Annotated in this window: 38 protein-coding genes (1 of these 38 running past the window's edge); 18 read left to right on the top strand and 20 right to left on the bottom strand. The window is 63.9% G+C overall.

From position 1 onward, the window contains the following. Together pta and ACF8R3_RS07405 are read right to left on the bottom strand one after the other, a co-directional pair. Window positions 1–1,797, bottom strand: partial view of a phosphate acetyltransferase gene (pta, locus tag ACF8R3_RS07410; protein ID WP_392515367.1) — the 5' portion only. Its footprint begins 291 nt before the window's first position; only the first 1,797 of its 2,088 coding nucleotides appear in the window; it begins with the start codon at window positions 1,795–1,797; its stop codon lies beyond the left edge, outside the window. 31 nt (window positions 1,798–1,828) lie between these two features. Further along, window positions 1,829–2,131 carry a DUF3565 domain-containing protein gene (locus ACF8R3_RS07405; RefSeq protein WP_058639476.1) on the bottom strand — a complete coding sequence of 101 codons (303 nt, stop codon included), beginning with the start codon at window positions 2,129–2,131 and terminating at the stop codon, window positions 1,829–1,831. On the opposite strand from ACF8R3_RS07405, the gene ACF8R3_RS07400 reads away from it, so the two are divergent. Beyond that, complete coding sequence (locus ACF8R3_RS07400) at window positions 2,130–2,615, top strand: peptidylprolyl isomerase (protein WP_058605858.1); 486 nt, start codon at window positions 2,130–2,132, stop codon at window positions 2,613–2,615. The genes ACF8R3_RS07405 and ACF8R3_RS07400 overlap by 2 nt on opposite strands. Window positions 2,616–2,760: 145 nt before the next feature. Then, window positions 2,761–3,243 (top strand): glutathione peroxidase, encoded by a 483-nt coding sequence (locus tag ACF8R3_RS07395; protein ID WP_058605857.1) that lies wholly within the window; start codon window positions 2,761–2,763, stop codon window positions 3,241–3,243. 38 nt (window positions 3,244–3,281) lie between these two features. Here ACF8R3_RS07395 and ACF8R3_RS07390 read toward each other — a convergent pair whose 3' ends face one another. Next, window positions 3,282–4,472: a glycosyltransferase family 4 protein gene (locus tag ACF8R3_RS07390; protein WP_392515365.1), complete on the bottom strand. Its 1,191-nt coding sequence runs from the start codon at window positions 4,470–4,472 to the stop codon at window positions 3,282–3,284. A gap of 174 nt (window positions 4,473–4,646) precedes the next feature. Between ACF8R3_RS07390 and ACF8R3_RS07385 the strand changes: the two genes are divergently transcribed. After that, a complete protein-coding gene (locus ACF8R3_RS07385) occupies window positions 4,647–5,963 on the top strand; it encodes a PAS domain-containing methyl-accepting chemotaxis protein (RefSeq protein WP_058605856.1) in 1,317 nt (438 codons plus the stop codon). 110 nt (window positions 5,964–6,073) lie between these two features. Here ACF8R3_RS07385 and ACF8R3_RS07380 read toward each other — a convergent pair whose 3' ends face one another. Then, a complete protein-coding gene (locus tag ACF8R3_RS07380) occupies window positions 6,074–6,289 on the bottom strand; it encodes a TIGR02450 family Trp-rich protein (protein ID WP_023534670.1) in 216 nt (71 codons plus the stop codon). A gap of 43 nt (window positions 6,290–6,332) precedes the next feature. After that, window positions 6,333–7,097, bottom strand: coding sequence for a sulfate transporter CysZ (gene cysZ / locus ACF8R3_RS07375; RefSeq protein WP_058605855.1), 765 nt, complete (start codon window positions 7,095–7,097; stop codon window positions 6,333–6,335). Window positions 7,098–7,386: 289 nt separating this feature from the next. Here cysZ and trxB point away from each other — a divergent pair, with 289 nt between their 5' ends. Beyond that, on the top strand, window positions 7,387–8,349 hold the full coding sequence (trxB, locus tag ACF8R3_RS07370) for a thioredoxin-disulfide reductase (protein ID WP_058639474.1): 963 nt from the start codon (window positions 7,387–7,389) through the stop codon (window positions 8,347–8,349). A gap of 32 nt (window positions 8,350–8,381) precedes the next feature. Here the strand turns inward: trxB and nadC are convergent, their stop codons facing one another. Continuing rightward, window positions 8,382–9,230 carry a carboxylating nicotinate-nucleotide diphosphorylase gene (nadC, locus tag ACF8R3_RS07365; RefSeq protein WP_392515363.1) on the bottom strand — a complete coding sequence of 283 codons (849 nt, stop codon included), beginning with the start codon at window positions 9,228–9,230 and terminating at the stop codon, window positions 8,382–8,384. A gap of 242 nt (window positions 9,231–9,472) precedes the next feature. Between nadC and ACF8R3_RS07360 the strand changes: the two genes are divergently transcribed. The 3 genes from ACF8R3_RS07360 to ampE all read left to right on the top strand — a co-directional run bounded on the left by ACF8R3_RS07360 (window position 9,473) and on the right by ampE (window position 13,116). Next, on the top strand, window positions 9,473–11,632 hold the full coding sequence (locus ACF8R3_RS07360) for a DUF1631 domain-containing protein (protein ID WP_392515361.1): 2,160 nt from the start codon (window positions 9,473–9,475) through the stop codon (window positions 11,630–11,632). A 74-nt stretch (window positions 11,633–11,706) separates the two neighbouring features. Continuing rightward, on the top strand, window positions 11,707–12,273 hold the full coding sequence (gene ampD / locus ACF8R3_RS07355) for a 1,6-anhydro-N-acetylmuramyl-L-alanine amidase AmpD (RefSeq protein ID WP_196186333.1): 567 nt from the start codon (window positions 11,707–11,709) through the stop codon (window positions 12,271–12,273). Between the two features lie 3 nt (window positions 12,274–12,276). After that, window positions 12,277–13,116 (top strand): regulatory signaling modulator protein AmpE, encoded by an 840-nt coding sequence (ampE, locus tag ACF8R3_RS07350; RefSeq protein WP_196121971.1) that lies wholly within the window; start codon window positions 12,277–12,279, stop codon window positions 13,114–13,116. A gap of 24 nt (window positions 13,117–13,140) precedes the next feature. On the opposite strand, the gene ACF8R3_RS07345 is transcribed toward ampE, so the two are convergent. Next, on the bottom strand, window positions 13,141–13,929 hold the full coding sequence (locus ACF8R3_RS07345) for a TatD family hydrolase (RefSeq protein ID WP_058639473.1): 789 nt from the start codon (window positions 13,927–13,929) through the stop codon (window positions 13,141–13,143). Between the two features lie 2 nt (window positions 13,930–13,931). Then, window positions 13,932–14,927 (bottom strand): catabolite repressor/activator, encoded by a 996-nt coding sequence (cra, locus tag ACF8R3_RS07340; RefSeq protein WP_058605850.1) that lies wholly within the window; start codon window positions 14,925–14,927, stop codon window positions 13,932–13,934. 284 nt (window positions 14,928–15,211) lie between these two features. Here cra and ptsP point away from each other — a divergent pair, with 284 nt between their 5' ends. The 3 genes from ptsP to ACF8R3_RS07325 are packed head-to-tail and all read left to right on the top strand — an operon-like array spanning window position 15,212 to window position 20,742. Next, the gene (gene ptsP, locus ACF8R3_RS07335; protein ID WP_392515359.1) at window positions 15,212–18,064 is read left to right on the top strand and encodes a phosphoenolpyruvate--protein phosphotransferase; all 2,853 of its coding nucleotides are present in this window, start codon (window positions 15,212–15,214) and stop codon (window positions 18,062–18,064) included. Beyond that, the gene (gene pfkB / locus ACF8R3_RS07330) at window positions 18,065–19,012 is read left to right on the top strand and encodes a 1-phosphofructokinase (protein ID WP_392515357.1); all 948 of its coding nucleotides are present in this window, start codon (window positions 18,065–18,067) and stop codon (window positions 19,010–19,012) included. It begins immediately after the preceding gene. After that, window positions 19,009–20,742 carry a PTS fructose-like transporter subunit IIB gene (locus ACF8R3_RS07325; RefSeq protein WP_078479091.1) on the top strand — a complete coding sequence of 578 codons (1,734 nt, stop codon included), beginning with the start codon at window positions 19,009–19,011 and terminating at the stop codon, window positions 20,740–20,742. The genes pfkB and ACF8R3_RS07325 overlap by 4 nt, the downstream gene beginning before the upstream one ends. A 99-nt stretch (window positions 20,743–20,841) precedes the next feature. Here ACF8R3_RS07325 and ACF8R3_RS07320 read toward each other — a convergent pair whose 3' ends face one another. Next, complete coding sequence (locus tag ACF8R3_RS07320) at window positions 20,842–21,066, bottom strand: DUF3820 family protein (protein WP_058639436.1); 225 nt, start codon at window positions 21,064–21,066, stop codon at window positions 20,842–20,844. A 197-nt stretch (window positions 21,067–21,263) separates the two neighbouring features. On the opposite strand from ACF8R3_RS07320, the gene ACF8R3_RS07315 reads away from it, so the two are divergent. Then, window positions 21,264–21,740 (top strand): PA2169 family four-helix-bundle protein, encoded by a 477-nt coding sequence (locus ACF8R3_RS07315; RefSeq protein ID WP_058639435.1) that lies wholly within the window; start codon window positions 21,264–21,266, stop codon window positions 21,738–21,740. Here the strand turns inward: ACF8R3_RS07315 and ACF8R3_RS07310 are convergent. The 11 genes from ACF8R3_RS07310 to norR all read right to left on the bottom strand — a co-directional run bounded on the left by ACF8R3_RS07310 (window position 21,737) and on the right by norR (window position 50,041). After that, complete coding sequence (locus ACF8R3_RS07310) at window positions 21,737–23,233, bottom strand: diguanylate cyclase domain-containing protein (RefSeq protein ID WP_196127446.1); 1,497 nt, start codon at window positions 23,231–23,233, stop codon at window positions 21,737–21,739. The two genes, ACF8R3_RS07315 and ACF8R3_RS07310, sit on opposite strands and share 4 nt — an antisense overlap. A gap of 137 nt (window positions 23,234–23,370) precedes the next feature. Continuing rightward, window positions 23,371–24,705, bottom strand: coding sequence for an OprD family porin (locus ACF8R3_RS07305; RefSeq protein WP_196127447.1), 1,335 nt, complete (start codon window positions 24,703–24,705; stop codon window positions 23,371–23,373). A 195-nt stretch (window positions 24,706–24,900) separates the two neighbouring features. Next, window positions 24,901–25,125 carry a hypothetical protein gene (locus ACF8R3_RS07300; protein WP_078479089.1) on the bottom strand — a complete coding sequence of 75 codons (225 nt, stop codon included), beginning with the start codon at window positions 25,123–25,125 and terminating at the stop codon, window positions 24,901–24,903. A 341-nt stretch (window positions 25,126–25,466) separates the two neighbouring features. After that, window positions 25,467–26,201 (bottom strand): YkgJ family cysteine cluster protein, encoded by a 735-nt coding sequence (locus ACF8R3_RS07295; RefSeq protein ID WP_392515355.1) that lies wholly within the window; start codon window positions 26,199–26,201, stop codon window positions 25,467–25,469. After that, window positions 26,198–26,509, bottom strand: a complete 312-nt coding sequence (locus ACF8R3_RS07290) for a hypothetical protein (protein ID WP_392515354.1) — start codon at window positions 26,507–26,509, stop codon at window positions 26,198–26,200. The genes ACF8R3_RS07295 and ACF8R3_RS07290 overlap by 4 nt, the downstream gene beginning before the upstream one ends. Before the next feature lie 83 nt (window positions 26,510–26,592). Then, entirely contained in the window at window positions 26,593–27,492 is a 900-nt protein-coding gene (locus ACF8R3_RS07285) for a chemotaxis protein (protein WP_058639429.1), read from the bottom strand. Between the two features lie 72 nt (window positions 27,493–27,564). After that, on the bottom strand, window positions 27,565–28,749 hold the full coding sequence (locus ACF8R3_RS07280) for an HlyD family type I secretion periplasmic adaptor subunit (RefSeq protein WP_196186692.1): 1,185 nt from the start codon (window positions 28,747–28,749) through the stop codon (window positions 27,565–27,567). Then, complete coding sequence (locus tag ACF8R3_RS07275; protein ID WP_392515352.1) at window positions 28,746–30,914, bottom strand: type I secretion system permease/ATPase; 2,169 nt, start codon at window positions 30,912–30,914, stop codon at window positions 28,746–28,748. Before ACF8R3_RS07275 ends, ACF8R3_RS07280 begins: the two co-directional genes overlap by 4 nt. After that, window positions 30,911–32,347, bottom strand: coding sequence for a TolC family outer membrane protein (locus ACF8R3_RS07270; protein WP_058639427.1), 1,437 nt, complete (start codon window positions 32,345–32,347; stop codon window positions 30,911–30,913). The genes ACF8R3_RS07275 and ACF8R3_RS07270 overlap by 4 nt, the downstream gene beginning before the upstream one ends. Window positions 32,348–32,413: 66 nt before the next feature. Beyond that, window positions 32,414–48,301, bottom strand: coding sequence for a BapA/Bap/LapF family large adhesin (locus ACF8R3_RS07265; protein WP_392515350.1), 15,888 nt, complete (start codon window positions 48,299–48,301; stop codon window positions 32,414–32,416). A gap of 186 nt (window positions 48,302–48,487) precedes the next feature. Next, window positions 48,488–50,041 carry a nitric oxide reductase transcriptional regulator NorR gene (gene norR / locus ACF8R3_RS07260; RefSeq protein WP_058606010.1) on the bottom strand — a complete coding sequence of 518 codons (1,554 nt, stop codon included), beginning with the start codon at window positions 50,039–50,041 and terminating at the stop codon, window positions 48,488–48,490. A 154-nt stretch (window positions 50,042–50,195) separates the two neighbouring features. Here norR and hmpA point away from each other — a divergent pair, with 154 nt between their 5' ends. The 7 genes from hmpA to cyoE all read left to right on the top strand — a co-directional run bounded on the left by hmpA (window position 50,196) and on the right by cyoE (window position 57,639). Beyond that, the gene (hmpA, locus tag ACF8R3_RS07255) at window positions 50,196–51,374 is read left to right on the top strand and encodes an NO-inducible flavohemoprotein (protein ID WP_392515379.1); all 1,179 of its coding nucleotides are present in this window, start codon (window positions 50,196–50,198) and stop codon (window positions 51,372–51,374) included. A gap of 381 nt (window positions 51,375–51,755) precedes the next feature. Beyond that, window positions 51,756–52,262, top strand: coding sequence for a disulfide bond formation protein B (locus ACF8R3_RS07250; protein WP_023533466.1), 507 nt, complete (start codon window positions 51,756–51,758; stop codon window positions 52,260–52,262). Between the two features lie 555 nt (window positions 52,263–52,817). Continuing rightward, window positions 52,818–53,762 (top strand): ubiquinol oxidase subunit II, encoded by a 945-nt coding sequence (gene cyoA / locus ACF8R3_RS07245; protein ID WP_058606012.1) that lies wholly within the window; start codon window positions 52,818–52,820, stop codon window positions 53,760–53,762. A 3-nt stretch (window positions 53,763–53,765) separates the two neighbouring features. Beyond that, entirely contained in the window at window positions 53,766–55,784 is a 2,019-nt protein-coding gene (gene cyoB / locus ACF8R3_RS07240; protein ID WP_058639706.1) for a cytochrome o ubiquinol oxidase subunit I, read from the top strand. 3 nt (window positions 55,785–55,787) lie between these two features. Continuing rightward, window positions 55,788–56,408, top strand: coding sequence for a cytochrome o ubiquinol oxidase subunit III (cyoC, locus tag ACF8R3_RS07235; protein ID WP_058606014.1), 621 nt, complete (start codon window positions 55,788–55,790; stop codon window positions 56,406–56,408). After that, on the top strand, window positions 56,408–56,740 hold the full coding sequence (gene cyoD / locus ACF8R3_RS07230) for a cytochrome o ubiquinol oxidase subunit IV (protein ID WP_058606015.1): 333 nt from the start codon (window positions 56,408–56,410) through the stop codon (window positions 56,738–56,740). Before cyoC ends, cyoD begins: the two co-directional genes overlap by 1 nt. 11 nt (window positions 56,741–56,751) lie before the next feature. Then, window positions 56,752–57,639: a heme o synthase gene (cyoE, locus tag ACF8R3_RS07225; RefSeq protein WP_058606016.1), complete on the top strand. Its 888-nt coding sequence runs from the start codon at window positions 56,752–56,754 to the stop codon at window positions 57,637–57,639. Window positions 57,640–57,671: the final 32 nt, after the last annotated feature.

Raw genomic sequence — 57,671 nt, 5'->3', positions numbered from 1 at the left:
CTGTTCGGCGCCTTCCCTGGCCATGCGTGTGGCCTCTCGCACTTTTTCCACCTCCTCGTCGCTTGCCGAATCGCTTGAATAACTGATCATCGCGACCCGTGGCGTGATGCCGAAGGTATGCGCCGATGCAGCACTCTGGCGCGCGATCTCGGCGAGTTCGGCGACATTGGGGTGAGGGTTCATCACGCAGTCGCCGTAGACCAGCACCTGGTCCGGAAACAGCATGAAGAAGACCGAAGAGACCAGGCTGGCGCCCGGTGCGGTCTTGATCAGCTGCAATGCAGGACGGATGGTATTGGCCGTCGAATGCACCAGACCCGAGACCAGGCCATCGACTTCGTCCAGGGCCAGCATCATGGTGCCGATGACCACCGGGTCTTCAAGCTGTTGTTCGGCCATCGGTGCGTTGAGGTTCTTGCTCTTGCGCAGCGCCACCATGGGCTCGACATAGCGCTCGCGGATCAGGTCCGGGTCCAACACCTCCAGCCCTTCGGGCAGGGTGATGCCCTGGGCCCGGGCCACGGCATCGACCGCTTCAGGCTTTGCGAGCAGCACGCAGCGGGCAATGCCGCGTGCCTGGCAGATGGCCGCCGCCTGCACCAGCAGCGGCTCGGCCCCTTCGGGCAGGACGATACGTTTGTTGGCCTGCTGCGCGCGCTGGATCAGTTGATAGCGAAATACCGCAGGTGACAGGCGCATCTCGCGCGGAGCGCCGCAGCGCTGGCTCAACCAGGCGCCGTCGAGGTGGCTGGCCACGAAGTCGGTGATGAACTCGGCGCGCTCCCGGTCATCGACCGGGATTTCCCTGTTCAGGGCATTGAGCTGGTTGGCGGTGTCATATGACCCTGTGCTGACCGACAGGATCGGCAACCCTGCCTGCAGCGCTCCGCGGCATAGCCCCAAGATGCGCGCATCGGGCTTGCTGTCGCTGGTCAGCAGCAGGCCTGCCAACGGCACGCCGTTGATCGCTGCCAGGCTCACGGCGAGGATGATGTCGTCGCGATCGCCGGGCGTCACCACCAACGTTCCAGATGTCAGCAGTGGCACGGTATTGGCCACCGTGCGGGCGCAGATGATGATCTTGGTCATGCGGCGCTGCTCAAAGTCACCGGCATTGAGGACCTGGGCCCCGAGCAGCTCTGCCACATCCCGCGTGCGCGGGGCATTGAGCTCCGGCTGATAGGGAATGCAGCCGATCAGGCGGAAATCATTGCCGCGCAGAAGCGGCGAGTGCTCACGCAGACGCGTTGAGAATTGCTCCATGCTCTGGTCGGTGCGCACCTTGTTCAGGATCACACCCAGCACCTTGGGGTCGCGCGGGCCTCCGAACAGCTGGGCCTGCAGCTCGACCCTGCCGGACAGTTCACTGAGCACTTCCTGTTCGGCGGCCGATACCAGGATCACTTCGGCATCCAGGCTCTTGGCAAGGTGCAGGTTCACGCGGGCTGCGTAGCTGGCGTGACGGGTAGGGACCATGCCCTCGACCACTACCACGTCGTTGCCGACACAAGCCTGCTGGTACAGGCGAACGATCGACTCGAGCAGCTCGTCCAGCTGACCATCGCCCAGCATCCGTTCGACCTGGGCCAGGCTCAGCGGCGTCGGCGGCATGATGCCGTGGGTACGAGCGATCAGCTCGGTAGAGCGCTCCGGGCCGGTGTCGCCCGGGTGGGGCTGGGCAACAGGCTTGAAGAAGCCCACTTTCAGGCCGGCGCGCTCCAGCGTGCGCACAAGGCCCAGGCTGATGGACGTAAGGCCGACGCCAAAGTCGGTTGGTGCGATGAAAAAAGTCTGCATGCGTGCTTCTCGAAATAAGCGGTGCAAGGGATCAGCGATCAAGGGTAGCGCTATCGGCACCCTGTGCGCACCAACCGCACGGGAACGCCTGGCCAATGCGCTGCGCTCGCTGTTCGGGGTCGAGCACCCATGGGCGCAGCTGCCAGGGCGGCACGTGGCGCAGGTGCTGGGTGTGGCCACAGCTCAACTGGGCGACCCAGTGGCCTTCGGCATCCTGGGAAAAAGCGATGATCCGACTGATGGGCATGGGCGGATCCAGGCGAGGTTCGCAATCGGGCGATGGCTTGGTTACACTTGTGCGTTCTACATTCTTTTGCAAAAGGTCTTGCCCCATGCTGATCGCCGCCAACAAGGCTGTCTCCATCGACTATACCCTGACTAACGACGCCGGGGAGACCATCGACAGCTCCGCCGGTGGCGCGCCGCTGGTTTACCTGCAAGGTGCCGGCAACATCATCCCAGGCCTGGAAAAAGCCCTGGAAGGCAAACAGGCCGGCGACGAGCTGACCGTTTCCATCGAGCCTGAAGAGGCCTACGGCGAATACCTGGCCGAGCTGGTCAGTACCCTGAACCGCAGCCTGTTCGAAGGCGTCGACGAGCTGGAAGTGGGCATGCAGTTCCACGCCTCGGCCCCCGATGGCCAGATGCAGATCGTCACCATCCGTGACGTGGACGGCGACGACGTGACCGTCGATGGCAACCACCCACTGGCCGGCCAGCGCCTGAACTTCCAGGTCAAGGTCGTTGACGTACGTGACGCCAGCGAAGAAGAAATCGCTCACCGTCACATCCACGGTGAAGGTGGCCATCACCACTGATCTTTCTGCGCTAAGCTCAGAAAGTCGCCAGGCGTTCGGGCAAGCCGCCCTGCCTTCCCCAGGAAGGCGACGGCTTGAACGAACGCCTTTTTAGTGGGCGCAATTTGCCCAGGTGCCGTCGGCGGCCTGAAAAGGGGATTACAGCATGAGTGCATTTCACGACCTGAAGTTGAACGCGCTTGACGGTGGCGATCTGTCCTTGAAACCGTACAAGGGGCAGGTAGTGCTGGTGGTCAACGTGGCCTCCAAGTGCGGCCTGACACCTCAGTACGCGGCGCTTGAGCAGCTCTACCAGACGTACAAGGACAAAGGCTTCACGGTCCTTGGCCTGCCCTGCAATCAGTTCGCAGGGCAGGAGCCGGGGAGCGAAGCGCAGATCCAGGAATTCTGCAGCATGAACTACGGCGTGAGCTTTCCGCTCGGCGCCAAGCTCGATGTGAACGGGCCCCAGCGCCATTCGATGTATCGTCTTCTGGCGGGCGAGGGCGCGGAGTTTCCAGGGGACATTACCTGGAATTTCGAGAAATTCCTGGTGGGCAAGGACGGGCGGGTATTGGCGCGCTTCTCCCCGCGCACGGCGCCGGATGACCCTGGGGTGGTCCAGGCCATCGAAAAGGCCCTGGGCTGATCATGCACCGGGTGCTCACCTCGGTCGCTGCAGTGGCTTCACAGCGGCGGCATAGGCTGCATCGAGGTCGCTTGGCGCGCATGAACGCTCTGTGAAGCGCTGAGCAGGTGCGCTTCGAACTGGTCGACGATTTTCGACCACCCCTGGTGGCTGGCATGCTGTCGAGCGTTGAGCCTCACCCGCCGCAGGGTCTCGCTGTCTTGCAACAGCCAGCAAGCGGCATCGATGAAGGCTGCCGCATCCCTTGGCATGGCCAGCGCCCCATTGTGGCCATGGCCGATGTGCTGCGCAGCCGTTGCCTGGTCATAAGCGACCACCGCCAACCCTGACGCCATGGCTTCGAGCACCACACGGCCAAACGTCTCGATCAGGCTGGGGAACAGAAACAGGTCACTGCTGGCATAGTGCTCGGCCAGTTGTTCGCCTCGCTGGACGCCGCATAGCACAGCCCCATGAACCTGCTGCTGTAGCTTCCCCCGCAGTGGCCCGTCCCCCACCAGAATCAGGCGTACCCTTCGCTGTGGCAAAGCCCGTTGCAAAGCCTCGAAACAGCTTTGCAAAAGCCCCAGGTTTTTCTCCGGTGCCAACCGTCCCACATGCAGGACGGCGATATCATCGTGGCCCAGACCCCAGTGTTCGCGCAGCGCCTGGCTGCGACGGGCCGGGTTGAACAGCTCCGCGTCCACACCGTGCGGCATGTGCACCAGCCGCTCGAAGCCGCGGCGCTCCAGCCAACGCCGTTGGCTCAAGCTGGGCACGAGCGTCAAGACGGCCCGGCGATGAAACCAGCGCAGGTAAAGGCTTAGCAGGCGTCCCACTACGCCCATGCCGTGTTGCCCTGAAAGATGCGCAACGTGGGTATGCAATCCGCTAACAACGGCGATTCCTAATCGCCGAGCAGTGCGTAATGCGCTCAGCCCCAGGGGGCCTTCAGTGGCGATGTAAATGACGTCAGGCCGTTGCCGGCGCCAGTGCCTTGCCAGCGTGCGCAGGGAGACCTTGTCCCGTTGCAAACCCAGATAGCCGGGCAGTGGCCAGTCGCGCCACAGGCGCACGCCAGGGTTGTGCCCCGAAGCCTGCTCCCCTGGCTGTCGGGGGCGCACGATCCTGACGTGATGGCCACGCTGGCGCAGCCCTTCGCTCAGGTTCAACAGTGTGCAAGCCACGCCGTTGACGTGCGGGGCGAAGGTATCGCTGACGAGGCAGATGTGCAGAGCAGGTGTATTCATGAACTGACTATCCACCTGCTGCATTGCCGGGGCATGACGGCGAAGTGACGTCGGCATGATGCAGAGGGGGCATGACGCCTGTAACGCGCACGAATATTCATCACGGCTGCACTCAAGAGGCGCAGTTGCCCGCCGATGCAGTTGCATTCGCCCCCACGCTCCAGGAGAGCGGTGATGTTCAACAACAAGCTCAAGCAAGAAATCCGGCAGTTGCGTGAAGAACTGATGATCATCGACCAGATCAAGAGCAGCCTGGACAGCGAGATGCTGGTGCTGCAACTCGACCCTGCCGGTCGGATCGAACTGGTCAATGGCAATTTCGAAACCGAGATGCTGTATCGGGCTGACCAATTGCTTGGGCGCAACATCGACGACATCGTGCCTGCCCACGTCAAGTCACTGGATTTTCACCAGCGCATGAAAAATGCCATCAGCCGGGGCGAGCATTTCAATGGCGCGTTTCGCCTGCTGCGCGGGGACGGCCAGGAAGCTTGGCTACGTTCGATCCTGCAACCTGTGAAGGGTAGCGACGGGCGCATCAAGTATTTCACCCTGCATTCGAGCGACCTGACCCGTACCATCGTCACCTCCCGCGAGCACGAGAGCCTGATCAAGGCGCTGATGCGCTCGACGGCGGTTATCGAGTTCGATCTCGATGGCATGATCCTGACCGCCAACGAACGCTTCTTGTCGGCAGTGGGGTACCGGCTGGATCAGATCCGTGGCAAGCACCACCGCATGTTCTGCGAACCGGCCGAGGTCAATTCACCCGGCTACCAAGCGTTCTGGGACAAGCTTCGCCGCGGTGAGTACATTGCCGAACGCTTCCGTCGGATCGATGCCCATGGCCGGGTGATCTGGCTGGAAGCTTCCTACAACCCGATCTTCAACGCCCACGATGAGCTGTACAAAGTGGTCAAGTTCGCCACGGTCATCACCGATCAGGTGAACCAGGAGCAAGCGGTGGCCCAGGCGGCGGACGTCGCCTACAACACCTCCCGGGAAACGGACACCAGCGCCCGTCGGGCCACAGAGGTGGTCGGGCAGAGCGTCAGCGTCATGCGTGGGCTCGAAGCCTCGATGCTTCAGGCTGCCGAAGGCATCCAGGCGCTGGACACCCAGTCGCGGGTCATCGGTTCGATCATCAAGACCATCAGCGATATCGCCGGGCAGACCAACTTGCTGGCGCTCAACGCCGCCATCGAAGCCGCCCGTGCTGGCGAGCAGGGGCGGGGCTTTGCGGTGGTGGCCGATGAGGTGCGTCAGCTGGCCTCGCGCACCAGCACGGCTACCGAGGAAATAGCCCGTGTGGTACAGCAAAACGAGCAGTTGGCCCAGGCTGCAGTGTCGATCATCGACACCAGCAAGCGCCAGGCCGAAGAAGGCCGCGCGCTGGCGGACCAGACCGGAAACGTGATCGAGGAAATCCAGGAAGGGGCCAGGCGGGTGGTGGATGTGGTGGGGCAGTTCTCCAGCCGCCTGGGGCAGTGATGCTGGGCAGTTGTGTTCCATGGTGAGGCGACGCGGCGGCGCTCCCGTTGGACGCGCCTAAGATCGGCCGCTGCCTGACGGGCACGCGGCCGGTTCGGTCAGTCACTCGCTCATCGCCAGCCCATCGCCCATACCTGGGCGTCGCGCAGCACCCGCCAATCCAGCCACTCGCTGCGCCCGCTGTGCACCGCCTGCAGTTCCACGCGCAGCAACACGCCCGCTTCGTCGTGCTCCAGGTCGGTGACCAGGAAGTGCTTTTCACGGTTCACCGGCTGCGTCGCGGTCCATTTCGACAGCTTGAGTTTGGCGGGACTGAAGCGGTTCATGGTCTGCTCCTGTAGATGAGGTAGGGTAACGCCTGGGACAGGCTCAGGCTCGATGCGCAGGTGTGTTCACGGCCCGTGCATTGCCATTCTCGCGCACCCAGAACAAGGTAGCCCCAGCCACCGCCGCCGGCATCATCACCACGTTCACCCCCGGGATCAGCAACGCCAGGTAGGTCACCCCGCCAAAGCCCAGGGACTGCCAGCGTTTTTCCCGCAGCCAGGCGAGCATGTCCTGCCAGCTCATCTTGTTGTTGTCGGCCGGGTAGTCGATGTATTGGATGGCCATCATCCACACGCCGAAAATCAGCCAAAGCGGCGCGGCGACCACGTTGACCACCGGGATCAACGACAGGATGAACAAGCCGGTGGCGCGCGGCAGGAAGTAGCCGAGCTTGCGCATTTCGCGGCCCAGTGTGCGGGGGATCATCGCCAGCAGCTCGGCCCAGCTGAAGGCCGGGAAGTGATCGTCGCCGCGCACCACCACTTCCACCTTTTCAGCCAGAAAGCCATTGAACGGCGCGGCGATGATGTTGGCCACCAGGGTAAAGGTGAAGAACACCATCAGCACCAGCAACACCACGAACAGGGGCCAGAGGATATAGGTCAGAAAGCTGAGCCAGCTTGGCAGGGTGGGCACCAGCGCGTCCAGCCACTGGCTGAACTGGTGGCCGGCAAAATAGATGAGGCCACCGAACAGCAGCAGGTTGATGGTCAGCGGCAGCAGCACGAACAAGCGCAGGCCAGGGCTCAGGATCAGCTTCAGGCCTTCGCGCAGGTACTGCGGCCCGGAAAGAACGGGGGCTTGCATGTATCACTCCGCAGAAAAGGTGGTTGGCAGACATTACCGAGTTTCAGGGGGATGCGGAAGCTGCACCATCTGGGTGAAACCGGTGGTAACAAAAGCCAATGATCGGACCCTGCCAACGCAACGACGCGCATAGACGATGGCTATGAGGTGGATTGTCTAAGGATATTTCCTTACTCTTTGCCACCTCGCTACAGTGCGCTCATATTTCAGCGTCACCGGCCTGCCCGTGGTGCAGGCCCTACTTCATTTGCACAGCTGGCCTTTTCAGCCCGCTCGACAGGAGTTCGACATGTCCGAAGCACGTCATTCGCGCGTCATCATTCTGGGCTCCGGCCCTGCCGGTTACAGCGCAGCGGTCTATGCGGCCCGTGCCAACCTCAAGCCGCTGCTGATCACTGGCATGCAGGCCGGTGGCCAATTGACCACCACCACCGAAGTCGACAACTGGCCAGGCGACCCGCACGGCCTGACCGGCCCGGCACTGATGCAACGCATGCAAGAGCACGCCGAGCGTTTCGAGACTGAAATCGTCTTCGATCACATCAATGCCGTGGACCTGGCCAACAAGCCGTTCACCCTGACCGGCGACAGCGGCACCTACACCTGCGACGCCCTGATCGTGGCCACTGGCGCCAGTGCTCGCTACCTGGGCCTGCCGTCGGAAGAAGCGTTCATGGGCAAGGGCGTATCGGCCTGCGCCACCTGCGATGGTTTCTTCTACCGCAACAAGCCGGTCGCAGTGGTTGGCGGCGGCAACACGGCCGTTGAAGAGGCGCTGTACCTGGCGAACATTGCCAGCAAGGTAACCCTGGTGCACCGCCGCGATACGTTCCGCGCCGAGAAGATCCTGGTCGACAAGCTGCATGCCCGCGTCGCCGAAGGCAAGATCGAACTCAAGCTCAACGCTACCCTGGATGAAGTCCTGGGCGACAACATGGGTGTGACCGGCGCGCGCTTGAAGAACAACGATGGCAGCACTGACGAGATCAAGGTAGATGGCGTGTTCATCGCCATCGGCCACACCCCGAACACCTCGCTGTTCGAAGGCCAGCTGACCCTCAAGGACGGCTACCTGGTGGTCAGCGGCGGCCGTGAAGGCAACGCCACCGCCACCAACGTCGCGGGTGTGTTCGCCGCAGGTGATGTGGCTGACCATGTCTACCGTCAGGCCATCACCTCGGCCGGTGCTGGTTGCATGGCCGCCCTGGACGTCGAGCGCTACCTGGACGGCCTGGCCAACGCCTCGTTCTGATCCCTCGACCGGGGCCGCCTGGCGGCCCCGTGTTACAGGCTCAGGCGCATCGACAGGTCGACCGCTCGCACATCCTTGGTCATCGAACCTATCGAGATGTAATCCACACCGGTTTCGGCGATGGCCCGCAGGGTCGTTTCGCTGACGCCGCCACTGGCCTCCAGCTTGGCCTTGCCAGCGGTGATCCTGACGGCTTCTTTCATCTCGTCGAGCGTCAGCTCATCGAGCATGATGATGTCGGCACCCGCGCTTAGCGCCTGATGCAATTCCTCCAGGCTTTCCACCTCGATTTCCACCGGCTTGCCGGGGGCGATGCGGTGTGCGGCTTGTACCGCCTCGGCGACGCCACCACAGGCGGCGATATGGTTTTCCTTGATCAGGAAAGCGTCATACAAGCCTATGCGGTGGTTGTAGCAGCCGCCACAGGTCACTGCGTACTTTTGCGCCAGGCGCAGGCCCGGCAAGGTCTTGCGGGTGTCCAGCAACTGTACGTGGGTGCCTTCGACCAGATCCGCCAACGTGCGCGCGCGCGTGGCGACCCCGGACAGCATCTGCAGGAAGTTGAGTGCACTGCGCTCGCCGCTGAGCAGCGCGCGCGCAGGGCCTTCCAGGTGGAACAGCGGTTGGTTGGGCTGGGCGCGATCGCCGTCGACCACCTGCCAGTGCACGGCTACGCGTGGATCGAGTTGACGAAACACCGCATCGACCCAGGCCGTACCGGCCACCACACACGCTTCGCGGGTAATGATCGTTGCCTTGGCCAGCCGCTCGGCCGGGATGAGCTGGGCGGTGATGTCGCCGCTGCCGATGTCCTCCAGCAACGCACGGCGCACGTTGGCTTCGATTTCGGCGGTGAGGTCGGCAAGGCGTAGGTTAGGCATGATTGGCTCCACAAGCGAGATGCCCGCGATTATAGGGCAGGGCGCAGGCCTGTACAGCCGGTGCTCGGCTGCCATGACGCAACGGGTTGAGCAATCACTGCCTGTACAGGGTCAAGACATTTAGCAAGGAAACGCGTCTGGCAGTAAAAGGAATAATTCCTGATAATGCTGTCTGATATTTGGCGTCATGCTATTGGCGAAACTGGCCGCGTCTAGGCCCGACACCCTGCAAGGAGTACAGGATGCACAAAGAGGGCAAGGTAGTGCCCTTGGCGGCGGCTGAACATGGACGGCGCACGCCCCCCACGAGTCTGCCCATCGCGTTGCTGCAGGTGCGCGATCAGGCCGCCCTGCAACTGCGCCAGGGTTTGCAGGCGCTGTTCGACAATGCTGACGATACCCTGTTCGAAATGGCCGACAAGGCAGCGGACCGGTTCGCTCAGCACCTGTATTTCGAAGCCATGCGCGACTTGCGACTCAAGCGCAAGAGCATCGAGCGGCTGTTTCTCGATACCGTCCATGAAGCCTTCGCGCGCTTGGCCCAGCCTGAGCCTGAGCATACCCCGGCAACCGTCGCTCCCGTATTGTCGTTCACCCCCGGTCAGTCCGAGCGTGCAGCAGCGGTGGAGGCGATGGTGACCAGGGTAAAGGCCCGTGATGGCGTCGCGCTACAGCAGCTGGGCCTGCGCTTGCAGACGCTGCTCGAACGTCATGTGCCTGAGCAGTGCAACCCCCTGAACCCGATTGCCTTGTGTCGCTGCTTTCTCGAGGCCGGGCAAAGCCTGGGTGTAGGGCCGCGCGTCAAGTTGGTGCTGCTCAAGCTGTTCGAGCGGTATGTATTGTGCGACGCGCAAGTCATCTACGGCGAAGCCAACAGGCTGCTGATTGCGGCAGGCGTGCTGGGTCAGCTGCCACCGACGCCTTGCCGACGAGCCGGGGACAGTTACTTGCTGGCGGAGCCGGACGAGCGCTCCTACCATGAGCCTGAAGCGAGCGAAGATACCGCAGGCGATGCGTTGTTCGCCTCCCTGCAACCGCTTCTGCGATCCGCACGTGGTTTGTTCGCGCCTCGCCTGGAGGCACCGGCCGGCGCCCAGCCGGTCAGCAGAGCCGATCTGCTGCGGTTACTCTCACATCTGCAGCACTATGTGCCAGAGCCCGATGCGGCTGACGATTTCGCCCTTGGCCAGCAAGTGGAGCAATTGCTGCTGACCATCAGCGTGCGTAGCGGTACCCGCCGCTTTATTGGCGGGGACGACGAAGACATGATCAACCTGATCGATCACGTGTTCAGGTTTATTGCTCGCGACGACAATCTACCCCCCTGCCTGCGAGCCGTGCTGGCGCGCCTGCAGATCCCGCTGCTCAAGGTGGCGCTGCTGGACAGGGGGCTGCTCAGCCGCGCCAGTCATCCCGCCCGGCGGCTGCTCAACGAAATGGCGGCGGCGGGGCTCGGCTGCGACCCGCGCGAGCAAGAGCAGGGTGATGCGTTGCAACTGCGCGCTGAACGTGTGGTTCAGCGCCTGCTCATCGACTTTGCCGAAGACACGAGTCTGTTCGGTGAGCTACTTGAGGACTTGCTCGGGCAGACCCAGCATGAACGGCGGCGTACCGAGTTGTTCGAGCAGCGCACCCGGGACGCCGAAGAGGGGCGGGCCAATGCATCGCTTGCCAGGCGACAGGTGCAACACGTGCTCAGCCAGCGCCTGCGGGGACGGGTCTGGCCCCAGGCAGTGGTACGGATGCTGATCAACAACTGGAGCCAGGTGATGATGCTGGCTTGGCTCAGACACGGCGAAGCGTCTCTGGGCTGGCGCAGTGCGCTGCAGACCCTCGATACCTTGCTGGCCAGTGTGACGCCATCGCTTCAGCCGCAGGCCCTGGTGCATCAGGTACCACCGTTGCTCAAGTCGTTGCGCGATGGGCTGGCCAGTGTCGGAACCGACTCGCTGGTGACCCGTGAATTTTTCCGCAAACTCGAACAACTGCACATACGTGCTTATGCAGGTGGCGCTGAGGCCGACGAGGACGACATCCTGGTCACCCAGGACATCCTGTTGGCGTTGGCCGAAGAGGCAGACGGACCTGGGCAGCAACCGGCCGGTGACAAGGGCAAGGTCAAGGTCTCGCAGAAGGTGCAACGCTTGCGCATGGGTACCTGGATTGAAGTGTCCGATGACAGTGGCATTCAGCGCTGCAAGTTGGTGGCACGCCTGGACAGTTGCGACAAGCTCGTCTTTGCAAATCGCAGCGGCATGAAAGTGCGGGAGTGGAGTGGCGCAGGCCTTACCCAGGCCCTGGAAGCCGGCACCGTTCGCGTATTGGATGACGGTCCTTTGTTCGAGCGCGCCCTGGAAGCGGTCATAGAGGATTTGCACAGGAGCGGGCTGGCTGCTTTGTGATGATTACCGTGTCAACGCTAGCGGCAGCAGGGCATACTGACGCTCTGTGCAGCACTTTTCAGGACAGGCCCCTCATGCAATTGGACCGTGCCACTGGCTGGTTCCACGGAGACGGAATCACCCACTGCCCCTCACCGAATTTCAACGCCCGCCCGCAAGGTGAGCAGATTTCTCTGCTGGTGCTTCACAACATCAGCTTGCCGCCGGCCAACTTTGGCGGCGGTTACGTCCAGGCGTTCTTTCAGAACCGGCTCGACCCGAACGCACACCCGTATTTCGCCAGCATCGAGCACCTGAAAGTATCTGCACACCTGTTCGTCGAGCGTGGGGGGGCGGTGACCCAGTTCGTCTCGTTGCATGATCGGGCCTGGCATGCCGGCGTCTCCTGTTTCGACGGCCGTGAGGGCTGTAACGATTTCTCGATCGGCATCGAGCTGGAGGGCACTGACGAGATACCGTATACCGATGCGCAGTACCTGACCCTCGACCGCTTGACGCGGCACATCCGCAAGGCCTGGCCGGCCATCGCACCCGAGCGTATCCAAGGGCACAGCGACATTGCCCCCCAGCGCAAGACCGACCCCGGCCCTGCCTTCGACTGGGCGCGGTACCGCCAGGCGTTACAGCGCGAGGAGGGCTGAGGCATGAGTTTTCTGGTATTGATCCTGGTGCTGTGGTTCGAGAAATTTTCGGGCTTGCGCCATCTGGTCCAGCGTGACGGTTTCTTCCTTGGCGAACTGGCGCGCCTTGAGCGCAAAGGTGGGCTGCCTGTAGGGTGGGTACTGGCCGCTGTGGTGCTGGCTCCGGTGCTGGTGCTGACACTGCTGTTACATGTGCTTGAGCCCGTTGCCTACGGCCTGCTGGCCCTGCCAGTGCATCTTCTGGTGCTGGTTTATAGCCTGGGACGTGGCAATGCCAAGGCTTCCCTCGGGCCCGTGCGTGACGCCTGGCACAGGGGCGATGAACAAGCCGCGCTGCACGTGGCCGCACGTGACCTTGGCGTAGTGGCCGATGGGCCACGCAGCCTGCTCGAACGCCTGCAAAGCAGGTTGCTGTGGGAGGCCTACCAGGGCTTTTTCGCCGTCATCTTCTGGTACTTCCTGCTGGGGCCGGCCGTTGCCCTGGCTTACCGCCTTCTGGCGTTGTGCCAAGCGCACAGTCAGCGACCCGCACTCCAGCACCGCGCCGAGCAGCTTCGCCACCTCATGGACTGGGTGCCGGTCAGGGTGGTGGCATTGAGCTTTGCCCTGGTCGGCAACTTCGTGGCCGTTGCCCGCGAAATATTGCACGAGTTGTTGAACTGGCATGTCACTGCCGCGCACCTGGTAGCCCGCGTCGGGCGTATGGCTGATGACGGCAGTGATGCCGGCACTGCCAGTGAGAATGATTGCGGGATGCGACGCCTGGATGGCCTATGGGACCTGGTGCTGCGTTGTGGTGTGCTGTGGTATGCCGCTTTCGCGTTGTGGACCGTGTTGGCCTGACCGCGCGGGGCGGGCCGGCGCGAATCAATGCAGGGCTTGCCAACCGAACAGCTCGCAGGCATTGCGCGTGCTCGCTTCGGCCAATTGCTCGACGGGCACGCCCATCGACTCGGCCAGCGATTGTGCGATGTCTGGCAGGTGCTCGGGGCTGTTGCGCACCCCCGGATGCATGACCGGCGCCATGTCCGGTGCGTCGGTCTCCAGCACCACGCTGTCGAGCGGTAAGCGGGCAATCGTACGGCGCAGCCGCAAGGCCTGGGGCCAGGTCGCCGCGCCGCCCAACCCAAGCCGAAAGCCTAGCTTGATGTACTCACGTGCCTCTTCGTAACTGCCGGCGAATGCATGGATGATACCCGCCCGCATGGGCTTGTAGCGCTTGAGGGTGGCAATCACCTGGGCATGGCTGCGGCGCACGTGCAGCAGGGCCGGTAGCTGGAAGTCGCACGCCATTTGCAACTGCGCTTCGAACACGTCCTGCTGACGAGCCTTGTCCAGTTCAGGGAGGTAGTAATCCAGTCCGAACTCGCCCAGCGCACACAGGCGGCTATCGCCACGCAAGCGCTCCAGCCAGGCGCGCAACTGCTCGATGTGGCTCGGTTGATGATCTTCAAGGTAGACCGGGTGCAGGCCAAGCGCCGCGGCCAGGCGCGAGTCGCTGCAGGCCAGGTCCCATACCCGCTGAAAGTTGGCCTGATGAACCCCCAGCACCACCATTCGCTCGACGCCTTGCGCGCTTGCACGGGCCATCAGGCTCGGGCGGTCGGCGTCGAAGTCCGGGAAGTCCAGGTGCGTGTGGGTGTCGATCAGACGCAGGTTCATGACGGGTCGATTCGTTGCTTGAAGGTGCGCGAGACCGCATGCACGCCTGGTTCGTAGCGTTTTTCTTCAATCGCAGCAAGGGCCAGTTCCAGTGCCTTGGCGGCCATGTCCCCGTGACGTTGGGCCATGGCATTGACCGGCAGCGGCAAGAAGTCGAGCAACTGGTTGTCGCCGAATGTACCCAGCTGCAACCGGCGCGACTCGGTGGGCTGGGCGTGCAGCGCGTCGAACACTCCCTGCAGGAGCACGTACGAAGTGGTGATCAAGGCATCGGGCAGGCCACCCAGCTCATCGATCAATTGCTGCATGAGGCGCTGCCCGCACTCTCGGCTGAACGCTTCGCCCTGGTAGCGGCGCACCTCACCGGCAAAGCCCTGTAGCGCATCGTCGAAGCCACCGGCGCGGGCCTGGCTAACCGACAGTTCAGGGCGTGCGCCGATCAAGGCAATGCTGCCTGGCGAGGTGCTCAACAGGCTGGCGGCCAAACGACGACTGGCATCATGGTCATCGCTGATCACCGAGCAGAAATACCGGGGGTCCAGGCCTCGGTCGATGGCAATGACCGGCAGGCCCTTGTCTTGCAACTCGCGGTAGCTCTGATCGTGCGGCGGCAGGCAGCTGGCCACGAACAAGGCATCGCACCGGCGCGCCCGGAACAGCTGCTGCAACTGGCGCTCGCTGTCGGGCTGGTCGTCACTGCTGGCGATCAGCAACTGGTAGCCCCGGGCCCGAGCCCCTTGCTCAAGGCGCTTGGCAATACGCGCGTAGCTGGGGTTCTCAAGGTCCGGGAGGATGAAGCCCAGCGTGCGGGTATGCCGGCTGCGCAGGCCAGCGGCCTGAGGGTTGGGCGTAAATCCATGGGCCTGCACCACCGCCTGCACGCGCTCCACGGTGCTGTTGCTGATGCGTTGCTGTTCGGCCTTGCCATTGATGACGTAGCTGGCGGTAGTGACGGACACACCGGCCAGGCGGGCGATATCGCTGAGTTTCACCGAGTTTTCCTTGTTATGACCAAAGCTGGCTGTAGGCGATGACCAGGCGGTTTGACCCTGATACCGCAGCGAGCGCAGGCGAGCATTGTCGCAATTGTCCGACAGGATGGGGCTTTTTCATCGGCAGATTATCGAGTAACGTGGCCGCCTGGTCAGGTTAAACGTTTCAGCCTCCTGATTTTCTGCCTCTGCTGCCCACTGTGCAAGGCGGTTGAACTGGCCATTTCCGTGAATTTCACAACAATACTCCAGTACCCATCCGGGAACTGCAAAGGGAGAAGGTCATGCTCGAGCTCGCCAAGGAGCAGATAGCCATGGGCCAGACGGCCCCAGACAAGGCACATGCATTGCGCCTGCTGGCGGATCGCCTGGTCGCCGACGGACTGGTCGCCGAGGGCTACCTGCAAGGGTTGCAGGATCGCGAGGCGCAAGGTTCCACGTTCCTTGGCCAGGGCATCGCCATCCCCCACGGTACGCCGCAGACCCGCGACCTGGTGTACACCACGGGCGTGCGCCTGTTGCAGTTTCCCGAGGGTGTGGATTGGGGTGATGGGCAGATCGTGTACCTGGCCATTGGCATCGCCGCGCGCTCTGACGAGCACTTGCGCCTTCTGCAATTGCTGACCCGTGCCCTGGGCGAAACCGATCTGGCAGAAGCCCTGCGCCGTGCAGGCTCGGCCGAGGCCTTGCTCAAACTGCTGCAGGGTGCACCGCAGGCGCTGGCGCTCGATGCGCAATTGATCGCCCTGAACCTTCCGGCCGAAGACTTCGATGAGCTGGCCTGGCGCGGTGCGCGCCTGTTGCAGCGCGCCAACTGCGTGGACAGCGGCTTTGCCGCCGTGCTGCAGCAGGCAGAGCCGCTGCCGCTGGGAGAGGGTTTGTGGTGGCTGCACAGCGAACGCCAAGTTCGCCAGCCAGGCCTGGCCTTCGTCACCCCGGCACAACCTGTGCGTTATCGCGATCAACCGCTGACTGGCCTGTTCTGCCTGGCCAGCCTGGGGGCTGCCCACCAGGCATTGCTCGAACGGTTGTGCGAAGTGTTGATCGAAGGGCGCGGGCAGATGCTCTACCAGGCCACCAGCAGCCGCGCCGTGCTCGAAGTGCTCGGCGGCGAGGCGCCTGCCGACTGGCCGAGCGCACGCATCCTGCTGGCCAATGCCCACGGCCTGCACGCCCGCCCAGCCAAGGTGCTGGCGCAACTGGCCAAACGTTTCGAGGGCGACATTCGCGTGCGCGTGGTCGAGAGCGGTCAGCCTGGCGTCTCGGTGAAAAGCCTGAGCAAGCTGTTGAGCCTGGGCGCGCGCCGTGGCCAGGAGCTGGAACTGGTGGCCGAGCCCGCTATCGCCGCCGATGCCCTGCCTGCGTTGCTGGCAGCCATCGAGCAAGGGCTGGGCGAGGAGGTGGAGGCGCTGCCGCTTGTCCCAGAGGCCCCTGCGCAGCCAGCCGTCGAAAAGGCGAAGGCGCCGGCGGCCGGCAGCCGCGTACAGGGTGTGGGCGCTGCCCCGGGTATCGCGTGCGGCCCTGCCCACGTCGTGACCGAGCGCACGTACGACTACCCGCTGCGCGGCGAGTCGTACGATCAGGAACGTCACAAGCTGACCCAGGCGGTGGCTACCGTCAGTGCCGATCTTCAGGTGCTGGTGCAGCGCAGCGACGCGGCCATCGGCGAGATTTTCGTCACCCATCAGGAAATGCTGGCCGACCCGGCTCTGACCGACGACGTCGAGCAGCGCCTGGCCCAAGGCGAGAGTGCCGCTGCCGCATGGGTGGCGGTGATCGAGTCAGCCGCCAGCCAGCAGGAAGCGCTGCATGACGCTTTGCTGGCCGAGCGGGCTGCCGACCTGCGCGACGTGGGCCGCCGCGTATTGGCCCAGCTGTGCGGGGTCCAGACGCAGAGCGAGCCTGACCAACCTTACGTACTGGTGATGAGCGAGGTCGGCCCCTCCGATGTCGCCAGGCTCGACCCGGCGCGGGTTGCCGGTATCGTCACAGCCCAGGGTGGCGCCACCGCGCACAGCGCCATTGTCGCCCGGGCGCTGGGTATCCCTGCCGTGGTCGGAGCCGGCGCCAGCGTGCTGCTAGTGGAAAATGGCACGTCGCTGCTGCTCGACGGCCAGCGCGGAGTGGTCAACGTCGCGCCGCCAGCCGAAGAGCTGCAGCGTGCCCTGGCTGAGCGCGACCTGCGCGAGCAGCGCTTGCAAGCCGCGTGGGCCAACCGTTTCGACCCGGCCGTGACCCGTGATGGCCATGCCATCGAAGTGTTCGCCAACATCGGTGAAAGCAGCGGTATCGCCAAAGTGGTGGAGCAGGGGGCCGAAGGCGTCGGCCTGTTGCGCACCGAGCTGATCTTCATGGCCCATTCCCAGGCGCCGGATGTGGCCACCCAAGAGGCCGAGTACCGGCGCGTGCTCGATGGCCTGGACGGGCGCCCGCTGGTGGTGCGTACCCTGGACGTGGGCGGTGACAAGCCGCTGCCCTACTGGCCGATCGCCGCGGAAGAAAACCCCTTCCTCGGCGTGCGCGGCGTGCGCCTGACCCTGCAGCGCCCGCAGGTGATGGAAGACCAGCTGCGTGCTCTGCTGCGCGCCGCCGATCAACGCCCTTTGCGCATCATGTTCCCTATGGTCGGGCAGATGCACGAGTGGCGCGAGGCACGTGCGATGGTCGAGCGCCTGCGTATGGAGATTCCCGTGGCAGACCTGCAGGTGGGCATCATGGTCGAGGTGCCCTCGGCAGCCTTGTTAGCGCCACAACTGGCGCGCGAGGTGGACTTCTTCAGCATCGGCACCAATGACCTGACCCAATACACCCTGGCCATCGACCGTGGCCACCCCAGCCTGTCCGCCCAGGCCGATGGGCTGCATCCTGCGGTCCTCAGCCTGATCGACATGACAGTGCGCGCCGCCCACGCCCATGGCAAGTGGGTGGGGGTTTGCGGCGAACTGGCGGCTGACCCGCAGGCCGTCGCGGTGCTGCTGGGGCTTGAAGTGGACGAGCTGAGCGTGGCGTCGCGCAGCGTCGCCGAAGTCAAGGCTCTGGTGCGCCAGGCCGATTCCCGTACAGCCCGCGCCCTGGCGCGCGAGGCCTTGCAACAAGACAGCGCCGCCGCGGTTCGCGCGCTGGTGGAGCGTTATTGAATGGCCAAGATCCTTACCCTGACCCTCAACCCTGCCGTGGACATCACCATCGGGCTCGACAGCCTGCGCCCCGGTCACGTCAACCGCAGCCAGGCCCAGCACAGCCACGCAGCTGGCAAGGGCTTGAACGTCGCCCAGGTGCTGGCCGACCTGGGCCATACCGTGACCGTCAGTGGTTTTCTTGGGCAGGACAACCTGCAGGCGTTCGAAGCGCTGATCGACTGGCGCGGCTTCTGCGATTGCTTCGTGCGCGTGCCTGGGGAAACCCGCAGCAACCTCAAGCTGGTCGAGGCCGATGGCCGCGTCACCGACATCAATGGCCTGGGCCCGGAAGTGGACGCGGCCGCCCGCGATGCCTTGCTGCGCCTGTTGCGCCAGGAAGCACCGGGGCATGACGCCGTGGTCGTTGCCGGGAGCCTGCCACGCGGGATTAGCCCTCAATGGTTTGGTGATTTGCTCGATGAGCTCAAGGCCATGGGCTTGAAAGTGGCGCTGGACACCAGCGGCCAGACGCTGCGCGTCGGTCTGCAAAGCCTGCCCTGGCTGGTCAAGCCCAATACCGAAGAGTTGGGCGAAGCCCTGGGCACGCCCGTGGACGATGCCGATCAACAGCGACTGGCCGCCCGGCAGCTACTGGATGAGGGCGTCGAGCACGTGGTGGTTTCGGCCGGCGAGCACGGGGTACGCTGGTTCGCCCATGATTTCACCCTGGCGGCGGTACCGCCCAAGGTGAAGGTGGCCAGTACGGTCGGTGCTGGGGACTCCCTCGTGGCCGGCATGGTCCACGGGCTGTTGCAGGGTGAAGCCGCATCGCGCACTTTGGCCCGTGCCACCGCCATCGCCGCACAGGCCGTCACCCAGGTGGGTTTCGGCATCAACGACCATAACCAGTTGGCCCGCCTGCAAGCCGCTGTGAGCCTGACAGAACAACAAGAGGGTTGCCAATGAACATTGTCATTCTCACTGCCTGCCCCAATGGCCAGGTATCGAGCGTGCTCAGCGCACGTCTGCTGGCGGCTGCGGCCCAGCGCCGTGGCTGGACCACTCAGGTCGAGGTGCAGGATGCCGAGCATCCCGAACGACAGCTCGACGCAGCGCAGATCGCCGACGCCGACTGGGTGCTGGTGGTCAGCACCGGCCCGGTGGACCTTACCCGCTTTGTAGGCAAGCGTGTGTACCAGAGCACGCCGTCCCAGGCTTTGGCTGACCGCGAAGGTTTTCTCGACGAAGCAGCTGCCAATGCGCAGCCGCTGATGGCCGTAGCCCCCGATGTCGACACCCGCGAGGAAGTGCGCATCGTTGCAGTCACTGCGTGCCCGACTGGCGTCGCCCATACCTTCATGGCGGCCGAAGCCCTGCAACAGGCCGCGCAACAGATGGGCTACCAGCTCACCGTTGAAACCCAGGGCTCGGTCGGGGCACGCAACCCGCTTTCGGCCCAAGCCATCGCAGCTGCCGACGTGGTGCTGCTGGCCGCTGACATCGAGGTGCCCGCAGCGCGCTTTGCGGGCAAGCGCATCTACCGCTGCGGCACTGGCATTGCGCTCAAGCAGGCCCGCGCCACCCTGGACAAGGCGCTGGCCGAAGCCAAGGTGGAGGAGGGTGGGACTGCTTCGGCCAGCGCTGCCGCCAGCAAGGGCGAAAAAACCGGCGTCTACAAGCACCTGCTGACCGGTGTCTCGTTCATGCTGCCCATGGTCGTGGCCGGGGGGCTGCTGATTGCCTTGTCGTTCGTGTTCGGTATCGAAGCCTACAAGCAAGCGGGGACGCTACCGGCTGCGCTGATGCAGATCGGCGGTGAAGCGGCCTTCAAGCTGATGGTGCCACTGCTGGCCGGCTATATCGCCTGGTCCATCGCCGATCGGCCAGGGTTGGCCCCAGGCATGATCGGCGGGCTGCTGGCCAGCACCCTGGGTGCCGGCTTCATCGGCGGCATCGTGGCGGGCTTTCTGGCCGGCTACAGCGCCAAAGCCATTGCCCGTTGGGCGAAGCTGCCCACCAGTCTGGAGGCGCTCAAGCCGATCCTGATCATTCCCTTGCTGGCCAGCCTGTTCACCGGTCTGGTGATGATCTATGTGGTGGGGCAGCCGGTGGCGGCCATGCTCGAAGGCCTTACGCGATTTCTCGACAGCATGGGCACCACCAACGCGATCCTGCTGGGGCTGCTGCTTGGTGGCATGATGTGCGTCGACCTCGGCGGACCGATCAACAAGGCCGCCTATGCGTTCTCGGTAGGGTTGCTGGCGTCTTCGAGCTATGCCCCGATGGCTGCCACCATGGCCGCCGGCATGGTACCGCCGATTGGCCTGGGCTTGGCCACGTTCCTGGCCAGGCGCAAGTTTGCCCAGAGCGAGCGAGAGGCGGGCAAGGCGGCCTTGGCACTGGGGCTGTGCTTCATTTCCGAGGGGGCCATCCCATTCGCCGCCAAGGATCCGCTGCGAGTGATTCCGGCGAGCCTGGCAGGGGGCGCGCTGACTGGGGCCTTGTCCATGTACTTTGGTTGCAAACTCATGGCGCCCCATGGTGGACTGTTCGTCCTGTTGATCCCGAACGCCATCAACCATGCCGCGTTGTACCTGTTGGCGATTGTCGCAGGTAGCTTGTTGACGGCGGTGGTGTATGCGCTGATCAAGAAGAACGAAAACGTCGAGCTGATGGTGGCGCCAGCCAAGGGATAGAGGTGCTTAACGGCAAGCCTTTTCGGTTACGGATGCCGCTCTTAAGGGGCGGCGTCAGCCTGGCACAGTGCCGTTCACCGGCACTGTCGGCGAACCCGCTCAACACCCATGCTTGCGCCGCAATGGCACCAGCAGGTCACTCAGACCGTTATGGTCGACTTCATGCATCAAGGCCAGCAACTCCCCCAGCTCCCCTGTAGGAAAGCCCTTGCGCGCAAACCACGCCAGGTAATCGCCCGGCAAGTCGGCAATGATCCGACCTTGGTATTTGCCAAACGGCATACTGCGAGTCACTAACAGTTCAAGACTTTGCTGGTTGAACATTTTTCAGATCTGAACGTGAAAATGCCGACCATACGGCAATCTGCACGAGTACCCAAGCGCAATCATGCAGAATGCTGCTTTCCAAATAATATTTGATTTGGCTAAGTCATTGAAATATATGCATTTTATAAGATTGCTCAATTTGGCACGATCACTGCTCCTATCCAGATGACTATCACCTGCCAAGGAGTTTTGCCATGAGTGACGTTAACAAAGACGTTATCAACGTATTGAACGACCTGATTGAGTACAGCAAAGACGGCGAAAAGGGTTTCCGTGAATCGGCCGATGATGTCAAGAATCCTGAACTGAAAGCGTTCTTCGTTCAACGTGCTGGCGAGTGCGCGAACGCTGCTGCCGAACTGCAAAGCGAAGTACGTAGGCTTGGCGGGGATCCAGAGACATCTACCAGCATTACAGCTGATATCCATCGGGGATGGGTGAACTTCAAGTCCATGCTGACAGGTAAGAGCGAAGAGGCAGTGCTCAACGAAGTCGAGCGCGGTGAGGATCATGCGCTGAAGGCCTACAAAGAGGCCCGTGAGAAACTGGTGAAGCTGGGTCGTAGTGCAACAGACTCCACCTACACCCTGGTCGAGAAACAGCTGCAAGGCGTACAGCGCAACCATGACCAAGTAAAGGCGCTGCGTGATTCGGCCCGCGCCCGCTCTTAAGTGACCGGGCCTTCTACCCGGTTGCGGCCCTTGGCCTTGGCCCGGTAGAGCGCTTCATCCGCACCACCCAGCATGGCTGCTAGGCCCTGCTGGGTGTTTGCGTTGAAGCTGCCAATGCCGATGCTCACCGTGACCGGCTGGGTATCGTTACCGAAAGGAGCGAGTCGCTCGACGCTACGGCATATCCGTTCTGCCAGCAGCCGTGCACCTTGCGCGTCGGTTTCTGGCAGTACCACCTGAAATTCCTCCCCGCCATACCGAGCAGCCAGATCGGCCGGCCGACGGATGCAGGCCTCGATGGCCTTGGCCACCTCGCGCAGTGCGTGATCACCGCCCGCATGGCCGTGGCGCTGATTGAACGCCTTGAAATGGTCCACATCCACCATCAGCACCGTCAGTGGCTGGCGGGAACGCTGGGCACGTGCCCATTCATGGCGCAGCATTTGATCCAGGTGCCGGCGATTGGCCAGGCCGGTCAGGCTGTCGGTCGCGGCCAAGGACGCCAGGCGCTGTTCAGCCTGGTAACGGCGATGCAGCTCCCGGCCGAGCAGCCAGGTCAACCAGATGATCCCTGCACACAGCAGCCCGGTGGCGACGCTGACCAGCAGCGCCGTGCGGCGCCAGGACGCGAACACCTCGTCGGTGGCATGCACCACCAGCACGATCAGCGGCAGGTCGCCCACCCGTGCAAAGGTATACATGTGCTCGCTGTTATCCCCGGCTGAGGCCGCGACGAAGCTGCCACTTTGTTGCCCGAGTATTCGCTGGAAATTGGGCTTGCCGGCGTACTGGCTGCCCACAGATGGGTCGGACGGGCCCATGGGTTGGCGGGCCAGTAGCTGGCCTTCGACGTTGAACAGGTTCACGCTGCTGTTGGCACCGATATCCAGGCGTTTGAACAGATCGGTGACATAGCCAAGGCGCAGTGCGCCAGCCGCAATCCCGGCGAAATTGCCGTTCGGGTCGGTGATGCGCCGGCTGAAGCTGATGCACCAGTCCAGGTCGCCCAACCGGGCCTTGAACGGCGGCCCCACCAGCAGGGCGGTGTTTGGGTTGTGCAAGTGGGTCTGGAACACGCCCGTGTCCCGGAAGTTGGCCTTGCGCGGTACGCTGCTGGTCGAATCACCTACCACGTCACCATTGCTGTTCAGCCACAGTACGTCCCCGCGCTTGCGGTCGGCGAAGGTATCATCGAACAGCAGCCGTTGGCGCAGGGGGCCGGGTACCGAGGGCAGCTCCTTGCGGCCTACCGCCCAGATCAACCCTTGAAGGGCCTGATCATAAAGCTCGACATTGCGCAGGATGTCACTTTCGATCAATTGCACGATGTTGTTGGCCGAGCGTACGGCCGATTGCTCCACGCTCTCACGCTCGCGCATCAGCAAGTAGCTGACGATGGCCACGATGGCGAGCACGGCCAGGCAACTGCCCAGCACGAGAGCCAGTTCAGGGTGCGACCGGGAAGAGGCAAGGCGTAACGGTGAGGTAGGCATGGTCGCGACTGCTGGGGGCCATTTGCGGCGGCGACATTCTAGGCAAGAGGTGATTGTCGGACAAGTTCGCCCGACGGAATCACAGCGCGGCAGAGATCGCCCTGCCGCACGGATTAGCCAGTGTCTGTACCAGGCTGTCAGAACACGTTCAGAGGGTAGTCGACGATGACGCGCACTTCGTCGTTGTTGCTGTTGCCATCGATCGAGGCGTAGCCTTGGCCGCCGCGGTGCGTGGCGTAACGGACCAGCACCGAGAGGTCTTTGAGGTCGCCTTCCTGGAACACGTACTTGACGTCCAGGTCGCGTTCCCAGTGCTGGGCCTGCTTGCCATCAGCCCGGTAGTAGTCGTAATGGCTGTTGTCCTGGGCAGCCTTGGTCAGGTCGGCCTTGCCCCGCGAGTACGACAGCGATGCGCTCAGGCCAGGCAGGTCGAGGCCGGCGAAGTCATACCCGTACTGAAGTTTCCAGGACCGCTCGTTCGGCGCGTTGAAGTCCGAATACATGCGCGAGTTGTCCAGGTAGACGCTGTCTCCGAGGTTGATGTAGTCGAACGGCGTATCGCCGTTAACCCGCTGATAGGCGGCGGTCACGGTATGAGCGCCTGCATTGAGGGCCAGGTGCAGGCTGTAGGTGTTGTTGTCGATGCTGCCCAGCAAGGCCCGGCCTGTGTCTTGCGTATGGTAGAAGTGAGCGCCAGGGTTGAGGCTGACCTGCTCGTTGACCACATAGGTGTAGTCGAAGTCGGCGTAGTACTGGTTCCAGATGTCCTTGAGTTCAGCCGCATACACGCTGGTCGTGATGTTGGGTGTACCGCTCCAGGCTGCGCCCGCCCAGCTCAGGTGCTTGCTCTTGCCGCGCTCATCCAGTGAGCCGTAGTAGGTGTCGATACGGCGATGGCCGCTTTGGTTGTAGGGCTTGGTGAAACTGACCTTGCCACCCTCAAGCAGCAGCCCTTCGACGCTGGTGTTGGTCAGGCTGATACCCCGGAACGTCTGCGGCAGCATGCGGGTTTCGCCACCGGCGATCACGGGGTTGGTCAGAAACAGATCACCGGCCTTGAACTCGGTGTCCAGCGCCTTGAGCTTGAGCGCCGCGCCTGCGGTGGAAAACGAATGCGGGGCTGCCCCCAGTTCACCGTCGCTTTTCACACGGGTCGGCAGGATGCTGGTGCCTGCATGACCACCACCACCGTCGAGCTTCACCCCTAGCATGGCGTGCGCGTCCAGACCGAAACCGACAGTGCCTGGTGTGTAACCGGATTCGAAGCGCGCCACTGCCCCTTGACCCCATTCCCGCGTATCGCGTGCACCGTGATTGTGGGTATCGCGGTTGAAATAAGCATTGCGCAAGTGCAGGTTCAACGACGATCCCTCGACAAAACCCTCGGCGTTGTCATCGGTGGCCTGAGCCGTGACGGGAATACTTGCACTGAGCGCAATGAAAAGCGGGGTGAAGCGAAACGCGAAAGACACCGGTATAGACTCCTTGATCGGTAGGCGGGGCAGTGCTTGTTATAAGGGATGGCCATGCTTGGCGCATGACACAACTGCCAGGAAAAAACACAGCGCATACGAAAAAAAGCCGCTGATAGGGCAGCGGCTTTTAGAGGCTAACATATTGAAACAGATGAATCCCATGGCGCCTGTTGAACGCGCCGAGGCGTAGGCTCAGCTGTCGGCGTCGGTATCGACAACCGCTTTGGACGCTGTCTGCGGCGAGCCTTTGACGGTGTCGGCATGCTGTGTGGCCACTGTTTCACGGGCCTCCTGATGGGCCGCTGCGAACTCGGCGTTGCGGGCCACGAATGCAGGCGACTCTTCGGCCATGGCCAGGGGGGACAACAACAGGGACGACAGGACGAACACGCTGGCAATACCCATACTGTTGGACATTTCTAACTACCTTCTTGCGGTGCAAGTACTAATGAGGACAGGGGTAAAGTTAGTCGTGTGGAGGCAGTTTAAACAGAGCGAAGTTGGATAAGCACTGTTGCGTAAAAGGTAAGTATCGGGGCTGGAATGGCGGGGATTTTCTTTGAAATGCCCGGTTTAGAGCCTTGTAGGGAACTAATGAGAGCCGAGGTTCAGAGTGGGCGTTAGGGGGCTCACATTCAAACGGTTACTGGACGTGGTCGGAGCGCACGCTTGCCTCGGCCAGAACGGCCACGAAGATGGCGGCTTCAGGTGCTCAGCTTCGCAGCTCACATTGCCGGGGCCGCAAAGCGGCCCCGCCCCTAGAACCCGATAAACGCGTAATAAACCGGTGGCTGGTCAGTCACCTGTACCCCATGCGCCTGTAACTGTGCCTGCAATGCCGCATCCTCGACATGCAGAGCCCAAGATCCCCAGATGTCCTGGGGCTGCTCTGCAAGCGCTGTGGCAAACGCATGCATGTCAGGCAAGTAGGCAGTAAAGCCGTTGCCTTTAAGCGCGCTAGTCGTCATGCCCAGTGCATGGCAGACCGCCACCTTGGCCGCGATGTCCTCCCTGTCTGCCTGCCGAGAGGCCTGCACCAACGCCTGCAACTGGGCATCGACCAACTGCGTGCCGTGGATCAGCTCAGGCCCCTGTTGCCAGGCCTCAGGCGGGCAATCCTTGCCCTCGGGCCGCAAGGGGATGTGCGGGTTGATTTCAACCGGATAGATCCTGCACACCAGCGGGCGCTGGTCGTAAATGGCGCACAGGTCGTTGTCGGCCAGATAGCGGCAGCGGCCAGGGTTGAAGGCCGCGAAGGTTACCGACACCCGGATCTGGCCGTCGGCACTGGGTACGGCGTGAGAGCGCAACAGCACATGTTCGCGTTGCTCAGGAGGCATGCCAGGGCCGTCGACGACGAATGCCTCTATCAGCACGATTACCTGCCCACCGTCGCGGGCCCAGCGCTGCGACTCGACCAGGGTCAGGGGCACATGGTGGCCGCTGCAGCACTTGCCACAGCCGGTGCAGGCGAAACGCAGGCTATCGCTCACTTGGTTTGCGGGCTCCATTCACTTACATACGCCCGCTGCTGCTTGCGGTCATACAGGCACAACTCGGTACCGGTACGCTGCTTCATGTGCTTTTGCGGGTACACGCCTTCGATCAGCAGTGCGCTCATGCCGGACTGGTCGTCGAACTCGGCGGGCTTGCCGCGAGCATGGGCGTTCTTGAACTGGCTGGCAGCCAGGCAGGCCTTGAGCATCTGCTGACGGTGCTCGTTCCAGGCCTGGCTGCTGGAGGCCTGGACGAGGCCGCTGGACAGGGCGCAACTGATCAGGATGAGGCTGATACGTTTCATGCGTGGCTTCCTGCTGGTTGCGAGAGGGTCTGGAAGTATGCCCCAGTCAGTCCGAGGGGCAAACCCGCAGCCGTGCTGGCAGGTCAGCGCTCAGCGAAGACCACGGCCCGCGCCGCCACCACCAGGCAGTCGGTCAACTCGGGGGACGAGAACTTGGTCAAGATGGCGTTGGCCCCGGCCTGGGTCGCCTTTTCGCTGCTCATGGCGCTGTCCAGCGAGGTGTGCAGCAGCACGTACACGTGCTGAAAATCCGGGCTCTCGCGCAGGCTGCGGGTGAAGGCATAGCCGTCCATCTCGCTCATCTCGATGTCCGAGACGATGACATTGATCTCCTGCGCCGTGCCTTGCAGCTCCAGCAGAATGCCGATGGCGTCCTTGGCACTGCGGGCGGTACGGCACTCGATCCCCAGGTTGCGCAGGGTATGCACCGACTGTTGCAGGGCGACGTTGCTGTCGTCGACCACCAGGATGTTGGCGGCGGCCAGCAGGCTGGCGTCCTCGACGCTCAGGCCACTGGCGGGCGATTCGACGGGTGCCGGGGCGATGCCGTGAATGACCTTCTCGATGTCGAGCACCTGCACCAAGGTGTTGTCCACACGGGTGACGCCGGTGATGAACGACTGTTTGCCCGCACCGTAAGGCGGCGGTTTGATGTCGGTGCTCAGGCAGTGCACGATGCGGCTGACCGCCTGCACATGCAGGCCCTGGCGCGAGCGGCTGATCTCGGTGACGATCAAGCACCCTGCGTTGGGGTCGGCCAGCGGTCGCTCGCCAATGGCGCGGGACAAGTCGATCACCGACAGCGGATGCCCGCGCAGGGTCGCCACGCCTTTGACATGCGGGTGGGACTCGGGAAGCTTGGTCAGCGCCGGGCACGGAATGATTTCGCTGACCTTGAGCAGGTTGATTGCCATCAGCTTGCCGCTGCGCAGGGTGAACAACAGCAGGGACAACGCGTCCGCGCGGGCATTTTGCTTGGCCATGGTGACCTTCGGTGGGGAACAGGGGATAACAGGTTATCGGCCTGTTCCGTCAAGGCTTTAGGGGCGCCTGCGCTAACGTTCGCGCAAGGCTTCCTTGGCCCGGTTCAGGGGTTTGATGAGGTAGTCGAGTATGGTCTTCTCCCCGGTGCGAATATCCACCGTGGCGATCATCCCCGGCACGATCGCAAACTGCTTGCCGGCCTTGTTCTGCAGGCTGTCCTGTTCGGTACGAATGAACACCCGGTAATAATAGATTTCAGGTTTGACCTCGTCCTGCAGGGTATCCGGCGAAATCCCCACCACCTTGCCGTCCAAGCCGCCGTACACCGAATAGTCGTAGGCGCTGATCTTCACTTTCGCGGCCTGGTCGGGGTGAATGAAGGCAATGTCCCGTGGCGCGATGCGGGTTTCGATCAGCAGGCGTTCATCCATCGGCACGATCTTCATCACCTGGCCGCCGGGCTGCACCACACCGCCCAGGGTATTGACCTCGATGTCCTTGACGATGCCCCGCACAGGCGAGCGCAGGGTCAGGCGCGTCAATGAGTCGCTACGGCCACGAATCACCTCCGACAGGCTGTCGGCCTCGGCACTGGCCTTGGCCAGCTCTTCCCTGGCTCGCACCAGGTACTCCGAGCGCGCCTCGGTGGCCTTGAGCTCCAGTTCCGAGCGTTGACGGTTCAGGCGGATGACCTCGACGCGGCTGGAGGCGCCCATCTTCGCCAGGTTTTCGGTGATCTTGAGCTCGCTGCGCACCAGCCGCAGCGAGTCCTCGATACCGGCCAATGTCTGCTCAAGGCCACGGCGGCGGGTGGTGTACAGCGCCGTCTCCGCCTCGATCAGCTCGGGCGACTCGCGCAGGCTGGCCGGGAATTTCAGCGGCTTGCCCGTGACCTCTGCCTGCAGCCGCGCCTGGCTGGCCTTGGCCGCGCGGTACTTGGCTTCGCTTTCGCCCACGCTCGATGATGTCTTGGTCGGGTCAAGCTGGGCCAGGACCTGGCCGCGCTCGACAAGATCACCTTCGGCCACGCTCATCTGCGCGACGATGCCTCCTTCGAACGACTGGATGATCTGTTCGCGAGAGCTGGGGATGACCTTGCCCGTGCCGGTGGACACCTCGGTCACCTCGAACCAGGCAGCCCAAGCCAGGAATGCCGCCAGCATCACCGCGCACAGGGTGATCAGGCGCCCGGCCCGAAACACCGCCTGGTCATCCTGACCATCGAGATAAGAGGCGGGAAGTTCATGGTTGCTCATGCCTGCGCTCCTTGCAGTTTGGCCAACGCGACGTCGCGCGCGTCGTCGATCACGATACGGCCGCCGTCGAGCACCAGGATGCGGTCCACCCGCTGCAGCACGCTCAACCGGTGGGTGGCGATCACCAGGGTGCGGCCCTGGCAGAAGCGGTCCAGGTTATCCAGCAACCGGCGCTCGGTAATGTCATCGAGCGAAGCAGTAGGTTCGTCCAGCAGCAGCACCTGCGGCTGGCGCACCAGCAACCGCGACAGCACCAGGGCCTGGCGCTGCCCACCGGACAAGCCCAGGCCGCCTTCGAGGATCAGGTGATCCATGCCTTTGGGCAGGCGACGCACGAAATCCAGCGCACCGGTGGCCGACAGCGCCGCCACCAGCTCCTGATCGCTGGCCTGGCCGGCGCCCAGGGTCAGGTTCTCGCGCAAGGTGCCGTGGAACAGCCTGGCGTATTGGGCCAGCAAACCCACGTCACGGCGCACGTCGGCCGGGTCCAGGTGCGCCATGGCGATACCGTCCAGGCTCACCTCGCCCTGCATCAGGTCCATGCTGCCGGCCAGCGCCTGCAGCAACGTCGACTTGCCAGCGCCGTTGCGACCGAGCACGGCAATGCGCTCACCCGGACGAATGTCCAGCTGCGCGATGTTGAGCACAGGCGGCGCTTCTTCGCTGTAGCGGAAGGTGGCCTGGCGTAAGCGGTATTCACCGCGCAGGGCAGGCATGTGCACCCGTGCCTCGCCTTCAGGATGGTCTACTGGCGATTGCATCAGCTTGTCCAGCCCTTGCAGGGCCACCTTGGCCTGCTGCCATCGAGTCAGGACATGGGTCAGTTGGGCCAACGGCGCCATCATGCGCGAGGCCAGCATGGAGGCGGCCACCAGGCTGCCGGTGGTCAGGTCACCGGCGATCACCATGGGCGCACCGATCACGATGACCACGGCGAACACGGCCCCTTGCACATTCTGCGTCCAGGCCACCAGCCCGTTGGTGAGGGTGCGCAGGCGCAGGTTGGTGTGGGCGCAGGCGGCGTTGTACTGGTTCCATTGCCGCTCGAAACGCGCTTCGGCTTGCAGGGCCTTGATCTCGTCCAGGCCTTGGATGCTCTCGACCAGCATGGCGTTGCGCAACGAGGACTCGCGCATCGAGGCATTGGCTAACCGTGCCAGGCGCCGCTGCGCGAGCAAGCCCGGCACCACCATCGCCACCAGGGCTACGATCGGCACGAACACCAGCACGCCGCCGATCAGCCAGAACACGAACAGGAACAGCAGGAAGAAGGGCAGGTCGGCCAGTGCCGTCGCAGTGCTGGAGGTGATCAGGTCGCGGATGGACTCCAGCTCGCGCAACTGCGAAATGAACGAGCCGGTGGACTTGGGCCGCACCGAGTTGCGCAGGCGCAGGGCGTGGCCGTAGACCAGGTCGCTGACGCGCAGGTCGGCTCGCTTGCCCAACAGGTCGGTAACCTTGAGCCGCAGCAGGCGCATGCTGAAGTCGAACACCAGCGCCAGCACCACGCCGCCAAACAGCACATACAAGGTCGGCAATGATTCGGCCGGAATCACGCGGTCGTAGACCTGCATCGAGAACAGCACCCCGGCCAGCGCCAGAACGTTGGCGACCAGCGAGGCGATCATCACTTGCCCATAAGGGCGCAGGTCGCGCAGCACGATGCGAGCGAACCAGTGACGGTCGTACGGGGCGGTGTAGTCATCGGTGCGCACATCGCGCAGTGGCCGTGCAGGGCGCAGCAGTGCAACGCGGGTGATCCTGCCTTGCAGCGCATCGCGGGGCAGGCGCGAGGTCAGCCCTTGATCGCCTGCGAAGACCACCGCCAGGTCATCCTCCTGGGTCACCGACTCGACCACGGCCAATTGGCCGTCATCAAGCTCCAGCACCAGCGGCGTGCGCCATTGCCGCAAGCCTTTTGCGTCGAAACGCACAAAGCGCAAGGCCAGGCCGGCCTGGCGTGCCATGTGGCGCAGGATTTCGTCCAGGGGCCGGGCATCCTCATCGGCGGCCAGGCGGATGCGCTGGGGGGACACGTCCAGACGATAATGGTGCGCGACCTGCAGCATCACCTCCAGCCAAGGGCCGAGGTCAGCCCGCGCGCTGGTGGCAGGTGCCGGGATGTGGGCCTGTTCGGGCAGTGTCACATTGACCGGATCGCTCATGGCTGAATCTCCACACCTTGCAGGTTACGCCCCTCGAGGCCGAAGGCCGCCCGCAGGGCGCCCGTGTTGTAGAGGCAGTCCACGTCCAGGCGCAGCAGGTCGGAACGGGTGCCGGCCAGTTCGAAGCGCGACTGGTAAATTTCCTGCTCGGCATTGAGTAAGTCGAGCAGGGGGCGCGTGCCCAGGTCCAGGTACTGGCGGCCGTAAAGCATCCGCGCTTCCTGAATGCTGTCCTGGCGGGCCTCGAGCGAGCTCAGGCGGCGGCCCAGCCCCGCTGTTTGCGCGGTGGCTTCGGCCAGGCCGCGGCGGGCCTGCAAGCGCGCGGCATCCTCGGCCGAATCGGCGGCCGTCAGGGCATAGCCCGCCGCGCGACTGCGGGCACTGATGGAGCCGCCCTGGTAGATCGGCACCTCCACGTTGAGGTAGATACCGGCCTGGGTACGGTCCAGGCGTGAGTTGTCACGGTTGTAGTCATTGTCCAGGTAGTGGTTGACCTGGGGCTGCAACGACACGGTAGGGTAGGCCTCGGCCTTGGCCTGGGCCAGTTCGGCCTGGCCCTGGGCACGTTGGGCAAGCGCCATCAGTACCGCTGGCAGGCGCTCGTCGCCCTGGCTCGGCCGCTTGCAGGCCTGGGCCAGTTCCCGAGGCGTTCGTTCGTCCAGGGAGACCGGCGTGGCGCGTCCGAGCAAGGCCGCCAGGGTCGAGCGCCAGCGCTCGTATTGGGCACTGTATTCTTCCAGCACGGCGCGGGCGCTTTGTACCCGCGACTCGGCCTGGACCACGTCGGAGCGGGTGCTGGCGCCCATGTCACTGCGCTGGCGGGCCATGCTGGCAATGTCGCCTACCCCACGGATCTGGTCACGGGCAATGCCGATCAGCTGCTCATAGCGGCGCGTTTCGATCCAGGCGTAGGCCGTGTCGCGGGCCAGGTCATCGACCACCAGCAGGATATTGGCCTGGGCCCGGGCGGCTGCGGCCTGGGCAGCGCTGACCGCATGATCGACCTTGCCGAAGTCGTACAGCATCTGCTTGAGCGACAGGTTGATGGCCTGGCTGCTGCGGTCACCGCCGTAGCCGGTGTCATAACCGGTACGCAGGCCGCCGGAAATCTGCGGGTAATAACCTGCGCGGGCGACATTGATACCTTCGCCTTGCTTGTACAGGTTGCCGATGGCCTCGGCGATGCTCGGGTGCCATTGCGCGGCTTGCAACACGGCCTCGGACAGCCCCAAGGGCTGCGCGTCGGCGACCGGGGCCATGCCCACGGCGGGCCTTGCCGGTACCGCGTCAGGCGCGTCCCTGAGCAGGGACGGCCCGATCTGGCGTAATGCAGGGTCTATGTCATCGGCGGCCTGGGCCACCGGTTGAAAATTCAAGGCCAGGAGCCCGAAGGCTCCCAGCAACCACGGTGAAAGCGTACTGCTTGGCTTCACAGAGTGTCCTTACTGCTGGTCATCGTCCTTGCCGCCGGGGGTGTACCCGTCGGGTTTGCAGCGGCCTCAGACCACATGGATACCGCTTTGCACCCACAAGTGGTGACTCGGATCCTCCTGGGCCGTGTATTGGTTATAGTCGATACCGTCGGCAGTTTGGTTCCCCACCTTGCTCCAGGTGTCGGTCATGTGAACCGAGTCACTTTCGTCCCCCTTGATGATCAGCGTGTCGTTGGCGCTGTCGGTGACCGCCACCACATCGGCCAGGGTCAATGTCAGGGTTACTGCGCTGGTGTCGTTGAGGTCGATGGTTTCGATCTCGTGCACCCGCCCGACCAGGTTGCCCAGGTCGATGCTGGCATCGCCGCCATTCCAGAGCAGGGTGTCGCTCCCGTTTGCTCCGTTGATGCTGGCAAAGGCCTGGTCGCTGATGACCAGCGTATCGTTGCCCGCGCCCCCGTCGAGCGCGACCGCGCTACCGGTGCTGGCCACCAGCGTGTCATCGCCATCGGTGCCGGCGATCACCTCGCTGGCAGCGACTGCGGCGACACTGGCCAGCGCCGCGCCCTCTTCACCGGTGTCCGCCATGATCGCAGCGGTGGCGGCAAAGCCGGTGACTGGGTCAAGGTTGATGGTGAGCGTGGCGGTGTCGGTGGTGCCGTTGGGGTGGGTCAGCTCGTAGGTGAACACTTCCCGTTGCCCGATCACCGACGAACTGAGACCGGCGTCGAGGGTATAGGCGTAGCTGCCGTCGGCCTGTACCACCAAGGTACCGTAGTTGCCCTGGACGATGGCCCCGTTGTAGCCCGGGATGGTGAAGGTGTTCGCCGCCGTCAGCACGCTCAGCACTGTCAGGGGCGAGCCCAGGTTGTCGGCGCCCGCGCCGTCGGTCAGCAGGTTGCCGGTAACCGGCGTATAGCTCCCCACCACGAACTCGTTGAGGTGAGTTGCCGTGGCATTGACCGTGGTGGTCAGCGAGCTGAGCAGCCCAATGCCGCCTGCGGTGACCCGCATGTGGTAGGTGCCGGCGCCCTGGTTCTGGAAGGTGTAGCCCGCACCGCCGCCCAGCAGGGTCACCAATGAGCCACCACCTACGGTCTGCACCGTCACGTACTGCCCGGTGGCCGGGTTGAGCTTGAGCAGCTCGAGCGTGGTGCCGTTGAGCAGGGTCAGCAGGTTGGTGGAGTTGAGCACGACCTGTACATCAGCAGTGGTGTTGGCTGCCACGGTGGTGGTGTAGGTGGCCGAGCGGGTACCGAGCACCGGCAAGGACAGCGGTGAGAACGTGGTGGTGCTGCTGGTTTGCAGGTTCACCAGGCTGATGTTGGTGTTGTCGACGTCGTTCACCGCATCCACCACGGTGGCTGGCGCTGCGTAGTTGGTGTTGCTCCACACCTCGGTGGCTTGAGGGCTGTCGATGCGCACGTACAGGTTGGCGGTGTCGGACTTGCCGTTCGGATGCACCAGTTGATAGCTGAATACATCCACCTTGCCGACGCTGCTCGGGCTGCCGTTGGGGGTGTAGGTGTAGCTGCCATCGCCCCTGATCACCAGCGTCCCGTACTGGCCCTGCACCGTGGTGGCGCTGCCAGCGGTCACGTAGCTCCCGCCTTTGAGCACCTGCAGGACCGCGTCGCTGTCCGGCCCCCGCGCATCGGTAGTGCCATCGATACCCACGTCGGTGACCACGTTGCCGGACGTTGCAGCGCCTGTACCGGTGAACTGGGTCAGGCTGGTGGTATCGACCTGCAACGTGGTGTTGACCGTGGTCAGCAGGCCGATGCCGCCGCTGCCCACGGTCAGCCGGTAGTCACCGGCACGCAGCTCGCCGATGTCCACGCGCAGGCCTTGGCCCAGCGGCAGCAATACCAGGTCGAGCAGGCCCTGGCTGTTGCCGGTGGCCAGCGTCACCCAGGCGCCACTGGCATTTTTTACCTGCAAGGTGAAGGTGGCGTTGTCCAACAGGGCCAAGGCGCTGCCTGTGTTGAGCGTCAGCGTCGGGTCCGCCGTTGTCCCTGCGCCCACTGTCCAGGTAAAGGTCTTGCTGAAGCCTGCCAGCAGGGTGCTGAACGAGTCCTGGTAGGTGCGGCTGCTGACGACGGGCGCAAGGTTGACCACGGCAGTGGCCAGGTTGTCGCTGGCGATGACCGGTGCATTGGCGTCCACATCGGGCGCGGTAACGGTGACGTTGCCCGACACGTTGCCGCGTGGGTCGCTCAAGGTCACCGACAGCAGCTGGCCATTGTCCTGCGGTGGGTTCAAGGTCACGGTGAAGCTGCCGTTAGGCTGCACGGTACCGGTTTGCAGCACCGTGCCGGTCGCGCTGCGCACGGTGACGGTGGCGCCGGGCTCGCCGGTACCGGTCAGGCTGGTACCGTCGGCATTGACCTGCAGGTTGCCGGCGACCGCTGGCGGGGTGAAGTCCGGCGCCGTCAACGCGGTGGGCGTCGAAACGTTGCCTGCAGCGTCCGTGAGCGTAACCGACAGCGCCTGGTTGTCGATCTGCGCAGCCGCCAGGCTGACTACGAACAACCCGTTGCTGCCGACCGTGGCAGTGCCCAGCACGGTGCCGGCGCTGTTACGCACCTGCACCGTGCTGCCGACCTGGCCCGAGCCGCTGACGGCGGTGCCGGTGGGGTTGATGGTGGCAATCGGCGCGGCAGGCGGCGTGGTGTCGGGTGCGAGCACGCTGGCGCTGCCGGACAGGTTACCGGCGGCATCGGTCTGGCGTACCACCAGCAGTTGCCCATCGTTCTGTGGTGAGCTCAGGGCGATGGTAAAGGTGCCGTTGGCCTGCACCACACCGGTACCGACCTGGCCTCCTGGGCCTTGCACGGTAACGGTAGCGCCTGCTTCACCGTTGCCGGTCAGTACGGTGCCCGCACCGTTGACCACCACGTTGGTCGGCGCAGCAGGTGGTTGGACGTCAGGCGCGGTGAAGGCGGTGTTGCCAGAGGCGTTGCCCGCCGCGTCGGTCTGGCTGACGGTCAGCACCTGGCCGTTCAACTGCGGTGCGTTCAGGTTGATGCTGAACTCGCCGGCGGCGTTGACCTGCCCGGTGCCCAGCACCGCATTGCCGGCGCTGCGCACGGTCACTGTCGCGCCCGCTTCGCCGGTGCCGGTCAGTACCAGGCCATTGCTCGACAGCGCGGCGATGACCGGGTTTGCAGGCGGGGTGATGTCTGCCGCCACCACGAAGGTTGGCTGCGACTCGCCGCCAACCAAGGCAACGGCCGTGACGGTCAGTTGCTGCCCGTTGAGTTGTGCGGCCGTCAGTTGCAGGCTGAACGTGCCGTTCAAGGTGGCGCCGCCGACACCGATCTGGTTGCCCGCCGCATCGTATACCCGAATGCCCGTTCCCGAAGGCGCATTGCCCGACAAGGTCAGGCCATCGCTGGCCAGCACGACGTTGGTAGGGGGTACCGGAGGAGGTGCCAACGGCGTGACGAAGGTGATGCTGGCAGACGTATTGGCCGCCGCATCGGTCTGGTAGACCACCAGCGACGCCACTGAGCCGGCAGGCGGACTGGTGACGATCTGGAAGGTCCCGGCGTCGCTGACTTCACCGGTACCGATCACCGTCCCGTTTTTGCTGATGGTGACGGTTGCGCCTGGCTCGCCACGGCCTGTGATCACGGTGAAGGTGTTGTCCACCGCCAGGTCTGTAACGGCACCGGGCGGCGAGGTATCCCGGGCCAGCAAGGTGGCCGGGATCGACGCGTTGCCTGCTGCGTCGATGGAGACCACGGTCAGAAGCTGGCCGTTGTTCTGGGCTGGGTTCAGGGCGACGGTGAAGGCACCGCCCGCCGCTACCTGGGCGGTGCCGACTTCGACACCGTCCGGCCCGCGCACGCTGATGGTGGTGCCGGCTTCGGCCGTACCGGTGAGGGTCTGGCCGGTGGCATTGAGCACAAGGTCACCCGGCTGCACCGGTGGGGTGAGGTCAGGTGCTTGCAGTTCCACGCCGGGCGATGGGTTGCCGGTGGCATCCTGGGCGATGAGTGTCAGCACTTCACCGTTGATCTGTGCCGGCGTCAGTGCCACCACGAAGCGGCCGTCAGCGGCGACGACCACTTGGCCGACCAGGTCGCCCTGGCTGTTGAGCACCGTCACGCGCGCCCCGACTTCGGCTGTGCCGACCACCTGGGTGCCGCTGCTGTTGATGGTCGCCACCACCGCTTCAGGGGGCGTGATGTCCAGGGCAGTCAGGGTGCTGACCGGCGAGACGTTCTGGGCAGCATCGGTCAGGGTCACCTGCAACCGCTCGCCATTGAGCTGCGGGGTTTGCAGGGCGATGGTGAAGGTGCCTGCGGCGCTCACCACTCCCGTGCCGATCTGCGTCGTGCCCACGAACACCCGCACGGTGGCGCCCACTTCGCCGACGCCACCTAGGGTGTCGCCTGCCGCATTGAGGCGTAACTCGGTCGCCGCTGCTGGCGGCGTCAGGTCGGGCGCCTGCACCGTGACCGCCTCGCTGACGTTGCCAGGTGGGTCGGCCTGCAGCACGGATAGCACTTGGTTATCGATCTGAGCCGGCGACAGGTCCACACGGAAGCTGCCGTCTGCCAAGACTGTGCCCGTGCCCAGCGCCACGCCCGCTGCATCCCTGACGGTTACCGTGGATCCCGGCTCACCCAAGCCGGTGACCACGCTGCCATCGGCGTTGATTGCCACCTGAGTCAATGGCTCTGGTGGGGTGAAGTCAGGCGTTTGCAAGGTGGCGATCGGCGAGACATTACCGGCCGCATCGGCCTGGGTGAAGCTCAGCACCTCGGCGTTGGTGAGCGGCGGGTCGAGGGTCAGCGTGAAGTTGCCGCTGGCATCGACGATGGCGCTGCCGATGTCCTCACCCGCTGCGTTGGTGACGGTCACTTCTGCGCCGGCTTCGCCGCGCCCCGTAATGGTGACGCCGTCGCTGGAGACCGCCAGCTCCGCCGGTGCGGTGGGCGGCGTGGTGTCAGGCGCGGTGATGACGCTGGCGCCCGATTGGTTGCCGGCGGCGTCGGTCAGCAGCACCTGAACCTGTTGCCCATTGGCCTGAGGCGCCGTGAGGTTGACCTGGAAGGTGCCATCGACGCGCACGGTGTCGGTACCCAGCACACTGCCGTCGGCAGCGATCACCCGCACGGTGACGCCTGGCTCGCCTGTACCGTTGAGCAGGCTGCCACCGCCAGCGAACGCCAGGTTCTGTGCAGGTGTTGGCGCGGTGCGGTCTGGCGCGGTAAGGCTGACGCTGTTCGATTCGTTACCGGCCACATCGGCCTGGCTGGCATTGAGCAGCTCGCCGTCCAGTTGTGCCGTCGCCAGCGTGGCGCTGAAGTTGCCAGCGGCATCGACCACGGCGGTGCCGAGTTCGATACCACCCTCGCCGGTGATGGTCACGGTAGCGCCCGGTTCGCCGCGGCCGGTCACGACCAGGCCATCGCCAGACAGCACCAGGCCGGTCAGCGGCAGCGGCGCCGTGGTGTCCGGCGCCTGCAGCGTGGCAGGTAGCGAAACCGCGCCGTCGGTGCCAGTGGCGGCGATCAGCAGCACTTCGCCGTTGGCCTGCGCGCTGCCAAGGTTGACCGTGAAGCTGCCGTCATTGGCCACTGGGCTGCTGCCCAGGAGTTGCCCATTGGTGCCGTACACGTTGACGGTGGTGCCGCTGGCTGCCGTTCCCGATACCGATAGCCCGTCGGCTGCCAGGACCAGGTCTGCCGGGGTTGCCGGTGCCAAGGGCCCAGGGGCGTTGATCGATTGGGCAGGCGATACGTTCTGCGCTGCATCGGCTTGCACCACGCTGAGGGTTTCACCCACCAGTGCCGCAGGGCTCAGGCTGACATTGAAACGACCGTCGGCTGCGACCACGGCTGTGCCCAGCAGGCTGCCATCGGCTGCGCTGACGCGCACGGTGGCGCCGGCCTCACCGGTGCCCACCAGGCTCGCGCCGTCGGCGGACACGGCCAGGTTGCTGACGGCGGGCGGCGGCGTGGTGTCTGCTGCGGTATAGGGCGCAGCGGTCGAGACATTGCCGGCAGCGTCGGTGGCGGTCACCTGCAAGGCCTGACCGTTGGTCTGGGGAGCATTGAGGGTGATCTGGAAGGTGCCGTTGGCAGCGGCGACTGCCGTGCCCAGCACGTTGCCGGCGCTGTCGCGCACGGTCACCGTGCTGCCTGCTTCGGCGCTGCCGGTCATTTGCAGGCCTGAAGGGGCGAGCAGCAGGTCGATCGGCGCGTCGGGTGCCGTAAAGTCCGGCGCAGTCACGGCAACCGCCACCGATGTGTTGTTGCCCGCATCGGTCTGGGTGACGCTCAGGCGCTGCGCGTTGAGCTGCGCGCTGTCCAGGGTCAGGGTGAAGCTGCCATTGGCCGCGACCAGTCCTGTACCGAGGATGGTGCCGTCGACCCCGCGTACGCTGACGGTGGCGCCTGCTTCGCCCAGGCCGGTCAGGGTCAGGCCGTTGTTGTTCAGCACCACGTTGGTCAGGGCGGCCGGGGGTGTGAGGTCTGGCGTGGTGAGGTTGACGGCAACCGAGGTGTTGCCGGCGGCATCGACCTGGGTGACGCCGATGGCTTGGCCATTGGCCTGGGGCGTATCGAACACCACGGTAAAGCGGCCGTCCACACCCACAGTCGCCGTTCCCAGCACGGCGCCGGAGGCGTTGCGCACCTGCACGGTAGCGCCGGGTTCACCGCTGCCGGACAGCTGCCGGCCATCGCCGCTCAACTGCGCGTCGCTCACGGCTGCCGGCGGTGTGCGATCTGGCGTGGCCAGGCTGGCCGGTGCCGACACGTTGCCGGCTGCATCGCTGAGGGTGACCTGCAGCGCGCTACCGGTTGTCTGGGCGCTGGGCAGGGTGATCTGGAACTGGCCACTCTGGTTGACGGTACCGGTGGCCAGTACCGCGCCGCTGGCATCGCGAATCGTCACCAGCGCCCCGGCCTCACCCTGGCCGCTGACGACCGTGGCCGCGTTGTTCAGGCTCAGGTTGTCGGCAGCCAGAGGTGCCTGCAGATCGGGGGCTTGCAAGGTCGCGGCCAATGACACGTTACCGGCCGCGTCCGCCTGGGTCACGATCAGGTTCTGGGCATTGGCCACTGGCGGAACGAAGTTGATCGTGAACAGGCCATTGCTGCCCACGGTCGCGCTGCCCAGGAAGTTGCCCAGGCTATCGCTGACGCGCACGGTGGCGCCCACTTCGCCCTGGCCGGTCAAGGTGCTGCCGATCCGGTCGATGGCCACGTTTGTCGGTGCATCCGGTGGCGTGGTGTCTTCGGCGACCACGGTGGCTGGCACCGAGGGCTGACCGCCTGCCGTCGCTCGCGCGGTGACCTGCAATTTCTGCGCATTGAGCTGGGCATTGAGGAAGAACACGCGGAAGATGCCATCGGTGCCAACCGTCGCCGTGCCCAACGTGGTACCGGCGGATGTCACGGTAATCAAGGTACCGACGGTGCCCTGGCCGGTCAGCAGGAAGCCGTCGTCGCTGATCGCCAGGTTGCTTGGGGCCGCGACTTCGTTGCCGGTCGGGCCTTGCAGCTGTACTTCGGTGGAGGCGTTGCCGGCCGGGTCGATCACGACCACGTCGACCGTTTCGCCCGTGCTCAGGGGCGGGTCGACCGGGATCACGAAGGTGCCGTCCGGGCCTGCCGTTTCACTGCCGCGCTCGGAGCCATCAGGATTGCGGATGACCACCGTGCTGCCAGGTTCGGCCGTGCCGCCGACCGTGGTGCCATCGGGGCTCACGCTGACATCGGTAGCTGGCAGCGGATCGGTGTTGTCCGGTGCTGTCACGCTGATTGGCGCCGACGCATTGCCAGTCGGGTCGGTGACCACGACGGTGACCGTCTCTCCATTGTTCTGCGGGGTGGGCAGCGTCACGCTGAAGCCGCCGTCGGCGTCTACTGGGACAGTGACTTGGCCCCCGGCACTGTCGCGTACCGTGACGGTCTGGGCGCCAGGTGCGTTGCCGGTGAAGGTGGTGCCGTATTCGCTGACCACAACGCCAGTGGGTTGCGCAGGTGGGGTGATGTCCGGCGCGGTGACCTGACCGGGCAACGAAACGTTGCCGGCACCGTCGATCAGCACGACGTCCAGCACTTGCCCATCGAGCTGCGCAGGTGACACGGGGACGATGAAATTGCCGCCCTCAGGCACCACGACGCTGCCCAGCACGGTGCCGTCAGCGGCACGTACTTCTGCCGTGGCGCCAGGTTCGCCAACGCCCTGGATGGCAGTGCCGCCCGGGGTGATGACCAGACCCGTGGCGGTTGACGGTGGAGTGCTGTCGTCAGCCGTGAGCGTGGTTGGAGGTGACAGGTTGCCCTGTGCGTCGATGAGGATTACCGACAGCACTTCACCATTGGTTTGTGCAGGGGTGAGAGGGACTTCGAAGTTGCCATCGACCCCTACTTCGACGCTGCCCAGCACATTGCCGGCGACATCGCGGACCTCGACAGTGGTCCCGGCCTCACCTCGGCCGCTCAGTACATTCCCTGCGCCATTGAGCGTGAGGCCAACAGCCGCCACAGGCGGTTCGAGGTCAGGCGCCGTCAAGGTGCCAGGAACGGAGGCGTTGCCGGCAGGGTCGGTTTGGGTGATTGATAGCGCCTGGCCACCGAGTTGCGCCGGTACCAGGGTAACGCTGAAGTTGCCGTCGGCTTGGACCTCGGCAGTGCCCAGCACGATGCCGGCGACGCCGGTCACCGTGACTTGTGCGCCGGGCTCGCCCGTGCCCGTGACGACGGTGCCATCAGCGGACACCAGCAGGGTGCCGGGGATGGCCGGCGGTTCATTGTCTGGTGCAGTCAGGTCGACGGCCTGGGACAGGTTGCCGGCGGCATCGCGCTGTTCGACGCTCAGCACCTGGCCATTGGTCTGCGCGGGGTCGAGCGTGACCGAGAATGCGCCGTTGTCGCCTACTTGGGCAAAGCCCAACACGGCGCCGTTCGGGCCGCGCACGGTCACCGTGGCGCCGGCTTCGCCAGTGCCGCTCACCACGCTGCCTGCGCCGTTGATGACGGCGTCGGCGACCAGTTGGGGTGGCGTGGTATCCGGCGCAGTGAAGGGTACCGGGCCTGCGCTGTTGCCCAGGTTGTCGGTGGCTTCCACGCTCAAGTTTTCGCCGTTGCGCTGGGCAGCGGACAGGGTGACGTCGAAGCGTCCGTCGGCGCCCACGGTTGCGCTGCCCAGCACAGCGCCGCCTGCGTCGCGTACGGTGATGATCGAGCCGACCTGACCTACACCGGTCAGATGGATACCCGCGGTGTCGATAGCCAACGCGGAAGGCTGCAACGGGCCGTCCAGATCGGGCGCCGTGACGGTGGCGCTCGAGGTATTGCCTGCGCCATCGCGCACGGTGACTTCCAGGGTCTGACCATCGGTCTGCGGCGGCGTCAGTTGCACGCTGATGACGCCGTTGGCACCGATCTGAGCCGTGCCGAGCACGTTGCCATCGGCATCGGTGACCTGCACCGTGGCCCCTGCCTCGCCACGTCCGGTCAATACGCTGCCGTTGGTGCTCAACTGCAGATCGGTAGGTTCATTGGGGGCCGTGATGTCGGGAGCGACGATTTGCACGGGCAACGAAGGGGTGCCGTCGCCATCGATGGCGACCACATCCAGGGTTTCACCGTTGGCCTGGGCCGGTGTGAGGCCCACGGTGAAGCTGCCGTCAGGGTTGGCCTGAACGGTGCCGATGACATTGCCCTGCGTATCGCGCACTTCCACCTGGCTGTTGCCAGGGGCTGTGCCGCTGACCGAGGTGCCGTCGCCAGCCACCACGATGTCGGTCGGGCTAGCCGGTACGGGGGCTTGCGAGACGGTGACGTCTATCGCCGTGGAGGCATTGCCGGCTGCATCGGTCTGCACCAGCGTGATGGCCTGGCCGGTCACCAACGGCGCATCGAGGTTGACGACGAAGGTGCCGTTGGCCGCGACGGTGCCCGTGCCGATGACTAGGCCCTCGTCATTGCGCACCTGCACGGTGGCGCCCGGTTCGCCCCTGCCTGCAACTGCGAGGCTTCCCGCACCTGCCTGCACGTTGCTGACCGGTACCGGCGGCGTGATGTCGGGGGCGACATAGCCTAGCGGCACCGAGCTGTTGCCTGCGGCGTCGGTGACGGTCACGGACATGGCCTGACCGTTGGCCTGGGGCGGGTCGAGTGTGAGGGTAAAGGTGCCGCCGGGCTGGGCGATGGCGCTGCCGATCAGGGTGCCGGCGGCGTCGCGCACTTCAACGCGCGCGCCGGCCTCGGCCGTACCGCTCAAGGTCACGCCGTTTTCCAGCGCCAGGTTGGCCGGTTGCAACGGCGCCACCTGGTCAGGCGCGGCCAGCGAGCTTGGCACGGAGACGTTGCCCGCTGCATCGGTGAGGGTGACCTGGAGCGCCGAGCCGTCGATCACCGGCGTCTGCAACTGCACCACGAAGCTGCCGTCGGCTTGTACTGTGCCGGATGCCAGCAGTTGGCCCTGGTCGTTGCGCACTTGGACAGTGGTGCCGGCTTCGCCGCGCCCGGAAACAGTGGCGCCATTGGCGCTGATCACCAGGTCGGTGGCAGGTTGCGGCGGCGTGGTGTCGCCGCCGTTGTCGATCACAGGCGCAGTGACCGAGCCCGGCAATGAGGCATTGCCGGCGGCGTCGGTAGCATTGACCTGCAGCTGCTCGCCGGCCACTTGTGGCGGATTCAGGGTGATGCTGAAGACACCGGTCGCACCCACTACGGCCGAACCCAGCACAGTGACCCCATCAGCGGCCAGCACGCGCACGGTACTGCCAGCTTCGGCGCGCCCCGTGACGATGCTGCCGTCGCCATTGACTTGCAGCTCGCCGGGGATGGCCGGTGGCGTGATGTCCGGCGCCGTCACCTGCACAGGCAGGGAGGCATTTGCGGCGCCATCGATGGCCACCACGTCGAGCAATTCGCCGTTCGCCTGAGCCGGGTTGAGCACGACGGTGAATGTGCCACCGGCGCCTACCACCACACTGCCGACTACGTTGCCATCGGCATCGCGTACCTGCACCTGGCTGCCTGCCGGGGCCGTGCCGCTGATGCTGGTGCCGTCCTCGGCCACCACCAGATCGCTCGGGCTGGCCGGGGCCGGAACCAGAGGAACGTCGAACAGCAGCGGTTCGGACCCATTGCCGCTTGGGTCGGTCTGCACGAGGCTCAGGCGTGCGCCGGGCTGGGCAGGTGGGTTGAGTTCGAGCAGGAAGGTCCCGTTGCCACTCACGATGCCGCTGCCGATTACGCTACCGTTCGCATCGCGCACTTCTACGCGCGCGCCCGCTTCGCCTCGACCGGCCACGGTCAGGCCGGCGTTACCCACCACCACGTTGCTTACCGAAGCCGGCGGCGTGATGTCCGGCGCTTCGAACTGCAGCGGGGTCGAGGTGTTGCCAGCGGCATCTACCAGGCGTACATCGAGTGCTTCGCCGTTGGCCTGCGCGGGTGCCAGGGTGATACTGAAGTTGCCGTTTGCATCGACCAGGCCGGTGCCGATCACGGCCCCATCCGCGGTGCGTACCTGCACCGTTGCGCCAGGCTCGCCGCGACCGGTCAGCGTGACGCCGCCTTCAAGGGCAAGCGCGGTTGGTTGGGCAGGCGCCAGCAGGTCGGGGCTGACCACGGTGGCTGGGGTGGAGGCGTTGCCGGTGGCATCGGTGAGCACGACTTGCAGGGTGCTGCCGTCCTTGATCGCAGGGTCCAGCGTGACCTGGAAGGTACCGTCGGCATTGACGGTGCCGCTGGCCAACAGGTTGCCTTGTCCATCGCGTACCTGCACGGTGGCGCCAGCCTCGCCGCGCCCATTCAGTTGCGCGCCGGCAAGGTTGATGGCCAGGCCCGTGGCAGGTGCAGGCGGCGTGTTGTCCACGGCGTCGATGTCGGGCGCTGTGACATTGCCCCCAGCAGAGGTGTTGCCCGCCGCGTCGGTGGCCGTGACCTGCAAGACCTCGCCGTCGACCTGCGGCGGGTTCAGCGTGATGCTGAAGCTGCCGGTGGCGCCGACCACTGCACTGCCCAACACCGTGGTGCCATCGGCTGCCAGCACGCGCACAGTGCTGCCTGGCTCGCCACGTCCGCTGAGCACCGTGCCGTCGGCATTGACGGCCAGTTCGCTTGGCGTTGCAGGCGCAGTGATGTCCGGGGCGATGATCTGGGTGGGCAGGGAAGAAAGCCCTGCACCGTCGATCGCGACCACATCGAGCAGTTCGCCGTTGGCCTGCGCGGGTGTCAATTCGACCGAGAAGCTGCCGTCAGGGCCTGCGACTGCGCTGCCCAGCAACGCACCGTCCGCGCCGCGCACTTCTACCCGAGTACCTGCCGGGGCGGTACCGGTCAGGGCGGTACCGTCTTCTGACAGTGCCAGTTCAGCAGGGCTGGCGGGCGGATTGGTCGCTGGCACCGCGAATGTCACGGCGATCGAAGCATTGCCGCTGGGGTCCACCTGGATCAGGCTCAGTTGCTCACCGGGCTGCGCGGCAGGGTCGAGATTGACCAGGAAAGTGCCGTTGGCGGTAACCACGCCGCGACCCAGCAGGTTGCCATCGATGTCACGCACTTCAACCGTGGCACCGGCTTCGCCACGGCCACTGAGTGCGGTACCCCCTGGGCCGACCAGAAGGTTGGTCACGCCTTCGGGTGGCGTGATGTCCGGGGCGTTGAACTGCAACGGCTCAGACGTGTTACCCGCTGCATCGACCAGGCGTACGTCCAATGCCTGGCCGTTGGCCTGGGCAGGAGAGAGGGTGACTGTGAACCGGCCGTCGTCGCCAACAATTGCCGAGCCGATCAGGGTACCGGCTGCGGTACGGACCTGCACGGTCGCACCTGCTTCACCGCGGCCAGTCAGGGTCACGCCGCCAGCCAACGCCAGTTCGGTTGGCTGTACCGGGGCGATCAAGTCAGGGGAAGTAACGGTCGCGGCCTCGGACACATTGCCAGCGGCATCGGTGAGCGTGACCTGCAGGTCGCTACCGTCCTTGACGGCGGGGTCCAGGTTGACAGTAAAGGTGCCATCGGCGGCCACGGTACCGGTTGCAATCAGGTCACCGGCCGCATTGCGCACTTGGACCGTGGCTCCGGCTTCACCGCGACCACTCAACTGGGTACCCGCCACACCCACTACCAGGTTGGAAGCCGCTTCAGGCGGCGTCGTATCGCCGCCGCCGTCAATGTCCGGCGCGGTGACCGAACTGGCCTGGGATGCATTGCCCGATGGATCGGTGGCAGTGGCTTGCAGCACTTCGCCGTCCACTTGGGCAGGGTTCAAGGTAATGCTGAACACGCCGGTGGCGCCGGCGACCGCCGAGCCCAGCTCGGTGCCGTCAGCGGCCAGAATGCGCACGGTGCTGCCCGGCTCGGCGCGGCCCGTGACCACGGTGCCGTCGGCGCTCACTGCCAGCTCTGCGGGAGCGGCGGGGGCCGTAATATCGGGGGCGGTGACCTGGGCGGGCAGTGACGACACATCGTCGGCGATGGCCACCACATTCAGCAGTTCGCCATTGGCTTGAGCCGGGTTCAGGTCGATGCTGAAGCTGCCGTCGGCATTGGCGATGACGCTGCCGACCAACGCACCGCTGGCATCGCGCACTTCGACGCGCGAGCCTGCCGGGGCAGTACCGGTAAGCACGGTGCCGTCGGCGTTTACCGCCAGGTTGGCTGGGCTTTCCAGGGCTGGGGTCAGGGGCACTTCGTAGTCGACGGCGGGCGAGGCGTTGCCGCTAGGGTCTGTCTGCACCAGGCTCAGTTGCTCGCCGGGTTGCACGGCGGGGTCGAGGTTGACCAGGAAGGTGCCGTTGGCAGTGACCACCGCGCTGCCCAGCAGGGTCCCGCTCGCATCGCGCACCTCCACCGTTGCACCTGGCTCGCCTCGGCCACCGATGACGGTACCGCCAGGGCCGACCAGTACATTGGTGACCGCTTCTGGCGGAGTGATGTCAGGGGCGTCGAACTGCAAGGGCGCCGAGGTATTGCCTGCCCCATCGACCAGGCGTACGTCCAGTGCCTGGCCGTTGGCCTGGGCAGGGGAGAGAGTGATGCTGAAGGCGCCGTCTGCGCCCACGGTGCCTGTGCCGATCACGGTGCCGGCGGCATCGCGCACTTGCACGGTAGCGCCTGGCTCACCGCGCCCAGTGAAGGTGACGCCATCGGCCAGGGCCAGGTCGGTGGGTTGCGCAGGCCCCACGAGGTCTGGCGACGCCACGCTGGCGGCTGGCGAAGTGTTGCCTGCCGCGTCGGTCAGGGTGACTTGGAGGCTGCTGCCGTCCTTGACGGCGGGGTCCAGGCTGACGGTGAAGGTGCCATCGGCACCAACGGTGCCTGTGGCGAGCAGGTTGCCTGCCGCGTCGCGCACTTGCACGGTGGTGCCGGCTTCGCCGCGGCCGCTCAACTGTGTGCCGGCTAGGCCGACCACTAGGTCCACAGGTGCATCCGGCGGTGTGGTGTCACCGCTATCGACCAAGGGCGCGGTGATGTTGGCTGCCGGCGACGTATTGCCTGCTGCGTCGGTAGCGCTCACCGCCAGGGCCTGGCCAGTGGTCTGCGGGGGTTGCAGCGTGATGCTGAACAGGCCGTCGGCGCCCGCGATGGCGGTGCCCAGCAACGCACCGCCAGGGCCGCGTACCGAAACGGTAGACCCAGGTTCGGCCCGCCCGGTCAGGATGGCCCCTTGGGCATCGACGGCCAGGTTGGTCGGTGCGAGCGGCGCCGTGAGGTCTGGCGCAACGACGGCACCCGGTGCAGAGACGTTGCCAGCGGCGTCGGTCAGGGTGACTTGCAGGTTCTGGCTATCAAGCTGCGCCGGTGTGAGCACCACCTCGAAGGCTCCATTGGCCCCCACCACGCCGCTGCCGATCACATTGCCGGCAGGGTCGCGAACGTTGACCGTGGTGCCGGGTTCGCCGCGGCCCGACAGGCGCGTGCCATCAGCGGAGACAACGAGCGCCACGGGCGCATCAGGAGCGGTGGTGTCGGTGCCATCGACCACTGGAGCCACAATACCAGCTGCGGCGGACGTGTTGCCCGCTGCATCCTCGGCCGTGACCTGCAACGCCTGGCCCGCTGTCTGTGCCGGTTGCAGGGTAATGCTGAACAAGCCGTCCGCCCCAGCCGTGGCCGAGCCCAGCAGCACGCCGTCAGCCCCTCTGACCGACACCGTGGAACCGGGCTCGGCGCGGCCTGTGAGCGTTGTACCCTGAGCGTCGATGGCAAGTTCGGTCGGCGCCAGCGGAGCGGTCGCATCCGGCGCGGTCACGGTGCCCGGTGCAGACACATTGCCGGCTGCATCGGTCAAGGTCACCTGCAGGTTTTCGTTGTTGATCTGGGGGGCGTTGAGCGCTATATCGAAGCTGCCATCGGCCCCGACCGTACCGGTACCGAGCAGGTTGCCAGCGGCATCACGAATGTTCACGATCGCACCCGCTTCACCGCGCCCCGACAGGCGCAGGCCATCCGGGGAAACCAGCAGGTCGATGGGGGTTGCCGGTGCCGTGGTGTCAGGTACTGCACCGCCACCGCCACCGCCACCGCCGCCGCCGCCACTACCGCCGCCCACCGCCGCCGCGCCGCCGCCCACGCCGAGCAATCCCAAGCCTGCGATGGCCCACGTCGGCATCGCGTCGCCCGCCGTACCGATGCCTGCAACCAGTTCGTCCAGAGAAGCCACTTCGTTGAAGGTGAAGCCGGTGAAAGCCTGAGCATTGTATTCGGCTTGCCAGAGGGTGCCGTCTTCGCCGACGAACACCATGTCGCTGCCGACGCCTGCCTGGTTCACCGCGAAGAAATTACCGATGGTGACCTTTTCGCCGGACTTGAGCGTGACGATCAAATCCTGCCCGCGTTGCGTGACGGTGGCGACCTGGTCGGGCGCGACGGGCATCTGCACGACGCCTGGGCCATTGAGAGTGATATTGCCCCAGGCATTCTGGGTGGCGACGGCGGACTGCTTATCGGCGACGACGATGTTTTCCATGAAGTGCTCCCTGCTGGTCGACTGATCCCCCCCGGCCAGAATGCGGCCGGCATTGCTGCACCAGGTCCTCTGGAACGCGATGCGGCAGCCTCGACCGGTCAGTCGAGGCGTGGGCGTTTAGGAGATATAGCAGCCGTGTTCAGACCAACCAGAGGCTTTCTGGGTTAATCCTTTTGTGAGGCATCCCTAGCGAATGCCCAGCCGCCGGGCCAAGCGGCTGAGGTTCGCGCGGTCGAGTTCGAGCACTCTTGCGGTGGCTGCCCAGTTGCCCTGATGTTGATCCAGGCAGGCCTGAATCAACTGGCGTTGGTAGGTGTCCAGCGCTTGGCGCAGGCCTCCAGCACCCAGTTCCGGCACCGCCGTTTCATGGGCGGGGGCGAGCTGTGCAGGCAGCGAAGCAAGTGGCTGAAGATCCAGGTCGGCAGCGGTCAAGGACAAAATCCTGGGACGTACCGTTTGTCGGCCCAACGCCTTGAGCGCCGAGCGGCCGATCAGATGCTCCAGTTCACGCACGTTGCCCGGCCAGTCGTAGGACAGAAGTGCAGCCTGGGTGTCCGCGTCCAGACGTAGGCTGCTCAAGCCCAGGCGTGAGCGATTCTGTTCGAGGAAGTAGCCCGCCAGAAGTAGCACGTCGCGTGCTCGTTCCCGCAGAGGGGGGACATGCAGGGGATATACGCTCAGGCGGTGGTAGAAATCGGCACGCAATCGCCCGCTGCGCACCTCGGCGGCCAGATCGCGGTTGGTGGCGGCGATCAGGCGCACGTCGACGTGGTGTTCGCGGTCCGAGCCCAGCCGCTGCAACTGCCCGCTTTGCAACACGCGCAGCAGCTTGGCTTGTACGGCTAGCGGCAACTCGCCGACCTCGTCGAGAAACAGCGTGCCCCCATTGGCCAGTTCGAACTTGCCTCGGCGCTCTGCATGGGCGCCGGTGAAGGCTCCGCGCACGTGGCCGAACAGCTCGCTTTCCACCAGCGTGTCGGGCAGCGCTGCGCAGTTCAGGCTGATCAACGGCTTGTGGGCGCGGCTGCTCGCCTGGTGCAGGGCTTGGGCTACCAACTCTTTGCCCACCCCGGTCTCGCCGGTGATCAGCACGGTGAGGTCGCTGCTGCCCACCAATCGGATTTCCTCCAGCATGCGCTTGTGGGCCGGGCTCTGGCCGATCAGCTCTCGGTCCTGACCACTGGCCTGGCGATACACCTCTGCTCGCTGATGCTCGTTTTCTGCGCGCAGGGCCAGGCGTTCGATCCGCTCGGCCACGGTCACGGTGGCAGCGGCCAGGCTGGCAAAGGCTTGCAAGGCGTCGAGCTCCAGGCTCTGAAACTGGCCGGGCGTCAGGGCATCGAGGGTGACCAGCCCCCACGGGCGCTCATCGACCATCAAGGGGCAACCCATGCAGTCGTGAACCTCAAGGTCCACGTCCGGCGTATTGACCAGGCCATCGTAGGGGTCCGGCAGCTCGGAGTCGCTGGCAAAGCGGGTAGGGGAGGGGCTGCTCAACAGAATCTGAAAACGTGGGTGCTCACTGACCTTGAAGCGACGGCCAACGGTATCTGGGCTCAGGCCGTCCACGGCCAAGGGCACTAGCCATTGGCCATCGAGCCGGAGCAAGGCGGCAGCGTCACAGGGCAGCAGACTGCGCATGGCTTGCAGTAAACGGCGATAGCGCTCCTGATCGGGCAGGTCGCGGGACAGGTCGCTGACCAGTGGCAGCAAGGCGGTAAGCAATGGCTTGGTAGTCATAGGGACTCCTGTGTGTCTAATTGACTATAAGCCATCCTGTGTCATTTCGACATGCTAGGGCTTGAAGCCCCCGAATTTGCAGGGCCCTGGACTTGGCACGAATGGTGAAATGACCCAGACATCATTCGAAGCCCATGGCTCAGGAGTTGCTGCAATGCTCAATGCCGAACAACGTGCGATCATCAAGGCCACCGTTCCATTGCTGGAAACCGGCGGCGAGACACTGACCACTCATTTCTACCAAATGATGCTCAGCGAGTACCCCGAGGTACGTCCACTGTTCAACCAGGCGCACCAGGCCAGCGGTGACCAGCCGCGTGCCTTGGCCAATGGCGTGCTGATGTATGCCCGTCACATCGACCAGCTCGAACAGTTGGGCGGTCTGGTGGGCCAGATCATCAACAAGCATGTGGCGTTGCAGATCCTGCCCGAGCATTACCCGATCGTTGGCCGCTGCTTGTTGCGGGCCATCGAAGAAGTATTGGGCAAGGACATTGCCACGACCGAGGTGATCGACGCCTGGGGCGCAGCCTATGGCCAGTTGGCAGACATTCTCATCAATGCTGAAGAAAGCCTATACAAGCAAAAAGAAGAGGCCGACGGCGGATGGCGAGGGACCCGCGAGTTCCGACTGGCGCGGCGAGTGGTGGAAAGCCGCGAAATCGTCTCTTTCTACTTCACCCCAGTGGACGGCAAGCCGGTGCTCAAGGCCGAACCTGGGCAGTACATCGGGCTGAGGCTGATGATCGATGGTGTAGAGCATCGTCGCAACTATTCGCTTTCCGCGTTGTGCGACGGTGGTGAATATCGGATCAGCGTCAAACGCGAATCGGGTGGCACGGTCTCCAACTACCTGCATGACCAACTGATGGTAGGTGACACCCTCCAATTGTTCCCACCAGCCGGTGATTTCACACTGGCCGCCAGTGATAAACCGTTGGTGCTAATCAGCGGGGGCGTGGGCATCACGCCTACCCTGGCCATGCTAGAAGCGGCCTTGCCGACCGGGCGGCCGGTGCACTTCATTCACTGCGCGCGCAACGGGCAGGTGCATGCGTTTCGCGAGTGGCTCGACACCCAGGCAGCTCAGCACCCGCAACTCAGGCGTTTCTACTGCTACGCCGAAGCGGATGATGCAGCCCACGCCAATGCCGTGGGCTTGCTGGACCAGCATCTGCTGGGCGAGTGGCTCCCTCGTGAACGCGACGTGGACGTCTACTTCCTCGGGCCGAAGCCCTTCATGGCCGCGGTCAAACGTCAGCTTCTGGCCCTGGGCGTACCCGAGCGGCAGACCCGCTACGAGTTCTTCGGGCCGGCCGCGGCGTTGGTGTAAGGGCCTTAGTGCCTAGTGACTATATATAAAGAAGCGTAACGGCCACGCCGAAGGTCGGCCGTCAGGGGCTGCATAGCAGCCCCTTGCTGTGTTGGGGAAATCCGCCAGGGCGATGCTTGCCTGATGCGTTAATCCTGCATTAACCCAGCTGCCATTCACTCCTGCTGAACGATAAGCAGGCGGCAACGGCGGCCTGTCCGGCCGCTTCAATTTTTGCTGCCCCCTCGTTGAACCGTTCTGCCAACGCCCGGTCTGAGCCACACCCCATTGTCGCCAGGAGTATCTATCCATGAAAGGCGGGGCGCCCAGGCCACCGGCGTCTGTGTAGAATTGCGCCAAGCTGGCGGACTACGCTGCGACTATCCATCCAAGGAACCGGCAATGAATGATCAAACATCGCGCCTGAATCGGGAACGGCGCTTTCTGGTACTGTTGGGCCTGATCTGCGTTTCGCTGATCGGTGGCGCTCTCTACATGCAGGTGGTGCTGGGCGAGGCGCCATGCCCGTTGTGCATTCTTCAGCGCTATGCGCTCCTGTTCATCGCCGTCTTCGCATTCCTGGCTGCAGCCATGCCCGGGCGACGCAGCCTGACCTTCTTCGAGGCACTGGTCGTGGTCAGCGCCATTGGCGGAATCATTGCAGCCGGCAACCATGTGTATATACTCGCCAACCCCATGGTCAGTTGTGGCATCGATACCTTGCAGCCCATCGTCGATGACTTGCCCTTGGCCAAGGTCTGGCCGCTGGCGTTTCAGGTGGATGGTTTCTGCAGCACGCCTTACCCACCGGTGCTGGGCCTTTCACTGGCGCAATGGGCATTGATCGCCTTCGTCCTGACGGCGTTGCTGGTGCCACTTGGCATCTACCGCAACCGTCGCCGTCCTTAGACAAAAGTCCCTGAATACGACAAGGTTTTCGCGGGCTTCATCGAGGTACGAAAACCCCTGGCAAGTTGATCCAGATCAAGCTGTAGGCCTTGCTGGATGCGGGTTGCAGGGCTATAGCCAGGGGTGCGACAAAGTGTCGCGAAGTTGAATTTTTCGGCGCTATTGTTACAGATCCTGTAAAGGACTGTTGCTCAATAAGTCATAGTCAAGGGTTGGCGACCTATCTACAATCGCCCCCAATTTCCGTTCGGCACTGCTTGCAAGTCGCAGGATTGAAGGAAGCCCCAGCGCTCCTTTTTGCTGACTTCGTCAAGTTTCGCCCAACGGCGATACCGGGCGGACCCCCCTCCGCGTTTTCCGCACCAAATGGAATTGGTCTGCTATACAGGCCTTTGCCTACGAAACCAAAAGCACCGCTAACTCGCTTGAAGCCAAGGTCCTGCAGTCGGGCCCAGGCAGGAGCGGGTACGGGCGCGCAATGCCTCACTTGGTTGGACGAAGTGTTGGCTATCAAACACCAATTGCATTGAAGCAAGCTGATCTAGAGGTCGTGAGATGAGTAAAAAGCGTTACCCCAGACTGTTTGGCATATTGCCCTTTTTAGGCATGCTTTTACTCAGTGGGTGCAACTGGACCCTGCTCGACCCGAAGGGACAGGTCGGCATTGAGCAAAAGAACCTGATCCTGATCGCAATCGGCCTGATGCTGCTGGTCGTCGTGCCAGTCATCATCATGACCGTGGTGTTCGCCTGGAAGTATCGCGCTTCCAACAAGGCAGCCACCTACACCCCGGACTGGTCGCACTCGACCAAGATCGAGGCTGCGGTGTGGATCATCCCGATCCTGATCATCATCGTGCTGGGTTACGTGACCTACAAGTCCACCCACAAGCTCGACCCGTACCGTCCTCTGGATTCCGACGTGAAGCCCGTGCAGATCGACGTCGTCGCGCTAGACTGGAAGTGGCTGTTCATCTACCCGGAACAAGGTATCGCCACGGTCAACAAGATCGTCTTCCCGGCCAATACCCCGGTCAACTTCCGCGTCACTTCCGACGCCGTGATGAACTCGTTCTTCATCCCGGGCCTGGGTGGCCAGATCTATGCCATGGCGGGCATGACCACCAAGCTGCACCTGATCGCCAACGAAAACGGCGTGTTTGACGGTATCAGCGCCAACTACAGCGGTGCTGGCTTCACCGGCATGAAATTCAAGGCTACTGCCACGTCCCAGGAAGACTTCGAGAAGTGGGTCGCCGAAGTCAAGCAGTCGCCGAAGAAGCTGGACAAGGCCGAATACGAAGCCTTGGCCAAACCAAGCGAAAACAACCCAGTCACGCTGTATAGCGAGGCCTCGCCTGACCAGTTCCAGCTGATCGTCGACAAGTACGAAGGCATGAACCGCGGTCGTTCGAGCCACGAAGAAGCTGGCAGCAAAGACCTGGCCACTACCAAGGGTGTGGAATCGAGTATGCAACCAGCTGCCGGTGCAGAGGAGTAAGAGATGTTCGGTAAATTAAGCCTGGAGGCGATACCCTATCACGAGCCGATAGTCATGGTGACACTCGCCATAATCGCGCTCGGTGGTATCGCTGTCGTTGGTGCAATCACCTACTTCCGCAAGTGGTCCTACTTGTGGACCGAGTGGTTGACGACCGTCGACCACAAGAAAATCGGGGTGATGTACATCATCGTCGCGATGGTCATGCTGCTGCGCGGCTTTGCCGACGCCATCATGATGCGGACCCAGCTGGCTGTTGCCACCGGTGGTTCCGAAGGCTACCTGCCGCCTGAACACTATGACCAGATCTTCACCGCCCACGGTGTGATCATGATCATCTTCATGGCGATGCCATTCTTCACCGGCCTGATGAACCTTGCGGTTCCTCTGCAGATCGGTGCACGTGACGTGGCCTTCCCGTTCCTGAACTCCCTGAGCTTCTACCTGCTGCTGGCAGGCGTGCTGCTGGTGAACATCTCGCTGGGCGTTGGTGAATTCGCCAAGACCGGTTGGGTTGCCTATCCGCCGCTCGCGGGCATTCAGTACAGTCCGGGCGTGGGTGTCGACTACTACATCTGGGCGCTACAGCTCTCAGGATTGGGTACGACACTGACAGGCGTGAACTTCCTCGTCACCGTGATGAAGATGCGCGCACCTGGCATGAAGCTGATGGACATGCCTATCTTCACCTGGACCTGCACCTGGGCAAACGTCCTGATCGTGGCTTCGTTCCCGATCCTGACCGCTGCACTGGCACTGCTGACCGTTGACCGTTATCTGGACTTCCATATCTTCACCAACGAGCTTGGTGGGAACCCGATGATGTACGTCAACCTGTTCTGGGCGTGGGGTCACCCTGAGGTTTACATCCTGATCCTGCCGGCCTTCGGCGTGTTCTCGGAAGTCACCTCCACCTTCGCCGGCAAGCGTCTGTTCGGCCACCACGCGATGATCTACGCATCGGGTGCGATCGCTGTTCTGGGCTTTGCGGTTTGGCTGCACCACTTCTTCACCATGGGTGCCGGCGCCAGCGTCAACACCTTCTTCGGCCTGGCGACGATGCTGATCTCCATCCCGACGGGTGTGAAGCTGTTCAACTGGCTGTTCACCATCTACCAGGGCCGTCTGCGCTTCACCGCGCCGATCCTCTGGACCCTGGGCTTCATGATCACCTTCTCCATCGGTGGCATGACCGGCGTTCTGCTGGCTGTACCGGGTGCTGACTTCGTGCTGCACAACAGCCTGTTCGTGATCGCCCACTTCCATAACGTGATCATCGGTGGTGCGGTATTCGGCTATATCGCCGGCTTCGCCTACTGGTTCCCGAAAGCCTTCGGTTTCACCCTGAACGAGAAGTGGGGCAAGGCTGCCTTCTGGTTCTGGATCTCGGGCTTCTACGTGGCGTTCATGCCGCTGTACGCACTGGGCTTCATGGGTATGACCCGTCGTCTGAACCACTCGGACAACCCACTGTGGGAACCCTACCTGTACGTTGCCGTGGTTGGTGCCGTGCTGATCCTGTTCGGTATCGCCTGCCAGCTGATCCAGCTGTTCGTATCGGTTCGCGATCGTCACCAGAACCTGGACGTGACCGGCGACCCATGGGGCGGCCGTACCCTGGAATGGTCGACTTCCTCGCCACCTCCGTTCTACAACTTCGCCCACATGCCTGAGAAGGTTGGCCTGGATGCCTGGCACGAAGCCAAGGAAGCCGGTGTTGCCTACAAGGTGCCGGGCAAGTACGAAGCGATCCACATGCCGAGCAATACCTCTACCGGTTTGTTCATGGGTCTGTTCCTGACCATCTTCGGCTTCGCTTTCATCTGGCACATCTGGTGGCTGGTCGGCGCAAGCCTGGTTGCAACCATCGCTGTCTTCGTTCGCCACGCTGCGCGTGACGACCAGGGCTACATGGTTCCGGCCGAAGAAGTGGCGCGCATCGAAGGCGAGCGCATGAAAGCGTTGGCCAATGCAGGTGCTCTGCCTGCCGGCGCACGTGTCGAATCGTTTGAGCGGGTGTAATCAATGTCCAGTCAAGTAATGCACGGTGCTCATGGTCACGACCATGGGCACGACGATCACCACCACGACTCGGGCCAGATGACCGTACTGGGCTTCTGGCTGTACCTGATGACCGACTGCATCCTGTTTGCGTCGCTCTTCGCCACCTACGCGGTGCTGTCCGGCAGTTTTGCCGGCGGCCCGTCGGGTCATGACATCTTCCAGCTCGATTTCGTAGCTGTTGAAACGCTGTTCCTGCTGCTGTCCTCGATCACCTTCGGCTTCGCCATGCTGAAGATGTTCGCCGGTAACAAGGCAGGCGTCCTGGGCTGGTTGGCTGTGACCTTCCTGTTCGGTGCAGGCTTCATCGCGATGGAAATCTACGAGTTCCATCACCTGATCGGCGAAGGCTTCGGCCCGAACCGCAGTGGCTTCCTGTCGGGCTTCTTCGCCCTGGTGGGCACCCACGGTCTGCACGTGACGGCTGGTCTGATCTGGATGGCAATCATGATGTACCAGATCAACAAGCACGGCATCACGCCGACCGCCAAGACCCGCATGAGCTGCCTGAGCCTGTTCTGGCACTTCCTGGACGTGGTCTGGATCTGCGTATTCACCGTCGTCTACCTGCTGGGGGTTCTGTAATGGCTAACGCACACGACACTCATCACGAAGGCAGCCACGGCAGCGTCAAGTCGTACATGATCGGTTTCGTCCTGTCGATCATCCTGACCGCGATCCCGTTCGGCCTGGTGATGTTCCCAAGCCTGCCGAAGAACCTGACCGTTCTGGTCGTTGTGGCCATGGCCGTGATCCAGGTGGTGGTACACCTGGTGTACTTCCTGCACATGGACCGCTCGAAAGGGCAACGCAACAACGTATCGACGTTCCTGTTCACCGTCATGGTGATCGCGCTGCTGGTTGGCCTGTCGCTGTGGATCATGTTCAGCATCCACGCCGAAATGCTGGCCAAGTGAGGTAAGACTGCATGTCCGTTAAGCACTTTATCCAAATCACCAAACCGGGGATCATTTTCGGTAACGTGCTTTCCGTGGCAGGCGGTTTCTTCCTTGCCGCGAAGGGCCATGTGGACTTCGCCCTGCTGCTGGCAGTGGTCGTTGGTACTTCCCTGGTGGTGGCGTCCGGTTGTGCATTCAACAACTGCATCGACCGCGACATCGACCAGAAAATGGAGCGCACCAAGAACCGCGTGATGGTACAGGGTGGCATGTCACTGCCCCTCGCGCTGATCTATGCCACCCTGCTTGGGGTGGCGGGTTTCAGCTTGCTCTACGTCCAGGCCAACCCCTTGTCCGCGTACTGCGCACTGATCGGCTTCGTGGTCTATGTGGGCTTCTACAGCCTGTGGCTCAAGCGTAAATCGGTGCACGGCACCTTGGTCGGCAGCCTGTCCGGTGCCATGCCGCCTGTCATTGGCTATTGCGCTGTCAGCAATAACTTCGACCTGGCGGCTGTGACCCTGCTGGTGATGTTCAGCCTTTGGCAGATGCCGCACAGCTTTGCCATCGCCATCTTCCGCTTCAAGGACTACAGTGCCGCAAACATTCCGGTATTGCCGGTGGCGCGCGGCATCCTGGCTGCGAAAAAACAGATCGTGCTGTATGTGCTGGCATTCGTGCTTGCGACCTTGATGCTCACCCTGGGCGGTTACGCCGGCCTCGGCTACATGGCCGTGGCAGCTGCCATGGGTCTTTACTGGCTGTACATGGCATGGGGTGGCTACAAGGCCGAAGATGACAGCAAGTGGGCACGCAAAGTGTTTGGCTTTTCCATCCTTACCGTCATGGCCTTGAGCCTGATGATGGGTGTGGATAGCCAGACGGCTGCTGACGTGCTGATGACCTACGCACGCTGAAACCACGCCTGCTTCACGAAAACCCCGGCCTG

This window comes from Pseudomonas sp. FYR_7 (assembly GCF_043106155.1).
Lineage (GTDB): Bacteria > Pseudomonadota > Gammaproteobacteria > Pseudomonadales > Pseudomonadaceae > Aquipseudomonas > Aquipseudomonas parafulva_B.
Note: the sequence above shows the minus strand (reverse complement) of the source record. Positions and strands in the feature narration are given on the sequence as shown.

Coding starts and splice junctions, on each gene's coding strand:
- ACF8R3_RS07400 (WP_058605858.1), top strand. CDS start 2,130: ATGCTGATCGCCGCCAACAAGGCTGTCTCCATCGACTATACCCTGACT.
- ACF8R3_RS07405 (WP_058639476.1), bottom strand. CDS start 2,131: ATGGGGCAAGACCTTTTGCAAAAGAATGTAGAACGCACAAGTGTAACC.
- ACF8R3_RS07395 (WP_058605857.1), top strand. CDS start 2,761: ATGAGTGCATTTCACGACCTGAAGTTGAACGCGCTTGACGGTGGCGAT.
- ACF8R3_RS07390 (WP_392515365.1), bottom strand. CDS start 4,472: ATGAATACACCTGCTCTGCACATCTGCCTCGTCAGCGATACCTTCGCC.
- ACF8R3_RS07385 (WP_058605856.1), top strand. CDS start 4,647: ATGTTCAACAACAAGCTCAAGCAAGAAATCCGGCAGTTGCGTGAAGAA.
- ACF8R3_RS07380 (WP_023534670.1), bottom strand. CDS start 6,289: ATGAACCGCTTCAGTCCCGCCAAACTCAAGCTGTCGAAATGGACCGCG.
- cysZ (WP_058605855.1), bottom strand. CDS start 7,097: ATGCAAGCCCCCGTTCTTTCCGGGCCGCAGTACCTGCGCGAAGGCCTG.
- trxB (WP_058639474.1), top strand. CDS start 7,387: ATGTCCGAAGCACGTCATTCGCGCGTCATCATTCTGGGCTCCGGCCCT.
- nadC (WP_392515363.1), bottom strand. CDS start 9,230: ATGCCTAACCTACGCCTTGCCGACCTCACCGCCGAAATCGAAGCCAAC.
- ACF8R3_RS07360 (WP_392515361.1), top strand. CDS start 9,473: ATGCACAAAGAGGGCAAGGTAGTGCCCTTGGCGGCGGCTGAACATGGA.
- ampD (WP_196186333.1), top strand. CDS start 11,707: ATGCAATTGGACCGTGCCACTGGCTGGTTCCACGGAGACGGAATCACC.
- ampE (WP_196121971.1), top strand. CDS start 12,277: ATGAGTTTTCTGGTATTGATCCTGGTGCTGTGGTTCGAGAAATTTTCG.
- ptsP (WP_392515359.1), top strand. CDS start 15,212: ATGCTCGAGCTCGCCAAGGAGCAGATAGCCATGGGCCAGACGGCCCCA.
- pfkB (WP_392515357.1), top strand. CDS start 18,065: ATGGCCAAGATCCTTACCCTGACCCTCAACCCTGCCGTGGACATCACC.
- ACF8R3_RS07325 (WP_078479091.1), top strand. CDS start 19,009: ATGAACATTGTCATTCTCACTGCCTGCCCCAATGGCCAGGTATCGAGC.
- ACF8R3_RS07320 (WP_058639436.1), bottom strand. CDS start 21,066: ATGTTCAACCAGCAAAGTCTTGAACTGTTAGTGACTCGCAGTATGCCG.
- ACF8R3_RS07315 (WP_058639435.1), top strand. CDS start 21,264: ATGAGTGACGTTAACAAAGACGTTATCAACGTATTGAACGACCTGATT.
- ACF8R3_RS07310 (WP_196127446.1), bottom strand. CDS start 23,233: ATGCCTACCTCACCGTTACGCCTTGCCTCTTCCCGGTCGCACCCTGAA.
- ACF8R3_RS07300 (WP_078479089.1), bottom strand. CDS start 25,125: ATGTCCAACAGTATGGGTATTGCCAGCGTGTTCGTCCTGTCGTCCCTG.
- ACF8R3_RS07290 (WP_392515354.1), bottom strand. CDS start 26,509: ATGAAACGTATCAGCCTCATCCTGATCAGTTGCGCCCTGTCCAGCGGC.
- ACF8R3_RS07285 (WP_058639429.1), bottom strand. CDS start 27,492: ATGGCCAAGCAAAATGCCCGCGCGGACGCGTTGTCCCTGCTGTTGTTC.
- ACF8R3_RS07280 (WP_196186692.1), bottom strand. CDS start 28,749: ATGAGCAACCATGAACTTCCCGCCTCTTATCTCGATGGTCAGGATGAC.
- ACF8R3_RS07275 (WP_392515352.1), bottom strand. CDS start 30,914: ATGAGCGATCCGGTCAATGTGACACTGCCCGAACAGGCCCACATCCCG.
- ACF8R3_RS07265 (WP_392515350.1), bottom strand. CDS start 48,301: ATGGAAAACATCGTCGTCGCCGATAAGCAGTCCGCCGTCGCCACCCAG.
- norR (WP_058606010.1), bottom strand. CDS start 50,041: ATGACTACCAAGCCATTGCTTACCGCCTTGCTGCCACTGGTCAGCGAC.
- hmpA (WP_392515379.1), top strand. CDS start 50,196: ATGCTCAATGCCGAACAACGTGCGATCATCAAGGCCACCGTTCCATTG.
- ACF8R3_RS07250 (WP_023533466.1), top strand. CDS start 51,756: ATGAATGATCAAACATCGCGCCTGAATCGGGAACGGCGCTTTCTGGTA.
- cyoA (WP_058606012.1), top strand. CDS start 52,818: ATGAGTAAAAAGCGTTACCCCAGACTGTTTGGCATATTGCCCTTTTTA.
- cyoB (WP_058639706.1), top strand. CDS start 53,766: ATGTTCGGTAAATTAAGCCTGGAGGCGATACCCTATCACGAGCCGATA.
- cyoC (WP_058606014.1), top strand. CDS start 55,788: ATGTCCAGTCAAGTAATGCACGGTGCTCATGGTCACGACCATGGGCAC.
- cyoD (WP_058606015.1), top strand. CDS start 56,408: ATGGCTAACGCACACGACACTCATCACGAAGGCAGCCACGGCAGCGTC.
- cyoE (WP_058606016.1), top strand. CDS start 56,752: ATGTCCGTTAAGCACTTTATCCAAATCACCAAACCGGGGATCATTTTC.